Source organism: Dietzia sp. NPDC055343 (assembly GCF_053645265.1).
Genome location: NZ_JBSHMJ010000025.1, coordinates 1 through 57,035, shown reverse-complemented (window position 1 = coordinate 57,035; position 57,035 = coordinate 1). Strand labels below are relative to the sequence as shown.

Annotated in this window: 49 protein-coding genes, 1 tRNA gene and 1 pseudogene (1 of these 51 running past the window's edge); 30 read left to right on the top strand and 21 right to left on the bottom strand. The window is 71.0% G+C overall.

Annotation, left to right across the window (positions count from 1 at the left end):
• Both ACWIE7_RS12880 and ACWIE7_RS12875 read right to left on the bottom strand, forming a co-directional pair.
• Positions 1-559 carry the 5' portion of a metallophosphoesterase gene (locus ACWIE7_RS12880; protein ID WP_454069415.1) on the bottom strand. It extends 425 nt beyond the left edge of the window, so 559 of the gene's 984 nt are visible here — the first part of the coding sequence; it begins with the start codon at positions 557-559; the stop codon falls past the left edge of the window.
• A gap of 28 nt (positions 560-587) precedes the next feature.
• On the bottom strand, positions 588-2,966 hold the full coding sequence (locus ACWIE7_RS12875; protein ID WP_454069422.1) for a transglycosylase domain-containing protein: 2,379 nt from the start codon (positions 2,964-2,966) through the stop codon (positions 588-590).
• 267 nt (positions 2,967-3,233) lie between these two features.
• On the opposite strand from ACWIE7_RS12875, the gene ACWIE7_RS12870 reads away from it, so the two are divergent.
• Entirely contained in the window at positions 3,234-3,611 is a 378-nt protein-coding gene (locus ACWIE7_RS12870) for a WhiB family transcriptional regulator (protein WP_454069414.1), read from the top strand.
• Positions 3,612-3,708: 97 nt separating this feature from the next.
• Here ACWIE7_RS12870 and ACWIE7_RS12865 read toward each other — a convergent pair whose 3' ends face one another.
• Both ACWIE7_RS12865 and ACWIE7_RS12860 read right to left on the bottom strand, forming a co-directional pair.
• Positions 3,709-4,818: an ArsA family ATPase gene (locus ACWIE7_RS12865; RefSeq protein ID WP_454069413.1), complete on the bottom strand. Its 1,110-nt coding sequence runs from the start codon at positions 4,816-4,818 to the stop codon at positions 3,709-3,711.
• A 1-nt stretch (position 4,819) separates the two neighbouring features.
• Positions 4,820-5,878, bottom strand: a complete 1,059-nt coding sequence (locus ACWIE7_RS12860) for an ArsA-related P-loop ATPase (RefSeq protein ID WP_452100391.1) — start codon at positions 5,876-5,878, stop codon at positions 4,820-4,822.
• A 65-nt stretch (positions 5,879-5,943) separates the two neighbouring features.
• On the opposite strand from ACWIE7_RS12860, the gene ACWIE7_RS12855 reads away from it, so the two are divergent.
• Genes ACWIE7_RS12855 through ACWIE7_RS12845 form a run of 3 tightly spaced genes read left to right on the top strand, consistent with a single transcriptional unit; the run spans position 5,944 to position 7,459 of the window.
• The gene (locus ACWIE7_RS12855; RefSeq protein WP_230929846.1) at positions 5,944-6,114 is read left to right on the top strand and encodes a DUF4177 domain-containing protein; all 171 of its coding nucleotides are present in this window, start codon (positions 5,944-5,946) and stop codon (positions 6,112-6,114) included.
• Positions 6,114-6,593: a RidA family protein gene (locus ACWIE7_RS12850; RefSeq protein WP_452100390.1), complete on the top strand. Its 480-nt coding sequence runs from the start codon at positions 6,114-6,116 to the stop codon at positions 6,591-6,593. The genes ACWIE7_RS12855 and ACWIE7_RS12850 overlap by 1 nt, the downstream gene beginning before the upstream one ends.
• 5 nt (positions 6,594-6,598) lie before the next feature.
• The gene (locus tag ACWIE7_RS12845; RefSeq protein WP_454069412.1) at positions 6,599-7,459 is read left to right on the top strand and encodes an MBL fold metallo-hydrolase; all 861 of its coding nucleotides are present in this window, start codon (positions 6,599-6,601) and stop codon (positions 7,457-7,459) included.
• A gap of 276 nt (positions 7,460-7,735) precedes the next feature.
• Here the strand turns inward: ACWIE7_RS12845 and ACWIE7_RS12840 are convergent, their stop codons facing one another.
• Positions 7,736-8,440: a Crp/Fnr family transcriptional regulator gene (locus ACWIE7_RS12840; RefSeq protein WP_295653576.1), complete on the bottom strand. Its 705-nt coding sequence runs from the start codon at positions 8,438-8,440 to the stop codon at positions 7,736-7,738.
• A 506-nt stretch (positions 8,441-8,946) separates the two neighbouring features.
• Here ACWIE7_RS12840 and nth point away from each other — a divergent pair.
• From nth to ACWIE7_RS12820, 4 genes and pseudogenes are all read left to right on the top strand, one after another.
• Positions 8,947-9,642 carry an endonuclease III gene (gene nth / locus ACWIE7_RS12835; protein WP_454069421.1) on the top strand — a complete coding sequence of 232 codons (696 nt, stop codon included), beginning with the start codon at positions 8,947-8,949 and terminating at the stop codon, positions 9,640-9,642.
• Positions 9,639-10,328: a TlpA family protein disulfide reductase gene (locus ACWIE7_RS12830; RefSeq protein WP_454069411.1), complete on the top strand. Its 690-nt coding sequence runs from the start codon at positions 9,639-9,641 to the stop codon at positions 10,326-10,328. The genes nth and ACWIE7_RS12830 overlap by 4 nt, the downstream gene beginning before the upstream one ends.
• A gap of 146 nt (positions 10,329-10,474) precedes the next feature.
• Positions 10,475-11,134 (top strand): annotated as a pseudogene (locus ACWIE7_RS12825) (NUDIX hydrolase); the annotation flags it as partial.
• A gap of 308 nt (positions 11,135-11,442) precedes the next feature.
• Complete coding sequence (locus ACWIE7_RS12820; protein WP_454056937.1) at positions 11,443-12,639, top strand: MarP family serine protease; 1,197 nt, start codon at positions 11,443-11,445, stop codon at positions 12,637-12,639.
• A 331-nt stretch (positions 12,640-12,970) separates the two neighbouring features.
• Here the strand turns inward: ACWIE7_RS12820 and ACWIE7_RS12815 are convergent, their stop codons facing one another.
• The 4 genes from ACWIE7_RS12815 to ACWIE7_RS12800 all read right to left on the bottom strand — a co-directional run bounded on the left by ACWIE7_RS12815 (position 12,971) and on the right by ACWIE7_RS12800 (position 17,622).
• Entirely contained in the window at positions 12,971-13,780 is an 810-nt protein-coding gene (locus ACWIE7_RS12815; protein WP_454069420.1) for an alpha/beta fold hydrolase, read from the bottom strand.
• 196 nt (positions 13,781-13,976) lie between these two features.
• Positions 13,977-14,492 carry a phage holin family protein gene (locus ACWIE7_RS12810; RefSeq protein ID WP_454069410.1) on the bottom strand — a complete coding sequence of 172 codons (516 nt, stop codon included), beginning with the start codon at positions 14,490-14,492 and terminating at the stop codon, positions 13,977-13,979.
• A gap of 104 nt (positions 14,493-14,596) precedes the next feature.
• Complete coding sequence (acs, locus tag ACWIE7_RS12805) at positions 14,597-16,567, bottom strand: acetate--CoA ligase (protein WP_454056938.1); 1,971 nt, start codon at positions 16,565-16,567, stop codon at positions 14,597-14,599.
• A gap of 155 nt (positions 16,568-16,722) precedes the next feature.
• Entirely contained in the window at positions 16,723-17,622 is a 900-nt protein-coding gene (locus tag ACWIE7_RS12800; protein ID WP_454056939.1) for a PRC-barrel domain-containing protein, read from the bottom strand.
• Positions 17,623-17,795: 173 nt separating this feature from the next.
• On the opposite strand from ACWIE7_RS12800, the gene ACWIE7_RS12795 reads away from it, so the two are divergent.
• Positions 17,796-18,554, top strand: a complete 759-nt coding sequence (locus ACWIE7_RS12795) for an oxidoreductase (RefSeq protein ID WP_454056940.1) — start codon at positions 17,796-17,798, stop codon at positions 18,552-18,554.
• Positions 18,555-18,961: 407 nt separating this feature from the next.
• Here ACWIE7_RS12795 and ACWIE7_RS12790 read toward each other — a convergent pair whose 3' ends face one another.
• Complete coding sequence (locus ACWIE7_RS12790) at positions 18,962-19,786, bottom strand: HAD family hydrolase (protein WP_452100381.1); 825 nt, start codon at positions 19,784-19,786, stop codon at positions 18,962-18,964.
• A 352-nt stretch (positions 19,787-20,138) separates the two neighbouring features.
• On the opposite strand from ACWIE7_RS12790, the gene ACWIE7_RS12785 reads away from it, so the two are divergent.
• From ACWIE7_RS12785 to ACWIE7_RS12755, 7 genes are all read left to right on the top strand, one after another.
• Positions 20,139-21,275, top strand: coding sequence for a chromosome partitioning protein (locus ACWIE7_RS12785; RefSeq protein ID WP_454069409.1), 1,137 nt, complete (start codon positions 20,139-20,141; stop codon positions 21,273-21,275).
• Positions 21,262-22,446 carry a TadA family conjugal transfer-associated ATPase gene (locus ACWIE7_RS12780; protein ID WP_454069408.1) on the top strand — a complete coding sequence of 395 codons (1,185 nt, stop codon included), beginning with the start codon at positions 21,262-21,264 and terminating at the stop codon, positions 22,444-22,446. Before ACWIE7_RS12785 ends, ACWIE7_RS12780 begins: the two co-directional genes overlap by 14 nt.
• The gene (locus tag ACWIE7_RS12775; RefSeq protein ID WP_454069407.1) at positions 22,443-23,333 is read left to right on the top strand and encodes a type II secretion system F family protein; all 891 of its coding nucleotides are present in this window, start codon (positions 22,443-22,445) and stop codon (positions 23,331-23,333) included. The genes ACWIE7_RS12780 and ACWIE7_RS12775 overlap by 4 nt, the downstream gene beginning before the upstream one ends.
• On the top strand, positions 23,330-24,031 hold the full coding sequence (locus tag ACWIE7_RS12770; protein ID WP_454069406.1) for a type II secretion system F family protein: 702 nt from the start codon (positions 23,330-23,332) through the stop codon (positions 24,029-24,031). The genes ACWIE7_RS12775 and ACWIE7_RS12770 overlap by 4 nt, the downstream gene beginning before the upstream one ends.
• A gap of 274 nt (positions 24,032-24,305) precedes the next feature.
• Complete coding sequence (locus ACWIE7_RS12765; RefSeq protein ID WP_452100408.1) at positions 24,306-24,488, top strand: DUF4244 domain-containing protein; 183 nt, start codon at positions 24,306-24,308, stop codon at positions 24,486-24,488.
• A 92-nt stretch (positions 24,489-24,580) separates the two neighbouring features.
• A complete protein-coding gene (locus ACWIE7_RS12760; RefSeq protein ID WP_344995125.1) occupies positions 24,581-24,943 on the top strand; it encodes a TadE family type IV pilus minor pilin in 363 nt (120 codons plus the stop codon).
• Positions 24,944-25,008: 65 nt separating this feature from the next.
• Positions 25,009-25,326 (top strand): Rv3654c family TadE-like protein, encoded by a 318-nt coding sequence (locus ACWIE7_RS12755; protein ID WP_230929945.1) that lies wholly within the window; start codon positions 25,009-25,011, stop codon positions 25,324-25,326.
• A 50-nt stretch (positions 25,327-25,376) separates the two neighbouring features.
• Here ACWIE7_RS12755 and ACWIE7_RS12750 read toward each other — a convergent pair whose 3' ends face one another.
• Both ACWIE7_RS12750 and ACWIE7_RS12745 read right to left on the bottom strand, forming a co-directional pair.
• Entirely contained in the window at positions 25,377-26,663 is a 1,287-nt protein-coding gene (locus tag ACWIE7_RS12750; RefSeq protein WP_454069419.1) for a chloride channel protein, read from the bottom strand.
• Positions 26,664-26,953: 290 nt separating this feature from the next.
• Positions 26,954-29,290: a DEAD/DEAH box helicase gene (locus ACWIE7_RS12745; protein ID WP_452100376.1), complete on the bottom strand. Its 2,337-nt coding sequence runs from the start codon at positions 29,288-29,290 to the stop codon at positions 26,954-26,956.
• A gap of 236 nt (positions 29,291-29,526) precedes the next feature.
• On the opposite strand from ACWIE7_RS12745, the gene ACWIE7_RS12740 reads away from it, so the two are divergent.
• The 3 genes from ACWIE7_RS12740 (at position 29,527) to ACWIE7_RS12730 (ending at position 31,202) form a co-directional block, all read left to right on the top strand.
• On the top strand, positions 29,527-29,730 hold the full coding sequence (locus tag ACWIE7_RS12740; RefSeq protein WP_230929865.1) for a cold-shock protein: 204 nt from the start codon (positions 29,527-29,529) through the stop codon (positions 29,728-29,730).
• 87 nt (positions 29,731-29,817) lie between these two features.
• A complete protein-coding gene (locus tag ACWIE7_RS12735) occupies positions 29,818-30,405 on the top strand; it encodes a hypothetical protein (RefSeq protein ID WP_452100375.1) in 588 nt (195 codons plus the stop codon).
• 11 nt (positions 30,406-30,416) lie between these two features.
• Positions 30,417-31,202: an NRDE family protein gene (locus tag ACWIE7_RS12730; RefSeq protein WP_454056945.1), complete on the top strand. Its 786-nt coding sequence runs from the start codon at positions 30,417-30,419 to the stop codon at positions 31,200-31,202.
• 200 nt (positions 31,203-31,402) lie between these two features.
• On the opposite strand, the gene ACWIE7_RS12725 is transcribed toward ACWIE7_RS12730, so the two are convergent.
• Complete coding sequence (locus ACWIE7_RS12725; protein ID WP_452100373.1) at positions 31,403-32,473, bottom strand: 2-oxoacid:ferredoxin oxidoreductase subunit beta; 1,071 nt, start codon at positions 32,471-32,473, stop codon at positions 31,403-31,405.
• Positions 32,474-32,498: 25 nt separating this feature from the next.
• Entirely contained in the window at positions 32,499-34,409 is a 1,911-nt protein-coding gene (locus ACWIE7_RS12720) for a 2-oxoacid:acceptor oxidoreductase subunit alpha (protein WP_454069418.1), read from the bottom strand.
• 314 nt (positions 34,410-34,723) lie between these two features.
• Between ACWIE7_RS12720 and ACWIE7_RS12715 the strand changes: the two genes are divergently transcribed.
• Together ACWIE7_RS12715 and topA are read left to right on the top strand one after the other, a co-directional pair.
• Positions 34,724-36,442 carry an alpha/beta fold hydrolase gene (locus ACWIE7_RS12715; RefSeq protein WP_454069405.1) on the top strand — a complete coding sequence of 573 codons (1,719 nt, stop codon included), beginning with the start codon at positions 34,724-34,726 and terminating at the stop codon, positions 36,440-36,442.
• A gap of 334 nt (positions 36,443-36,776) precedes the next feature.
• On the top strand, positions 36,777-39,740 hold the full coding sequence (gene topA, locus ACWIE7_RS12710; RefSeq protein ID WP_454056948.1) for a type I DNA topoisomerase: 2,964 nt from the start codon (positions 36,777-36,779) through the stop codon (positions 39,738-39,740).
• A gap of 303 nt (positions 39,741-40,043) precedes the next feature.
• Here the strand turns inward: topA and ACWIE7_RS12705 are convergent, their stop codons facing one another.
• Positions 40,044-41,621 carry an adenylate/guanylate cyclase domain-containing protein gene (locus ACWIE7_RS12705; protein ID WP_452100370.1) on the bottom strand — a complete coding sequence of 526 codons (1,578 nt, stop codon included), beginning with the start codon at positions 41,619-41,621 and terminating at the stop codon, positions 40,044-40,046.
• 72 nt (positions 41,622-41,693) lie between these two features.
• Here ACWIE7_RS12705 and ACWIE7_RS12700 point away from each other — a divergent pair, with 72 nt between their 5' ends.
• From ACWIE7_RS12700 to ACWIE7_RS12690, 3 genes are all read left to right on the top strand, one after another.
• Entirely contained in the window at positions 41,694-42,905 is a 1,212-nt protein-coding gene (locus tag ACWIE7_RS12700) for a DNA polymerase III subunit delta' (protein WP_454069404.1), read from the top strand.
• Positions 42,906-43,036: 131 nt separating this feature from the next.
• Positions 43,037-43,112, top strand: a tRNA-Thr gene (locus tag ACWIE7_RS12695).
• A 261-nt stretch (positions 43,113-43,373) separates the two neighbouring features.
• Entirely contained in the window at positions 43,374-44,249 is an 876-nt protein-coding gene (locus tag ACWIE7_RS12690) for a DUF1542 domain-containing protein (protein ID WP_344988919.1), read from the top strand.
• Positions 44,250-44,266: 17 nt separating this feature from the next.
• On the opposite strand, the gene ACWIE7_RS12685 is transcribed toward ACWIE7_RS12690, so the two are convergent.
• A complete protein-coding gene (locus ACWIE7_RS12685) occupies positions 44,267-45,109 on the bottom strand; it encodes an HNH endonuclease family protein (protein WP_454069403.1) in 843 nt (280 codons plus the stop codon).
• 133 nt (positions 45,110-45,242) lie between these two features.
• Here ACWIE7_RS12685 and ACWIE7_RS12680 point away from each other — a divergent pair, with 133 nt between their 5' ends.
• The 3 genes from ACWIE7_RS12680 to ACWIE7_RS12670 all read left to right on the top strand — a co-directional run bounded on the left by ACWIE7_RS12680 (position 45,243) and on the right by ACWIE7_RS12670 (position 50,339).
• Entirely contained in the window at positions 45,243-47,057 is a 1,815-nt protein-coding gene (locus tag ACWIE7_RS12680; RefSeq protein WP_454069402.1) for a hypothetical protein, read from the top strand.
• 77 nt (positions 47,058-47,134) lie between these two features.
• Positions 47,135-49,315 (top strand): DUF6541 family protein, encoded by a 2,181-nt coding sequence (locus ACWIE7_RS12675; RefSeq protein WP_454069401.1) that lies wholly within the window; start codon positions 47,135-47,137, stop codon positions 49,313-49,315.
• Positions 49,316-49,400: 85 nt separating this feature from the next.
• Positions 49,401-50,339, top strand: coding sequence for an NAD-dependent epimerase/dehydratase family protein (locus ACWIE7_RS12670; protein ID WP_454056951.1), 939 nt, complete (start codon positions 49,401-49,403; stop codon positions 50,337-50,339).
• 15 nt (positions 50,340-50,354) lie between these two features.
• Here ACWIE7_RS12670 and ACWIE7_RS12665 read toward each other — a convergent pair whose 3' ends face one another.
• Genes ACWIE7_RS12665 through ACWIE7_RS12650 form a run of 4 tightly spaced genes read right to left on the bottom strand, consistent with a single transcriptional unit; the run spans position 50,355 to position 53,466 of the window.
• Positions 50,355-51,935 (bottom strand): alpha/beta hydrolase, encoded by a 1,581-nt coding sequence (locus ACWIE7_RS12665; protein WP_454069400.1) that lies wholly within the window; start codon positions 51,933-51,935, stop codon positions 50,355-50,357.
• Positions 51,932-52,321, bottom strand: coding sequence for a hypothetical protein (locus tag ACWIE7_RS12660; RefSeq protein ID WP_454056953.1), 390 nt, complete (start codon positions 52,319-52,321; stop codon positions 51,932-51,934). Before ACWIE7_RS12660 ends, ACWIE7_RS12665 begins: the two co-directional genes overlap by 4 nt.
• 8 nt (positions 52,322-52,329) lie before the next feature.
• Positions 52,330-52,716, bottom strand: coding sequence for a DUF2304 domain-containing protein (locus tag ACWIE7_RS12655; protein WP_230929880.1), 387 nt, complete (start codon positions 52,714-52,716; stop codon positions 52,330-52,332).
• The gene (locus ACWIE7_RS12650; protein WP_230929881.1) at positions 52,717-53,466 is read right to left on the bottom strand and encodes a glycosyltransferase family 2 protein; all 750 of its coding nucleotides are present in this window, start codon (positions 53,464-53,466) and stop codon (positions 52,717-52,719) included.
• Between the two features lie 62 nt (positions 53,467-53,528).
• Between ACWIE7_RS12650 and ACWIE7_RS12645 the strand changes: the two genes are divergently transcribed.
• The 3 genes from ACWIE7_RS12645 to ACWIE7_RS12635 all read left to right on the top strand — a co-directional run bounded on the left by ACWIE7_RS12645 (position 53,529) and on the right by ACWIE7_RS12635 (position 55,294).
• Positions 53,529-54,425 (top strand): glycosyltransferase family 2 protein, encoded by an 897-nt coding sequence (locus tag ACWIE7_RS12645; protein ID WP_230929882.1) that lies wholly within the window; start codon positions 53,529-53,531, stop codon positions 54,423-54,425.
• Positions 54,426-54,427: 2 nt separating this feature from the next.
• A complete protein-coding gene (locus tag ACWIE7_RS12640) occupies positions 54,428-54,820 on the top strand; it encodes a hypothetical protein (protein ID WP_454069399.1) in 393 nt (130 codons plus the stop codon).
• Between the two features lie 114 nt (positions 54,821-54,934).
• Entirely contained in the window at positions 54,935-55,294 is a 360-nt protein-coding gene (locus tag ACWIE7_RS12635; protein ID WP_344988899.1) for a hypothetical protein, read from the top strand.
• Positions 55,295-55,340: 46 nt separating this feature from the next.
• On the opposite strand, the gene ACWIE7_RS12630 is transcribed toward ACWIE7_RS12635, so the two are convergent.
• Positions 55,341-57,035 (bottom strand): WXG100 family type VII secretion target (locus ACWIE7_RS12630; RefSeq protein ID WP_454069398.1); only part of this gene is annotated, 1,695 nt, incomplete at its 5' end.

The following is a 57,035-nucleotide window of genomic DNA, read 5'->3' as shown; positions in this document are numbered from 1 at the left end:
CGCCGGCGACCAGCACACGACGCCCGTCGACATTGATCTCGGCGCGGCGATGGGTGGCGTCGACCCAGCCGCGCTCGGCGAACGCCGCCCGCAGATCCCGCCACGGCAACGGGATGGAGGAGTGCTTCTTCCGGCCGATCCCGATGTAGGGCAGCGGATTCTTGGGCACCGGCGCGTAGTAGTCGTTGGAGCCGAACACGAACGCCCCGGGCCGGCCGAGTAGCGGGCCGAGCGCCTGGACGACCGACGGCACCGCCCGCTCGCTCGACAGGTTGTCGCCGGTGTTGATCACCAGATCCGGCTCGAGCGCGGCCAGCGAGGTCAGGAACTGCTGCTTACGCCTCTGACCCGGCATCATGTGCAGGTCGGAGATGTGCAGGATCCTCAGCGGCTCGGACCCGGGGGCCAGCAGGGGCAGAGACTGGCGGCGCAGAGCGAAATTGTTGCGCTCCCAGCCGCTCGCGTAGGCGGTCCCGGCGACGACGGCCCCGGCGACCAGGGCCGCCGCACGGGTGGCCGACTGAGTGGAACTGCGGGTCTTGCGAGTGGGGCGCTGCATCCGTCCAGACTACCGGCGAAACGCGGGCCTATCTCGGCGGTGAGATGGTGATCGGGGCCAATCCGGGCACCTCGAGCACCACGGGCTCGTCGCCGATCGGGGCGTTCGGTCCGCTGGCTCCCTGACCGCCGGAAGCGCCGCCGCCCGCTCCGCCGCCGGAGCCGTCGGATACCCGCAACGTGACCTGGGATCCGGGGATGCCGGTCCCGCCGTCGACGCCCACGACCGTGCCGTAGGGGCGCCCGGCGCCGGAGACGAACTGGGTGTTGACGATGAAGCCGGCGTTGGTGAGCAGTGATGTCGCGGCGGACTGGCTCATCCCCTCGACGTCCGGCATGCCGGATCGGCTGGTGCCCCGCTGGTAGGCGGGATCCGGGGACGGCAGGGACACCGGTCCGTAGATGTCCGAGATCGGGGAGAACGCCGAGTACCAGGTCTGCGCGGGCTCATTTCCGCCGAACAGGTTGCCGTACGAGCACTGCCGGAGCGGGCTGGTGCACAGCTCGGTGGTGGTGGTGCCGTCGTTGAAGGCGTAGACGGCCGCCGCGTAGTTGTTGGTGAAGCCCAGGAACGCCGACGAGCGGTTGGCCTCGGTGGTCCCCGTCTTGCCGGACATCGGCAGGTTCCACCCGGCGCTACCGGCCGCCCCGGCCGCCGTGCCCGCGCCCACCGCGTCCTTGGACATCGCGACGGCGAGGGTGTTCGCGAGGCCCTCGTCGACAACCTGCTCGCAGCCCGGCTCGTTCAGTTCGACGCGCTTGCCGGTGCGATCGGTGATCGACTCGATGGGGCTCGGGGGGCACCAGACGCCGCCGGAGGACAGGGTGGCACCGACGTTGGACAGTTCGAGCGCGTTCACGGCCGACGGGCCCAGGGTGAAGGAGCCGAGGTTGTTCTTCTTGATGAACCCGCTGATCGAGTCGCCGTCGGCCGCGGTGCCCTTGCGCTCGTAGGAGCGCATGCCCAGGCGCGTGGCCATGTCCACGGTGGGGGCCACCCCGACGTCCTTGATGAGGTTGACGAACGTGGTGTTGGGCGACTGGGCGAGGGCGTCGGTCACGGACAGGGAGCCCGGGTACGAGCCCGCGTTCTCCACGCAGTACTGGCCGGGGGGACAGCCGCGGGCGCCGCCCGCACCGAGCCCGGACACCTGGACGCGGTTCGGCACGGACAGGGTCGTGTCGGCACCCATGCCCTTCTCCAAGGCCGCCGCGACCGTGAAGATCTTGAACACCGAGCCGGCACCGTCACCGACCAGGGAGAACGGCTGCGGTTGGACGGTCTGGCTGTCGCCCAACTCGAGCCCGTACTGGCGGCTCGAGGCGATCGCGACGACCTTGTGGGACTCCTTGCCCGGGCGCACGACGCTCATCACCTCGGCCACGCCTTCGGTGGCGGGGTTGCCGTAGGTGTCGAGCGCGCGCTGGACGTTGGCCTGGACGGTCTCGTCGAGGGTCGTGCGGATGGTGTAGCCGCCCTCCTCGACCATCGACCGGCTCAGGCCGTTCTCGTCGAGGTACTGGAGCACGTAATCGCAGAAGAACCCGCGATCACCCGCGGTGATGCAGCCGCGGGGATGGGAGTTGGGCCGCTCGAGAACGCCGAGGGGCTCGTTGACGAACTGCGCGCCCTCGGACGGGGTGATGGCGCCGGTGTCGACCATCGTCCTGATGACGGTGTCGCGGCGCTGCTTGGTGTCCTCGGGGTTGGCGTACGGGTTGAACTGGCTGGTCGACTGCACCATTCCGGCGAGCATCGCCGCCTGGGGGACCGTGAGGTCGGCGGCGTCGACACCGAAGTACGTCTGCGCGGCGGTCTGGATGCCGAACGAGCCGTTGCCGAACGAGATGAGGTTGAGGTACTTGGTGAGGATGTCGTCCTTGCTCATCTCGCCGTCGAGGGTGAGCGCCATACGGATCTCTTTGATCTTGCGCGCGGGGGTCGTCTCCACCGCGGCCCGGCGCTCCGCGTCGTTCTCCGCGGAGACCAGGAACTGGTAGTTCTTCACCAACTGCTGGTCGATCGTCGACGCGCCCTGCTCGACCTCGCCGGACGTGGCGTTGGTCAGCGCGGCGCGGACCGTGCCGCGCCAGTCCACCCCGTTGTGGTCGGCGAATCGCCGGTCCTCGATCGCGATGATCGCGAGTTTCATGTTCTGCGAGATCTCTTCGCTGGGGACGAGTACCCGCTGCTGGTCGTAGAGCCAGGCGATGGGCTCGCCGTTCGCGTCGGTGACCGTGGAGATGGACGGCAGGTCGCCCTTGATCAGGTCGGCCGACGTTCCGGCTAAGGAATCGGCCATCTTGTTGGACGCGAGTCCGGCCGCTCCGGCCAGCGGGAACAGCGCCCCGGCAGCCACCACCCCGGCAGCGACGCACGTCGCGACCAGCTTCCCCAGCGAACTCATACCTGACACGTGCACAGAGTACGTGACCACCCCCGCTACACCACCCTCTGCGGCCCGACCTGGACACGACTCTTTACTTCTGTTGTGTGACTGCGGTAACAATATGAGGGAACGCGAGGCGTTTCGAAATGAATGAGACCTTCATCACAGGTCTCAGCCCATGCGAGGCCTTCGCGGACACGGTGAGTACGCCGCGCCGGGTGTATTCAGAAGGCCGGAACAGCGTGCGACTGGCGCCCGTTGTTCCTTGCAGACAGGGGTTCTTCGATGACGGCTACCCTTCCCGGGACTTCCCGCTCCTCCGACGTCGGGGTCCGCCCCGGTTCAAGCAATCCTCTCGGCTCCGAGGAGACCATTATCGGGGAGGGCCGCCAGGAATGGGTGGCCCAGGCCCGCTGCAAGGAGATCGATCCGGATGAACTCTTCGTCCGCGGAGCCGCCCAGCGTAAGGCGGCCTCCATCTGCCGTCACTGCCCGGTGCTGCTCCAGTGCCGTGCCGACGCGCTGGACAACCGGGTCGAGTTCGGCGTCTGGGGCGGCATGACCGAGCGTCAGCGCCGCGCACTGCTCAAGCAGCACCCCGAGGTCCGGTCCTGGGCGGACTTCTTCGCCCAGCAGATCGAGCGACACTCCGCCGTCTACTGACCCCTCGCGCCGGGAGGTTCGTCGACGGACTTCCCGGCCGCTCGACGGGCGTCCCGGCCGCTCGGCGGTCACGCCGGGCAGAGGCGGGCGGCCAGCCCTACCCGCAGAGCTGATCGCCCACCGCGCGCAGCGCCTCGATGTTGGAGATGTCGAACGGCAGCGAGGGCACGCCCACGATCCGCACGTCGGGGTGGGTGTCGGTGAACGACTCCAACAGGCGTAGTTCCTGCCGGGCGGTCCGGGCGCGGTCGGCGTGGATACGCAGCACGGCTTCGGCCTCGGGACTCTCGCCGACGAGTCGGTCAGCGGCGGCCCCGGCCTGCTCGGCGCTGATGTCGGTCAGCCGCGGGTGCGTCCGGTTGATCACCACCCCCGACAGCGGCATGTTCTCCTCGGACAGTCGTTCGGCGAAGAACGCCGCCTCGCGCAGCGCCGGCCGCTCGGCCGAGGAGACCACCAGGAACTCGGTGCCCTTGCGCCGCAGGATCTCCTGCGTGCGTGCGGCGCGTGCGGTGAACCCGCCGAAGGTCGTGTCGAGCGCCACCACCACCTCGGACGCGTCCTTGAGCATCGATGAGCCGACCACCGCGGACACCCCACGCATGGCCGTGCTCATCGCGCCGGTCACCAGCCGCCCCACGCCGCGGCCGGGCGCGGACAGCAACCGCATGAGCCGACTGTCGAGGAACGAGCCGAGCCGGCTCGGGGCGTCGAGGAAGTCGAGTGCGTTGCGGGAGGGAGGAGTGTCGACGACGACGAGATCCCACGTCGAATCCTCGAGCAGTTGCCCGAGCTTCTCCATGGCCATGTATTCCTGCGTGCCCGCGAACGAGGTGACCATCGTCTGGTAGAAGCGGTTGTCGAGGATCGACCGGGCCTTCTCGGGCGTGGTGTTGGCGGTGACCAGTTCGTCGAACGTGCGACGCATGTCGAGCATCATCGCGTGCAACGACCCGCCCGCCTCGCCCTGCTCCGCGGTGAGTTCCACGGGGGAGGGCTCGTTGGAGAGCTCGTCGATCCCGAGGGCCTGGGCGAGCCGGCGGGCAGGGTCGATGGTCAGCACCACGGTGTCGCGGCCGAGCTCGGCGGCCCGCAACGCGACGGCCGCGGCGGTGGTGGTCTTACCCACGCCGCCGGCCCCGGTGCAGACCACCACGCGGGTCTGGAGGTCGGTGAGCAGTGCGGTGATGTCGAGATGACTGGCCATGTCAGCGGACTCCCTGGTCGACGAGGGCGGAGGCGAGGTCGTAGAGATCGGTGACCTCGACCCCGTGCGGGAGGGCGGGCAGGACGAGGGTGGGGCATCCGGCCGACGTCAGCGTTTCGCCGGCCCGCAGCTGACCGCGTGCGACGCGCGCGTGTTCGATGGCCTCCACCAGGAGCCCCTGAAGCCCTTCGTCGTCGACCTCGACACCGGTGGCCTCGAGGCCGGTGAGCACGGCCGCGGCGTCGATCTCCTCCTCGGCGACGCGCTCGAGCGCGGCGTCGTCCAGATGCCGGGACTCGGCGCGGTTGATGACCACCTGTCCCATCCGCAGGCCGTGGCCCTTGAGTTCGGTGATCGCCTCGAGGGTCTCCTGCACCGGCAGGGACTCGAGCAGCGTCACCAGGTGGACGACGGTGCGCTCGGAGTGGACCAGCTCGGCCACCGCCTCCGCCTGGCGACGGATGGGACCGCCGCCGCCGGCGAGGTCGGCCATCGCGGTGGTCACGTCGAGGAACTTGCCGATCCGGCCCGTGGGCGGGGCGTCCACCACCACGGCGTCGTAGACAACCTCCTTCTTGGCGCGCTCGCGCGTGACGACCTCGTAGATCTTGCCGGTGAGCAGCACGTCCTTGAGCCCGGGCGCGATGGTGGTGGCGAACTCGATCGCGCCGACCGACTTCATGACCCTGCCCACCACTCCCAGGCGGTAGAACGTGTCGAGATAGTCGAGCATCGCGGCCTCGATGTCGATCGCCAGTCCGTACACCTTGCCGCCGCCGTCGACCCGCGCGACCAGTTCCTCGCGGTAGGGCAGCGGGGACCGGTCGAAGATCCGGGCGATGCCCTGACGTTCCTCGACCTCCACCAGCAGGACCTTCTTGCCGGTCGAGGCCAGCGCGAGCGCGAGGGAGGCGGCGACCGTGGTCTTGCCGGTGCCACCCTTTCCGGACACGTAGTGCAGATCGGCGCGCTTCGAGTCGTCGGACCAGCCGGTCGACAACTCGTCGGCGATGGTCGGCCGCGGTGGCGCCTGGGGGCCCGAACTCTCAGTGGACGGCATGTGCTCCAGACTAAGCCCAGTGACCATCCCGCGCGGGTCGCTCCCGACTTCCCTAGAGTGGGGGCATGAGCGAAGCCACCAGTGCCCCCCGGTTCGAGTACGTGACGGTTCCCCTGCTGACGCACGCCACCAAGCAGATCCTCGATCAGTGGGGAGGCGACGGCTGGGAGCTGGTCTCCGTGCTGCCCGGCCCCACGGGCGAACAGCATGTCGCCTACATGAAGCGTCAGCTCTGATGCCCGAGACCGAGTCCGCCGGTTACTGGACCCGCAAGCTGGAGCAGATGGGGCTGGAGCTGCCGACGGTCGTGCCGCCGGTCGCCAACTACGTCCCCGCCACGCGGGTCGGCAACTTCGTCTACACCTCCGGCCAGCTGCCGATGGTCGACGGCGCGCTCGCCGCGACCGGCAAGGTCGGTGCCGCGGTGTCGCCCGAGCAGGCCACGGACCTGGCTCGCACCTGCGCGCTCAACGCGCTCGCCGCGGTCGACGGTCTCGTCGGCATCGACTGCGTGGTGCGGATCGTCAAGGTCGTTGGATTTGTCGCCTCCGCGCCGGGCTTCAACGGCCAGCCGGCCGTGCTCAACGGCGCCTCGGACGTGCTGGGTGAGATCTTCGGCGACTCGGGCGTCCACGCCCGTTCGGCCGTCGGCGTCTCGGAGCTCCCGCTCGACGCGCCGGTCGAGGTCGAGCTCATCATCGAGGTCGAGGGATAGATCAGATGTCTGCAGGACTGGCCCCCATCAGTTTTCCGGCGTACGAGACGCTGCGCCCCGTCACGGAGCTGTCCGGGGTCATCCTCTGCGACAACCCCTCCGAGATGACGTTCGAGGGGACCAACACGGTCGTCCTGCGGGCGCCCGGGTCGCCGACCTGTGTGGTGGTGGACCCGGGGCCCGACGACCGCGCGCACGCCGAGCGGATCGCGGCGATCGTGGGGGAGATCGAGCTCGTCGTCGTCACCCATCGCCACGGCGACCACACCGACGGCATCGACCACCTTCGCGCGTTCACCGACGCCCCCGTGCGGGCCGTGCAGGAGCGCTTCTGCCGCGATGCGGCACCGTTGGTGCCGGGTGGTGGGGACGACGACGAGGTGATTCACGCTGCCGGCCTGGACATCATCGTGCTGGCGACCCCGGGCCACACCGCGGACTCGGTGAGTCTCGAAGTCCGGGCCGCAGGTACCGGGTTCACCGCGCCGGCCGACTGCGTGGTCCTCGGCGACACGATCCTGGGCCGGGATTCGACGGTGCTCGACTCGACCGACGGCGACCTCGGCGACTACCTGGGCAGCATGGACCTGCTGGCCGGGCGGGCCGCCGGGGTGGCCGGAATCCCCGGGCACGGACCGGACGTCGAGGACACCGGCCGCGCCGCCCAGGTGCTCGGGCAGCACAGGCGGGATCGGCTCGAGCAGATCATCGCCGCCCGCGCCGAGCTGGGCCGCGATGCCGACGCCACCGCGATCACGCAGCACATCTACCGCGACGTGACGCCCTTCCTGCTCAAGGTGGCCGAGCAGTCGACCAAGGTGGCGCTGCGCTACCTCGACCGCCTCGACTCCGACGCCGGCGCCTGACCCCCGCGCCACCCCGCCGAGTGGCCGCACCGCTTCACGTTTCCCTGGACGCGGCGCGGCGCGAGCGAGATCTGCGCCCCTTCGACGGCGAGTAGTCGAGAGCGCGACTGAAGTGCGCGAGTGGCCGTCCGACTCAACGAGAAGAGGGTTCCGCGCACCTGCCTCTCGGGCGATGTGTGCGGAACCCTCTTCTCGACGGGTCGACGGGTTGGTGGCGGCGCGGAGGCCGGGGCCCGTGGGCTGCGGCGGCCAAGGCCCCGGCGGGCGGGGTGCGGGTCAGCGGGCGCGGCGGGCCAGACGCTCGGTGTCCGAGATGATGACGCTCTTGCCCTCGAGCCGCAGCCAGCCGCGGTGTGCGAACTCGGCCAGGGCCTTGTTCACGGTCTCGCGCGAGGCGCCGACCAGCTGGGCGATCTCCTCCTGCGTGAGGTCGTGCGTCACGCGGATGTTGCCGCCCTCCTGCGTGCCGAACCGCTGGGCGAGCTGCAGCAGCGCCTTGGCCACGCGGCCGGGGACGTCGGTGAAGATCAGGTCCGCCAGGTTGTTGTTCGTGCGGCGCAGACGACGTGCGAGCACCCGCAGCAGCTGGTCGGAGATCTCGGGCCGCTCGGCGATCCAGCGCTTGAGCGCGGACCGGTCCATGGCCTGCACGGTCACGTCGGTGACACACACGGCCGACGAGGTGCGCGGGCCCGGGTCGAAGATGGAGAGCTCGCCGAACATGTCGGACGGGCCCAGGATGGACAGCAGGTTCTCGCGGCCGTCCGGCGCCTTGCGGGAGAGTTTCACCTTGCCGGAGGTGACGATGTACAGGCTGTCGCCCTGCTCGCCCTCGCGGATGATCACGTCACCCTTCGAGTATTCCTCGCGCGTCAGGTCGTCACGTAGGGCGGACACCGCTGCGGGTTCGACACCTTGGAAAATACCTGCCCGGGTGAGGACGTCGTCGGCAGACTGGTCCGTGCGGCGATCAATCGTCACAGTCTGTGACCCTCCGTTCGGGCGCGGACATGCTGATCCGCGCCATGGCGTGCGTGTGGCGAAAGCCACTGTAGTCGTTCATGCCCCGCTGGTGTGACCAACGCGCGGTCGAACTGCGGCAGTCAGGCCTCGATCTGTTCGGGTTCGGCGAGGATCGCTGACTCGAACCTGTCCATGAGGAGCGCGAAGCCGGCCAGGAGGACCGGAACCAGAACGACGAGGATTCCCTGCATGGGTCTGATTATCCACCCCCGGCCCCACCTCCGCTGCCCGGGTGCGCCGAATCATCAGCACCTCGGCCGTCCGGCCTGACGGGGAGGTCTCATCACAGCGGCGCGCGCGGCTCGGTGGCCGAACTCGTCGGAGCGGCTGCTCGCCGGGGACCTGACTAGCCGTAATGTGGACTCATGCCCGACCCCGCTCCCGCTTCCCCGAAGCGTCGCAGGCGAGGGGTTGCCGCGAGGGGGGTGGAAACCGACCTCGGGCGCACCCGCCGCGCCAGACGCATGCTCCGCACACTCGAGACCGCGTTCCCGCACGTGTACTGCGAGCTCGATTTCACGGACCCGCTCGAGCTGAGCGTGGCCACCATCCTGTCGGCCCAGTGCACTGACAAGAGGGTCAACGAGGTCACCCCGGCGCTGTTCAAGCGCTACCGGACCGCCGCCGACTACGCGGGCTCGGACCGGGAGGAGCTCGAGTCACTCATCCGCCCCACGGGCTTCTACCGGAACAAGGCGCGGAGCATCCAGGGCCTCGGCGCGGCCCTGGTGGAGAAGTACGACGGCGAGGTGCCGCAGCGGCTCGAGGACCTGGTCACCCTCCCGGGTTTCGGCCGGAAGACCGCCAACGTGGTCCTCGGCAACGCCTTCGGCGTCCCGGGCATCACCGTCGACACCCACTTCATGCGACTGGTGGCCCGGTGGAAGTGGACGGAGGCGACCGACCCGGTGCGCATCGAGCGTGAGGTGGCCGCGCTGCTGCCACGCCCGACCTGGACTGATGCCAGTCACCGGATCATCTTCCACGGCCGCCGCGTGTGCCACGCCCGTACCGCCGCGTGCGGGGCGTGCGTCCTGGCCGACGACTGCCCGTCCGCGGGCGAGGCCGGCCCGCTCGATCCGGTGGCCGCAGCCCGCCTCGTGGCCGGGCCCGAACGAGACCACCTTCTGGAGTTGGTCGGACTGGGAGATCAGGTATGACCGCCTCGATTCGGTGGACGATCGTCGCGTTCGTGGTGCTGGTCGGCGTCGTCGTCGCCCTTCTCACCACCCTGGGTGGCTCCGAGGACGACACCACCGCCCAGGCCGGGAACGACACCCCCGCCCTGTCTCCCCAGGCCGCGCCGCCCGTCGGCGGCCCCTCGCCGGATGAGCCCGTCACGGTCGTGGACCCCGAGACCCGCGCCGCCGTCGACCTCCCCGAGTGCCGCGACAGCGCCGCCGCGGCCACCACGGAGGGCCCCGTCGCGGGCCTCATGGTGCGCTGCATGGACGACGGCTCCACCACCACGCTGGGCAAGATCCAGGCCGGCACGCCGATGGTGATCAACATGTGGGCCTACTGGTGCGAGCCGTGCCGCCGCGAGCTGCCCGCCATCCAGGAGGCGGCCGACACGCTCGGCGACCGGGTGCGGGTGGTCGTCTCCCACACCGACCCGTCCGAGACCAAGGGCTTCGACACGCTGGGCGCGCTCGGGATCGATCAGATGATCTCCGTCTCCGACCAGGAGGAGGAGCTGCCCGGGATCCTCGGTGCGCCGCCCGTGCTTCCGCTGACCGTCTTCGTGCGCGCCGACGGCACCGTGGCGCACGTGCTCATCCAGCCGATGTACAGCGAGCAGGACGTGCTGGACGCGGTCTCCGAGCACCTCGGGGTGACGGTGTGACCGCCGATCCCCGGGGCGGGTCCGCGCCCGCCGAGAACATCGGCTCCACGCCCCGTGCCGACGCGCCCGCCGTGTGGACGCCCCGCACCACCGACGGCCCCGTGCCCCGGCCCGGGGACATCACCGGCGTGCCGCACCCCGGCTGGATGGACCCGCTGCTGGCGGCGTGCACCGACGGCAGCTTCGACGGGCTGCTGCCCAGGCGGCGCCCGCCCGAGGACCGCGGCGCAGGCGAGGTCGGCCGTCCGCACCGCGACGCCGCCGTGCTCGTGCTGTTCTCCGGCTCGCCGGACGCGACCGGCCCCCGCCCGCCGCGCGACGCCCGCGTCCTGCTCACGCACCGCGCACCGACCCTGCGTAGTCACTCCGGGCAGGTGTCGTTCCCCGGAGGGGGCGTCGACGACACCGACAGCGGACCCGTCGAGGCGGCCCTGCGCGAGTCGTGGGAGGAGACCGGCCTCGACCCGGACGGCGTGGACGTGCTCGCGGTGCTGCCCGAGCTCTACATCCCGGTCTCCAACTACTCGGTCGCGCCCGTGATCGGCTACTGGCGGCACCCGATGGAGGTCGACGTGGTGGACCCGGGCGAGACGTCGCGGGTGATGACCGTCCCCGTCGACGAGCTGCTCGACCCCGCCAACCGGTTCCTCCTGCGGCACACCACCGGCTGGACCGGCCCGGCGTTCGGACACGACGACCTGGTGGTGTGGGGCTTCACCGCCGGCATCCTCGCCGCCATGTTCCACTCGGCCGGCTGGGATCTGGACTGGGACACCAGCGACATCCGCGACCTCGAGAAGACCCTCGAGGCGTCCGGAAACGGGGAGCGGCACCGCATGTCGGCCGAGGAGGCCCGCCGCGAGCACGCCGATCCGTTGGCCGACCGCACCGTCGCCGGAGTGCCCGGCGTGCGCTCGGGGCATGACGACGACGACGCGGTCGCCGGCGCCACGGACACCGGTGCGGCTGCTGACGCCGATCCCTCTTGTACCGACGGCTCCGCCCCCGGCACCTCTGACTCCGAGGCCCCCGGCCCCGGCGGCTCCGCCGCGGGGGCTCCCCCCGGCGAGGAGCCGCTGGACCTGCCCGCCGACAACCCGCGCCGGGGGTACCGGTGACGGGGTCCCAGTGGCTCGATCTGGCCCTGTTCGCGCTCGCCGCGGCGGCGGCCATCTCGGGCTGGATCAACGGCGCCGCGGCCTCGGGTTTCGCGCTGCTGGGCGTGGGCATCGGCGCCACGTCCGGACTGCTGGTCGCGCCCCATCTCGTCCGTGAGATCGACTCGCCACTCGGCAGGCTGTCGGCCGGGCTGGCGGTCATCGCGGCGATGGTGATCATCGGCCAGATCGCCGGCGTCACCATCGGGCGCGCGGCCAGGAGATACCTCTCGGGCACCGGGGCCAGACTCATCGACTCGACGGTGGGCGCGGTGTTCCAGGCCGCCGCGATGCTGCTGGTGGCGTGGCTCGTCGCCGTGCCCGTCGCCGCGCAGGAGGGCACCTCGCTGGGCAAGGCCGTCCGAGGGTCGTCGGTGCTGGCGAAGGTCGACGACATCGCGCCCGAGCAGTTGCAGCGGATCCCGGCGGAGTTCACCTCGGTTCTCGGCACCACCGGCCTGCCGGACATCCTCGGGCCGTTCGGGACGACCCCGTTGCAGGAGGTGGAGCCGCCGGACCCGGTGCTCTCGTCCTCCGAGGTCGTCAACCGGGTCGAGCCGTCGGTGCTGAAGATCCTCGGGCGCGCCGAATCGTGCAGCCGCGCGCTGGAGGGCTCGGGCTTCGTGGCGGCGCCGGGCCTGGTCATGACCAACGCGCACGTCGTGGCGGGCACGGACCGGGTGACCGTGCAGTCTGATGGGCGCGACCTGCCCGCCGAGGTCGTGGTCTTCGACCCCGGCGTGGACGTGGCCGTGCTGAGGGTTCCCGAGCTGTCGGCGCCGGTGCTGCCGTTCGCCGCGGAGCGCGCCCGGACCGGGGACAACGCGATCGTGCTGGGCTATCCCGGAAACGGTCCGTACCGCCCCGACGCCGCGCGTATCCGCGAGCGCGTGACCCTGCGCGGGCCGGACATCTACCGCCAGCAGACCGTCGAGCGCGAGGTGTACATCCTGCGGGGCACCGTGCGCGAGGGCAACTCCGGCGGCCCGCTGGTCACGCCGGAGGGCGAGGTCGCGGGCGTGGTGTTCGGCGCGGCGATGGATGCCGACGACACCGGCTACGCGCTCACCGTCGAGCAGGTGTTGCCGCAGCTCATGGAGGCGCTGGAGGCCCCGGGTCCCGTGCCGACCGGCTCCTGCGTGGGCGCGGCCTGACGGTTGGCGTGGCGGTTGGCCTGACAGTTGGCCCGGCGCGCACGCCAGGCCCCCGATGGCACCCAGTGGTGCCCTGTGGTGCGCAGCCGCCGGTGACGTCCAACATCCAGTTGCACCCAGCACCCAGTGGCGCTAAGCGGCAGTTGCACGACATCCCTTCGCGGTTGCAAGACTTCTGGTGCGGTTCGACGGGGGTTTTTCGCACGTTCTGTCAGGCAATCGCGAAGGGATGTCTTGCAACTGCGGGGATCGGGCGGTTGTGGGTTGGACGGTCGTGGATTGGGCGGCTGTGGGTTGGTGCGGGCGCCCGTGGAGCCGGCCGGCCGGACGGTCAGGGGTCGGTGACGCTGCGGGCGAAGTCCACGATCAGGCGCGACGTCTCCGCGGGGGCCTCCATCGCCGGGTAGTGGCCGGCGCCGGGCACCTCGGCGGACCGGAAATCGCGGGCCCACGGCCCCGACGCGCGGACGGTCTCCGGCAGGACGAACCTGTCCTCCGCGCCGCTGATCCCCAACACCGGCTGGTCGAGCACGCCCGCGACGGTGTGGCGGAAATCGCGGCCGTCGGGACGGAACTGGCTTCGCACCATCCAGCGCCGGCTCTCCAGCGACAGGTGGGCCACCTTGGGGATGAGCATCGCGCGCCGCAGCAGGTCCGCGGACTCGCGGAAGTCCTCGGTCTCGGGCCAGTCGGGCCCCGAGCGGCTGCGCAGCATCTCCTCGACGGCGGCCGCCCCGTCACGCGTCAGCCGCCGCTCGGGCAACCGCGGCGCCTGGTCGGACAGCAGGCGGGGCACGAGTGCGCGCCGTTGCCCGTGATCGCGTAGCGCCGCGGTGCGCATGGCCAGTGGGTGGGGAGATCCGACGACGACGAGGCCCCTCACCGCGCGTGGCCGTCGATAGGCGGCGGTCCACGCCACGAATCCACCCTCGCCCTGGCCGACGATGACTGCGGAGGAATGGCCGAGCGCACGCACGAGGTTCGTGATGTCGGACGCCAGGGTCCAGGCGTCGTAGCCGCGGGGCGGTTTGTCGGAGTCGCCGTGGCCCCGGAGATCTACGGCGACGGCGTGAAAACCGGCCTCGGCCAGGGCGAGCAGGGGCGAACGCATGGTCCACCAGATACCGCTGAGCCCGTGGATCAGTAGTGCCAGGGGCGGGAGCTCGCCCGGCGGGGTGTTCTCCGGGAACGCCTCGGCGAGGTGCAGGCGGATGCCGTTGGCCGAGACATCACGATGCCGCCACGACCCGTCGATCCTGACGATCGACGGGTCGGGCGGCCTGTGCGCGGGGGGTTTCAGAGTCGTGCCGGATTCAGCGTGTCAGCTACTACTGAGTTCAGCGACGCCCGGACGGCTCGGGCGTCTCGGTGACCCGCACGGTGCCGGGCTTGGGGTCGCCGCCGGTGGGCATCGCCAGCTTGAGGTCGTTGACCGAGTCGATCGTGCGCTGCGGCTTACGGATCTTCTTGATCTTGAGGTAGCCGAGGAACGCGAAGAGGCCGGCCAGGAGCAGCAGGACCACGAACACGATGAGGAAGCCCATCCAGTCCCAGGTCTTGGTGCCGAACCACATCGAGATGAGCTTGGCCCACATGAACACGAACGGGAAGAACGAGGTGAGCAGAAGCACCAGCGCGGCCACGAAGAAGCCGGAGCCGGTCGCGGCCTTCTTGACCTGCTCGGTGACCTCCGTCTTGGCGAGCTCGATCTCGGCGCGCATCAGCGTGGACACGTGCGTCGAAGCGTTCTTGACCAAGGTGCCGATGCTGGCGTCGCCACGGCCGATCGAGTCGGCGTCGTGCAGGGGGATCGAGGCCTCGGTCGGCTTGTGGGTTCCCTGGGCGTGGCTCACGGTTGTTCCTCCATTGTCCGGCGACGGATACACCGTCTTCTCAGTCGGCCGGTGTACCGCCGTCCATCGTGCCACGACATGTGGCTGCCTTCACGCGCTACCCGTCAGCCGCGCGTGCCCTTCGTCCGGATCTGCTCCATGATCGTGGGATCAGAGAGAGTGGACGTGTCGCCGCCGTCGCGTCCCTCGGCCATGTCCTTGAGCAGACGACGCATGATCTTGCCCGACCGGGTCTTGGGCAGCTCGGGCACGATCGTGATGTCCCGGGGCTTGGCGATCGGGGAGATCTCGGTGGAGACCCGGGCGCGCAGCTCGTCGATCAGTGCGCGGTGCTGGTCGTGGTTGTCCACGGCGCTCTCGCGCAGGATCACGTACGCGACGATCGCCTGGCCGGTGGTCTCGTCGTCGGCGCCGACGACAGCGGCCTCGGCGACGGAGTCGTGGCCGACGAGAGCCGACTCGACCTCGGAGGTCGAGATCCGGTGGCCGGAGATGTTCATGACGTCGTCGACACGACCCAGGACCCACAGCGCGCCGTCGGCATCCCACTTGGCGCCGTCACCGGCGAAGTAGTAACCCTCCTCGGCGAAGCGGGACCAGTAGGTGTCGCGGTACCGCTCCATGTCGCCCCAGATGCCGCGCAGCATGGCCGGCCACGGCTCGGTGATCACGAGGAACCCCTGCTCCTCGGCCGGCACCTCCTGGGCGTCACCGTTGACGACGGAGACGTCGATCCCGGGCAGTGCCCGCATAGCGGAGCCCGGCTTGGTCTCGGTGACGCCCGGCAGCGGGGAGATCATGATGGCGCCGGTCTCGGTCTGCCACCAGGTGTCCACGATCGGGACGGCGTTGCCGCCGATGTGCTCGCGGTACCAACGCCACGCCTCCGGGTTGATGGGCTCGCCCACCGAGCCGAGGAGGCGGATCGAGCTCAGGTCGTGCGACTGGGGGATCTCTCGACCCCACTTCATGAACGTCCGGATGAGGGTCGGTGCCGAGTAGTAGATAGTCACGCCGTACTTCTCGATGATCTCGAAGTGCCGGTGCTCGTTCGGGGAGTTGGGCGTGCCCTCGTAGACGATGCAGGTCGCGCCGTTGGAGAGCGGGCCGTAGACGCCGTAGGTGTGGCCGGTGACCCAGCCGACGTCGGCGGTGCACCAGTAGACGTCCTTGCCCGGCTTGTGGTCGAACACCACGTCATGGGTGTACGAGGCCTGGGTGAGGTAGCCGCCCGTGGTGTGCACGATGCCCTTGGGCTTGCCGGTGGTGCCGGAGGTGTACAGCAGGAACAGCGGGTGCTCGGAGTCGAAGGCCTCCGGCGTGTGCTCTGTGGACTGGCCGGGGACGACCTCGTCCCACCACACGTCCCGCTCGTCCTGCCAGTCCACGTCGATGCCGGTGCGGCGGACCACGAGAACCTTCTGCACGGACTCGGCCGGGCCGTCGACGCTGGGCAGTGAGTCGCCCAGGGCCTCGTCCACGCCCGCCTTCAGCGGGGCGGGCTTGCCTCGGCGGAACTGCCCGTCCGCGGTGATGACCACCTTCGCCGACGCGTCGTCGACACGCGAGCGCAGAGCCGCGGACGAGAATCCAGCGAACACCACTGAGTGGGTCAGGCCGAGACGAGCGCAGGCGAGCATCGCCACGTAGGTCTCCGGCAGTAGCGGCATGTAGATCGCGACGCGGTCGCCGGCCACCAGACCGAGAGAGCTGAGGTAGTTGGAGGCGCGGCTCACCTCGTCCTTGAGTTCGGCGTAGGTGATGTCTCGGGAGTCCTCGGTGGGCTCGCCCACCCAGTGGATGGCGACGCGGTCGCCGTTGCCGGCCTCCACGTGGCGGTCCACACAGTTGTAGGAGGCGTTCAGGGTGCCGTCGACGAACCACTTGGCCACCGGGGCGTCGGTCCAGTCAAGGACCTCGTTCCACTCGGAAGCCCAGTCCAGTCGACGCGCCTGCTCGTCCCAGAATGCCAGACGATCGGCGGACGCGCGCTCGTACTCGTCGGCGCCGACGTTGGCCTGCGCAGCGAACGCGGGATCAGGCGCGAAGGTCTCATTGGGGTCGTGATCGGTCATCAGAGGCTCTCTCTCGGGGACGGATTTCACGGCGGCCGGAGTCGACACGGCGGTAACGACCGGACCGATGGCTGTGAGCGTAGTCACATCTACGCCAGCACGTTCGGTAACCCACCCGACGGGGGGAAGGGAAGGGGGAGCCCCGCCCCCTGCGTTCAGTCGCGCTCTGCGGAGCCGTCCTTCTCGCTGTTCTGCGAGGTAGGCGCGGAATCGGAGGCTGCGGATCCGGGGCGGGGGCCCGTCGCGCGGTCCGGGGAACCGGGGGTCTTCACGGGGGAGGGGGAGGCCGGCGGCGTTGTCGTCGTCCCCTTCTCTTCTCGCGCGGTGGCGGGCCCGTCTTTCTCGGCGGTCTTCGCGTCGGGCCGGGCGGCGGCGTTGCTGGCGTCACCACGCTCGGAGACACCGTTGCGACGGCCGGCGGGCCCGGGGGTCGTCGTCTTGCCGGCGGGCCTGGGGGCGGCGGCCGCGCTCGCGGGCGACTTCGACTCCGGCTTCGGCTTCTCGGCGCCGGACTTCGGCTCGGGGACGTCGGCCTTGCCCGCGCCGGCCCCGGCTTCGGCCTTGGCCGCGCTGACCTTGGCGTCGGTCTTGCCAGCGTCGGCCCCGGCTTCGGCCTTGGCCGCGCTGTTGGCGTCGACAGTGGCATCGGTCTTGGCGTCGGTCCTGCCTCCAGCGTCGGCACCGGCCTTGACTCCGGGCTTGCCGCCGGGCTTCGGCTCGGACTCGCGACGGCCCCCGCGCGGCGCCTCGATGCCGTAGTACTCGAGGAGCTTGAGCTCCTGCTCGGGGGTGAGAGCGTCCTCCGTGTTGTCAGGGCGCGGTGAATCCCGGATGACGCTGCGGGTGTGATCGAGGTGCAGTTCGTCGTCGAGGAGGCGGGCGCCGTGGAGCGGTACGATCGCGTCGGCGGAGAAGATGCCGGTGGAGACGGTCGCGAAGGTGATCTTCCCGCTGGCATCGTCCACATAGACCTGGCGCACTGCGCCTACCTTGGTCCCGGTGGAATCGAAGGCGGTCGCGTCGAGCAGGGCGTCGAGCTGTTCCTTGAGGTTCACGGGGCCTCCGTGGGTCGGGGGATGGGCGCCGGGGTCCCGGCGGGGCCGGCGTCGTAGCCGTGATTACACCAGCTCGACAGCGGTTGAGGCAGCTGATAATCGGCTGTGTCGTGCGATTGGCCTGCGCGATACCCCCATGTCGCGGGTGGTGGCGGGTCGGTAACCTCGATGCCGTGAACACCTCTGCCGACGATCCGCTCGCCCCGCTGGTGGCGTTGCCCGGCGTGGCCGAGGCCGCAGACGCCGCCCGCTCGGCACTGGCCACGGTGCACCGCCACCCCGCGAACCGACGCGGGTGGCCCACCACCGCCGCCGAGTCCGTGCTGCGCGGGGCCCGCGCCTCGGCGGGCGTCGAGGGAGCCTCCGTGCGGTTGGATGCCGACTCCGAAACTGACGAGGTGCTGGCCGGCGCCCTGCGCGTCGCCGGCGAGCTCACCGGGGAGTCTCTGGACCGGGCGGTGGGGGTGTGGACGCGGTCACCGCTGCAGGAGCTCGCGCACCTCCATCTTCTCGCCGCGTCCGGGACCGGGGTGGTCCCCGAGAGCCTCGGACGCCCGCGTTCGGACGCCGGGGTCGCCGAGCGGCTGCAGGGGCTGGCCGAGCTCGTCACCGGAGGGACCCGCGTGCCCGCCCCGGTCCTGGCCGCCGTCGTGTTCGGTGAGCTGTCGGGGCTGCGGCCGTTCGGGTCCGCCGACGGGATCGTGGCCCGCGCCGCATTCCGGCTGGTCGTGGTGTCGACGGGCCTGGACCCGCACTGCCTCGGCGTTCCCGAGGTGACCTTCTACCGGGACCCGCAGGCCCACCGCCAGGCGCTGGAGGGATTCGTCGGCGGCACCGAGGACGGCGTCGCGAACTGGATCCTCCACTGTTGTAGTGCCCTGGAGAACGGGGCCCGCGAGGCCACCTCGATCGCCGACGCCGCAGGCGCCTGACACGCGAATGGCGGGCCGGCCCGGAGGCCAGCCCGCCAACTCACTGCGGTTCCATCGAGAGATCCGGGTACCAAGCGTCCTGTGGTCCGCCGTGTGGCCGGTCCGGGACAACCGTCGGTGACGACTGGCGCGGACCCACGGCCGGGGTTGCCTCTCGGGCGTCATCCGTCGCGTGGGTTCCGGAATATCGATGACGGTAGATCGAGCGGGGGGCCGTGACTTCTCTTCCGTCGCGGTCCTGGCGTTCTCACCACCGTGCCTTGAGCATGCCGGTCCGGCCGGGCCCGTAGCGATGGTAGGAACCCACAACAATCCGGCGGGCTCGTAGGCCGTTCCGGCCATCGCCACGAGGCGGTTCGGCGGCGGACGATGGCGGTTTGGTGCTTTGGCGAAATGCGGGCGTCGGGTCAGTTCCGGGTGGCGCGGGCGAAGGCCACCGCCGCCGCTCCCACCGCCACCGCGATCGCTCCGGCGCCGATGATCGGGCCGGTCGCGCGCTCAAGGGTGGGCAGCAGCGGGGTGGGGTTGGAGAACGTCAGGATCGGCCAGCCGCGCTCCAGCGCCTCGCGCCGCAGCACGCGGTCGGGATTGATCGCCGTCGGGTGGCCGACCTCCTCCAGCATCGGCAGGTCGGTGGAGGAGTCCGAGTAGGCGTAGCAGGCGTCGAGGTCGTACCCGTAGCGCTCGGCGAAGGCGCGGATCGCCACCGCCTTGCCCGGCCCCTGGCAGTAGAACTCGATCTCGCCGCCGTACCGGCCGTTCTCATCGCGGGACATCCGGGTGCCGGCGTAGTGGTCCGCGCCGAGCATCCGGGCGATCGGGGCGATGAGTTCCTCGCCGGAGGCCGACACGATCACCAGGTCATGCCCCAGCGCGCGGTGCTCGGCGAGCAATTCCTGGGCCTCGGCGTAGACGGTCGGCGAGACGGTGTCGGTGAGCCCTTCGGTGACGATCCGCTCGACGGTCGCCGGTTCCCAGCCCTTGGTGGCGGTAGCCATCGCCTGGCGCACCTTCTTCATCTGTTCGTCGTCCGCATCCGACAGGCTGAACGCCAGCTGCGTGTACGCCAGGTCGATCACGGACCGCCGCGACAGCATCCCCTCGTCGAGAAACGACTTGTTGAAGGCGAACACCGACGACGTGGCGATGATCGTCTTGTCGAGGTCGAAGAAGGCGGCGACCCTGCGGCGACGATGCGGTGGCCTGGGGCCGGGACGGCGGGGGGCGGACACGGTCCAACCATACTGACCTTGCGCCCCGTTCGGCTGTAAGTGATAATGGTCACGCCCATGAAACATGGGCATCCCCCCAAGGTGCTCAGTTCCCTCCCCCCGAGAACTGAGACTTTGAGAAACCGCGACATCCCCCTGTCGCGGTTTCTCGCATTTCGGCCATCAGTCCCCATCGGCCCCCGTTGACCCTGTCGGCCACGGCTGGTCCGTGCGGGGCCGCCAGCGCCGATGTGGGCGTCGGCCCGGGCCGCCTGCCCGCGGCATTCCACAGGCACGTCCCCCTCCACAGGCGGCGGCGAAATGGCCGGTCGGGCGGGGTCCACGGCCGTGGTCGTGGGACACGCTGAGCCCCGTGAACACGACTGCGAGTACCACCCGCCGCGCCGCCGACGTCGGCCGTCCCGGATGGAACGCCGACGGCGGGCACCCTCAGGACGCCGGTGCTGCGAGGGCCCGCCGGGTCGGGGTGGCCGTGGACGACCCGGACCTGGACGCCGACGTCCGGGCGATCTTGGCGGCTCTCGCCGTGGACGCCGCACCCGGCGAGGACCCGTCCGTGGATCTGGTGGTGACCGATCGTGGCGGAGGCGGCGACCGGGCCGCCGGAGCCGACCCGGCCGGGCCGGGGGAGGGTGGGGTGCGCCGCGTGCGGGTCGCACCGGACCGAGCCGGGGTCGACGACGACGAGACCGGCCACGAGGTGATCCGGCTCCCGTCCGGGACCGGCGATCTGGTCGCGCTCCTCATGACGCCGGTAACGGGCCGGGCTGGGAGTCGGTTGGTCGTACTCGGCGCGGTCGGAGGCTGTGGGACCAGCACCGTGGCGGCAGCGCTCGCGATCCGGGCATCGCCGAGGCGGCGCACGCTGCTGGTCGAGACGGACCCGTGCGGCACCGGGCTCGACCTGCTGCTGGGCGTCGAGGACGAGCCAGGCCTGCGCCTGCAGGACGTGCGGGCGGACCTCGGCGGCCCCGACCCGGAAGCCCTGTGGGCCGCCGTCCCCAAAGCGCGACCCGGGCTCGGCTTGCTCGCGCGATCCCGCCCGGCCGACGCGATGGCCGTCACGGCTCTTGCCCCCGATGGCGGAGCCGGGGCTATGCGCTCCCATCGGGATGCCGGTGGGCTGGTCGTGAGCGATGCGGGCGTGCTGAGCGATGGCACGCCTGTGGGGGTTGGTGACGATGTCGTCGTCGTCACCAGGGCCGATCTCCCGGGCGCGGTGGCGGCCGGCAGGGCGGTGCGCAGGGCGTCCGACGCTGTCGTGGTCGTGCGCACCGGCCGCGGCGACCCGCTTCACGCGGCGGACGTGGCGGGCTACGCGGGCGCGGCGCGGTGGCATGTGCTGCCGGAGATCCGCGGGGTTAGACGGGCGGCGGGGTCGGGCGGGCTGATCGCCGCGCTGGACCGGGGCCGGGCCGGCGGGGTACGGCGACTCGGGACGCTCGCGGACGCGCTACTCGACGAGGTGGGCCCGGATGCGCACCGATGACGTCGAGGCCGCGGGGGTGCCGGTCGATCTCGTGGACCGGGTGCGGGCGCGGCTGGCCGGGCTGGGGGTGGAGCCTGAGCCGGACGAGGTGGTGCGTGCCGTCCGCGCCGAATCCGGGGTGTTGCACGGGCACCTCGACCTGCTGCGGACCGCGCGGCTCGTGCGCGAACACCTCGCCGGTGCGGGACCGCTCGAGGCGCTGCTGGCGCAGCCGGGCGTCACGGACGTGGTGGTCGACGGGCCCGGCCCCGCGCTGGTGGACCGCGGACGGGGGCTCGAGGAGACCGACGTGGTGGTCCCGACGGAGGCGGAGCTGCGGGCGCTCGCGGTGCGGTTGGCCGGGCGGGCGGGGCAGCGGCTCGACGACGCCCGGCCCTGGGCCGACGGGGTGGTGCGCTCGCGGGACGGGATCGCGTGGCGTCTACACGCGGTGCTGCCGCCGGTGGCCGTCGACGGCACCTGTCTTTCTTTACGGGTGTCGCGACCGGCGGAGGCGACGTTCGACCGGCTCGTGTCGTCCGGGACCGTGCCCGCCGAGGCGGACGCGCTGCTGCGAGGGCTCGTCGCCGCGCGCGTCGGTTACCTGGTGGTGGGCGGCACCGGCTCGGGGAAGACGACGATGCTGGCCGCCCTGCTCGGGCTGGTCCCGGCGGGCGAGCGTCTGCTGTGCGTGGAGGACTCCCCGGAGCTGCGGCCCGCGCACCCACATGTGGTGAGGCTGGTCGTCCGGCACGGCAATGTCGAGGGCGCGGGCGAGGTGGCGATGTCGGACCTGGTCCGGCAGGCGCTGCGGATGCGCCCCGACCGGATCGCGGTGGGGGAGGTGCGCGGCGGCGAGGTAGCGGACCTGCTGGCCGCGCTCAACACCGGGCACGACGGCAGTGCGGGCACCGTCCACGCCAACTCGCCCACTGAGCTGCCGGCGCGGCTCGAGGCGCTGGGGGCGCTCGGCGGGCTGGACCGCGCGGCGTTGTCCGCGCAGGTCGCGGCGTCGTTGCGGGTCGTGGTGGGGATGCGGCGGCGGCCCGACGGGCGGCGGGGTGTCGACTCGATCGGGGTGGTGCGTCGCGAGTCGCACGGAATCGTGGTGGACCCGGCCTGGCGCGCCGACGGCGGCGACGTCCCCGGCCGCGAGGTGCTCGCCGCCCTGCTCGGGGAGCACGGCCGGTGACCGGCGGCGCGCTCCTGCTGGCGGCGGCGCTGCTCGTCTGGCCGGCCGGGGCGGCGACGATGCGACTGCGGGGGCTTGCTACTGATCCGCATTCGGTGGCGGTGCCGGGCGCGCGGGAGTTGTGGCGCGTCGTCGAGCGCCTGCCGGTGGCGGTGGTGGTCCCCGCCGCGGCGGCGGTCGTGGCCATGCTCGTCGGAGGACCGCTCCACGCGTGCGCTGCTGCGATCCTCGCGGCCACCGGAGTCGACCTCCGGCGGCTGGCCGGGCAGCGACGTGGAGAGCTCGCCGCGTTCGCGGGCTGGGAGCGGGCCCTGGACGAGGCGTCCTCCGCGCTGCGGGCGGGAGCCGGACCGGGGACCGCGCTGCGCCGGGCAGCAGAGGCCGCTGTCTCCGCGGATGTGGAGGTCGCAGCGGTGCTCACCGCGGCCTCCGCCCACGCGGACCTGGGCGGGGAGATGTCGGCGGCGTTTCGAGTCGGGGGAGCCGACGGTGCCGGTGGTTCGACAGAAGGGAATCGCGGGCCCGGCGCCCGTGACCAGCGGTCGATAGCCGAGCGGATCGCGGCGGAGCTGGCCGGGGCCTGGCTGCTGGCGACCCGCCACGGGGTCGTGCTGGCGGACGTCGTGGACGGTCTGCGGGCTGATGTCGCATCACGGCGAGAGAGGGCTCTCAGGGTCGACGCCACGCTCGCCGGCCCCCGGGCCACCGCGGTCATCCTCACCTGCCTGCCGCTGTTCGGGGTATTACTCGGTTCCGGGTTCGGCGCCGACCCACTCGGCGTGCTGGTTGACGGACTGCTCGGCGGGGCCCTCTGCCTGGCCGGCGCGATGTTCCTGTCCGCGGGCCTGCTGTGGACCGACCGGATCGCGGGAGGTGCGGCCCGATGACGCTCGCGCTCCTGCTGCTCGCCACAGCGGTGTGCGTGGCGCCATGGTGCGGGGCAGCCGTCGGCAGACTCGACAGGCTGCGCCCGCCGGACGGACGCCCTGGAGCGCCCTCGGTGGATCACCGAGCCGGTGATCGGCCCGGCCGAAGGGAGGAAGCGCCGGGGGACGACCCGGGCTCTGTCCTGCCGCACGCCCTGCTGAGGCTGCGGGCCGCCCGGTTCCTGCGCGGGCGCGCCGGCCCCGACCCGGACGTGCTCGCCCAGGTCGTGGACCTCCTCCGCGCCGCCCTGACCGCCGGGCTCCCCGCTCCCGACGCGCTGGCCGCCGTGGCCGACGCCGTCGGCGATACCCGGCCGAACGTGGCGGCGCCGCTGCGCACCGCTGGCGCCCGGTTGCGGCTCGGCGCCACTCCGGAGGAGGCCTGGCTCGACGTGCCGGGCGTCGAGCACCTCTCTCCGCTCCAGTCCGTACTGGTCCGCGCCACCGACGGAGGCGGATCGGTGAAAGCCGCCCTGGAGCACACCGCCGTCCGCATGCGAGCCGAGGCCGACGCCGCCGCCACGGCCCGGGCCGAGCGCGCCTCCGTTCTGGTGGCCGGCCCGCTCGGACTGTGCTTCCTGCCCGCCTTCGTCTGCCTGGGAGTCCTGCCCGTCGTGGTGGGACTGGCGGACGGGATATTGCCGGGGATCGGGTTATGACCCCGACCCGGCCCCACGGATTCCGGGGCGGAGACGCCGCCCCGGTCACGAAAGAAGGAGAACGCTGATGACCATCAACTGCACCACCGGAATCGCTGACCGGCCCGCCACCGGGGCCGCCTCGCCCGTCGAACCCCCGGCCGAAGCCCAACCCGCGGCTATGGGCGAGCCGACAGATGGGTCGCTCGACCCCGGGCCCGACACCGAGCCCGATCCCGAGCCCGCCCCTCAGAATCCCGTGATCACCGGCTCGCGACTGGCCCGGGCCCGCGTGATGCTCCGACGACGGTTCGCCGGCGCCACCTGCGCCGAGGCGGGCATGAGCACGGTGGAGTACGCGGTGGGGACGATCGCCGCCGCGGCGTTCGGCGCGGTGCTCTACACGGTGGTCAGCGGCGACTCGATCCCCGACGCTCTCGGCGGGATCATCGAGCAGGCTCTCAACACCTCGGTGTGACCGTGTCGCGTCGGCTCCGCGTGGCGGCCGGGAGTTCTGCGGCGCCGAGTGGTCGAAGATCCGGCTCCTTCGCCGAACCTTCCTGGGGAAACGTGAGCGGGTCTGACCCCGCGATGCGCCGCGCGGGTGCGGACTCCGGGTCGGTGACGGTCGAGGCGGCACTGGGTATCGCGTCTCTGATCACGGTGCTGGCGGTCGCCGCCGCGGGGGCCGGCGCGGCGGCGACCCAGCTCCGGGTGGTCGATGCCGCCCGCGAGGCCGCGCGGGTCGCCGCGACCTCCGGCACGGGGCCGGGCCGGTCGGCCGGTCGGGCCGCCGCTCCAGAGGCCGACGTCACCGTGGAAGCCGGCGGCACCCACGTCACCGCCGTTGTGGTGGCGCCGGCGCGGGGACTGCCGGGTGTGGAACTCCGCGCCCGGGCGGTCGCGCGCGTCGAGCCCGGAGCGACGGGGTGACGGCCCGCCTGCGTCCGGGACCGCGCCCGTCGGGATGGGGGAGGGCCGACGACGACACGGGCGCCATGACCGTCGCCACCGCGTTCGCCGTGGCGGCGATCCTGGCTCTGGCCGTGGCGGTGCTGCTGATCGGGCGGGCTGCGGTGGCCGCGCATTCCGCCCGGTCGGCCGCGGACCTGGCCGCGCTCGCCGCAGCACATGCCCTTCGAGAGGGCGAGGACGCGTGTGGGGTGGCCTCCGGAATTGCTGTCGCCAACGGGGCGGGACTGGCGGTGTGCACGATCGACGGTGATGACGTGGTAACGCGCGTGGAAGTGCCGGTCGACCTCGGGCTGTTGGGAACACGGACGGCGTCGGCGGTGGCCCGCGCCGGGCCGGTCTGATTCCCGGCTGATTCACCGACGTCGCGGGTTGCCGGCAGGCCCGGGGGGTCTCAGCTTTCGGAAGACGCCGGAGGGAAGGAGATGCGAGCGGCGAGCATCCGCTCGCGGAGGAGGTCGTAGACCGGACGCGAGCCGAGCAACTGTGGAACGATCACCGCGGTCACGCTGGCGGCGAGCAGCGGAACCGCGACCGCGGTCGAGGCACACATCTCCATCACCAGGATCGCGCCGGTCAACGGCGCACGCACGACAGAGGTGAACATCGTGGCCATGCCGACGAGCATGAGAGCCGGCGCGAGTTCGGTTCCCACCCCGGGGGAGATCAGGTCGACGATGTGTCCTGCAACCAGTCCGAACAGCGCACCGAGTGCGAGCATCGGCGCGAACAATCCGCCCGGAGTACCGGCGGCATAGGAGAGCGGGCCGGCGATGAAGCGAACCACCACGATCACGGCAACGCCGACAAAGGTCAACTGCTGGCCGGTCAACAGTGCCTGGGTCAGGTCGTCGCCACCGCCGACGAGGGTGGCGTCGACAGTCAGGGCCACACCGATCAGTGCTCCGATCACACCGATCTTGAGCAGCGGCGGAATGCGGTGCAGGTCGTCGAACCAGGCCAGGAGCACGAGGATGAGACGGTTGTATAGCACTCCGAAGAGTGCGACGACCACGCCAAAGATCGCGAAGATCGGAAGCTTCGAGAAGGCGGGCTCCGCGATCGCCGGTACGTGGAAGTCCGCGCGGTCGCCGAGGATAAGTCGGCTGGTCATCACCGCGACCGCCACCGACGCCATGGTCCACACAACGTATCGAACTCTGATCTTGTGGGTGATCTCCTCCAGACAGAACAGGGTCCCGGCGATCGGGGCGTTGAACGCGACGGCGAGTCCGGCGCCCGCCAGCGCCGACTGCATGGTCTGGATCTCGTCGACGGTGGCCCGGGCGGTCCTTCCGCACCACGCGCCGATAGTGGCGCCCATGTGCACGGTCGGACCTTCTCTGCCGAGCACCATGCCACCGAGCCCTATGGAGAGGAGCCCGCCGACAAAGCGCGCGGGCAGGACACTGAGCGGCGCGGCCTCGGCCTCGCCCCTCTGGACGGCCTCGACATGCTGGATGCCACTGCCCGCAGCGAGCGGGACTTTCGTGGCGATGAGTCCGGCCACCACCGCAGCGGCCGCCGACATCGCTACCGGGATGAGCCATCCGGCCCCGCCGAGGTCGTGCGACCAGGTCACGACTTCTAATCGGAACTGGTTGGCCTGAACGAGTAGCCAACGGAAAGAACCACCAGCAGCCCCTGCGAGGACACCCGCGAGCACGGCGAGCAGGGTCATCCACACAAGGATGCGGGTGCTGTTCTCGCGGGTCTCGTCTCCACGGGCGTCCCCGCTGCCGGTGCCAATATGGGTCGGGGACACAGCTTGACCATAGGCCTGGCGACGGGAGTCCGCGGCGAGACGCGCAGTTGACCTTCAGCGAACTCCGGTCGTCTTTCCTGGTGGGTCGCCGCAGATCGTTGCACTGCCGTGCCACTAGCGTTGTGCGCGGACGGGATTCGGCCGCACGGATCGGTAGATGGGCCCGCCACCACCGTTGTCGTCGTCGCACAATCCGGCACCACCGACTACGCGGCGCCGACCTCAGTCAACTGCCCCACCACCTCCGCCAGGAGCGCGATCGCACCCGGCTTGGAGAGCGGATCGTTGCCGTTGCCGCACTTAGGGGACTGGATGCACGACGGGCACCCCGACTCGCATTCACAGGACCGGATGGCCTCCAGCGTCGCCCGCAGCCACGCCTCGGCGCGCCGGAACCCGCGCGCGGCGAAGCCGGCCCCGCCCGCGTAGCCGTCATAGACGAAGACCGTTGGCAGGCCGGTGTCCGGGTGCAGGGCCGTCGACACCCCGCCGATATCCCAGCGGTCACAGGTCGCGACCAGTGGCAGCAGCCCGATCGCCGCGTGCTCGGCGGCGTGCAGCGCGCCCGGCCAGTCCGCTTCCTCCAGCCCCGCGACCCGGAGCAGCTGTGGGGTGACGGTGTAGACCACCGCGCGCGTGGCCAGCGTCGTCTCGGGCAGGTCGAGAGGGGTCACGTCGAGGATCTCCCCACCACGCAACCGTCGCTGGTAACCGGTCACGCGGGTGGTCACCTCCACGTCGGCGAAGGATAGGGTCACCGGCCCGGCCGGAACCGACTCGAGCGTGGAGATCAGGTCGATGGTCACCTGCTCCCGCGCCGACGTGGTCCACTCCGGCTCCTCGGGACGGCACAGGGCCAGCCCGTCGTCGAGATCCAGTTCGTCCACCACGAACGACTCGCCCTGGTGCAGGTACAGCGCCCCCGGGTGGACCTGAGAGCGGGCCCGGACCGAGTCGATGGTGCCGAGCATCCGCCCGTCCAGGGTGTCCACGATCATGACCTCCGCCCCGCCGGTCCCGCGGATATCGACCTCGGCATGCGGAGCGTGGTCGTCGGCGGAGGGATACCACCCCGCCGGCCGGCGTCTGACCAGGTTGTCGTCGGCGAGCGCCTCCAGTACCTCCGTCGCGCCCCACGCGGCGGCCTCGGCGTGCGACATCGGTCGCTCACTCACCGCGCACCGCAACTGGCCCGCCAACAGCACCGGGTTACGCGGATCGGTGACCGTCGCCTCCACGGGGCGCCCGAGCAGCGCCTCGGGATGGTGCACGAGGTAGGTGTCGAGCGGGTCGTCGCGCGCCACGAGCAGCACCAGCGCGCCCTGGCCACGGCGTCCCGCACGGCCGGCCTGCTGCCAGAACGAGGCGATCGTGCCGGGGAATCCGGCACTGACCACGGCGTCGAGTCCGGAGATGTCCACGCCCAGCTCGAGCGCCGACGTCGACGCCACCCCCACCAGCGCGCCCTCCGCCAGGTCTCGTTCGAGCCGGCGGCGGTCGTCGGCCAGGTACCCGGCGCGATAGGCGGCGATCCGCCCGGCGAGCTCGCGTCCGCGCGCGCCGTGGTCCGTGGCGAGCTTCTCGCGGGCACGCAGGGCGGTGGACTCGGCGCCCGCCCGGGAGCGCACGAACGTCAGTGTCCGCGCGCCCTCCGCGACGAGTGAGGCCATGAGCGTCGACGACTCCACCGGCGCCGGCCGCCGCACCGGGGCGCCGTTCTCCCCGGTGAGCCCCTCCATCAGGGGTGGTTCCCACAGTGCGACGGTGCGGCCGCCCTGCGGCGAGGCGTCGTCGGTGACCTCGACGCAGTCGCGGCCGGTGAGGGTGCTCGCCGCGGCCGCGGCGTCGGAGGTGGTGGCCGAGGCCAGGACGAAGGTGGGATCGGCGCCCAGGGCACGGGCGAGGCGGTCGAGCCGGCGCAGGACGAGGGCCACGTTGGAGCCGAACACGCCGCGGTAGGAGTGACATTCGTCGACGACGACGAAGCGCAGCCCCCGCAGGATGCGCGTCCACTGGCGGGCGCGGCCGAGCACCGAGAGATGCAGCATGTCCGGGTTGGTGACGATCCACCGCGAGTTCTCGCGGATCCACGGCCGGGCATCGGTCGGGGTGTCGCCGTCGTAGGAGGCGGGGGCGACGTGGGCGAGGTCGGGGACCGCGTCGACCAGCGAGATCACGGACGACAGCTGGTCCTGGCCCAGCGCCTTGGTGGGGGACAGGTACAGCACGCACGCGTTGCGGTCCGCCGCCAGTGCGCTGAGCGCGGGCAGCTGGTAGCCCAGCGACTTGCCGGACGCCGTGCCGGTGGCCACCACCACGTCGCGGCCGGCGTGGGCGTGGTCGGCGGTGGCGACCTGGTGGGCCCACGGGCGGTCCACTCCGCGGCCGGTCAACTCGTCGACCAGCCCCGGGTGCGCCCACCGCGGCCAGTCGGCGTGGCGGGCCTCGCGGGCGGGCAGGTCCACGGCGTGGGTGAGCGGGGACGAGTCGGCGGGCAGCTGGTCGAGCAGATGCCCCAGGAGTTCACGTCCGTACGTCGTCACCCCTCGACCGTAGAGGGAAGCGGGGGCGCGTCGGGCGGTGGCGTGGGCGTGAACCGGCGACGAACTTCCCTTATCCACGAGCGACCTGCAGAGATCGGTTCTCCCGCGGACGCTCTCGTGATCTACTGGACGCGGCCGTCTCATCCACCTCGGATTCCGGGGTGGGGGCGCCGGCCCGACGCGCGTGGCCATCCCGCGAGTCGCATCTGGCAGTACGGAAAAGGAATGCAGTAAACATGGCACAGGGCACCGTCAAGTGGTTCAACGCGGAGAAGGGCTACGGGTTCATCGCCCCCGAGGACGGTTCCGCCGACCTCTTCGTCCACTACTCCTCCATCGAAGGCAGCGGCTTCAAGTCGCTCGAGGAGAACCAGCAGGTCGAGTTCGAGGTCGGTGAGGGCCAGAAGGGTCCTCAGGCGCAGGCGGTCCGCGCGCTCTGACCATCCCGGTCGATCTGGTCGAGGCCCCCACCGCATCCGCGGTGGGGGCCTCGCATCGTGTCGGAGGGCGGCCGTAGGCTCAGGCGCGTGACGCAGCTGTCGTTCTTCGCCGCGGACTCCCACGTCCCGGAGCCCGCGGATCTGGAGGGTGCGCTGGCCGCTCGGGGCCAGTCGACGCTCACCGACGCCCTGGCACAGGTGTCGGTGGCTCTCGACGCGCCGTGGCGGGCGGATGCGCTGATGTCGCTGCTCGCCGAGGCCGGCCTCAATCCTGTGCGCGCGGAGGCGGACCGGGACGGGCGGTGCACGGTCTCCACGGGGCGATCGGCGGCGCTGGTCCCGGTCGTGCGGCGGTGGCGGCGGGGCGCGGTCTCGGCGGTCCCGGCGGGGTGGACCCCTTCAGCGGGTGCGCTGCGCGTGTGGTTTCTGACCGCGGGACGGATCACCCCGGGTGGTGTCATCGAGCTGGGGATCGACGCCGGCCCGGAACAGCACGCCCCGCGGCGGGCCGCCCTGGGGGAGTCGCTGGACCGCGTCGGTATCCGGTCGACCTACATCGGTTCGAAGGGCGGTGGGCCGATGCTCAGGCTGGGGACCGCGCGGGCTCGTGCGCGGCTGGCCCAGAACCTCGGGGCGGCGCCTGCCGAGGTCCCCGAGGGGTGCTGGCCCGGGTAGCGTCTGTTCGTATGTGCATGCTCGTCGTGGCGCGTCGGGTGCATCCCCGATATCCCCTCATCGTCGTGGCCAACCGCGACGAGGTACTCGACCGGCCCACCGAGCCGCTGCACGAGTGGACCGCCGAGCGCGAGGGGACCGCAGGCATCGTGGCCGGGCGGGATGTCACGGCCGGCGGGACCTGGCTGTCTCTGGCCCCCGGCGGGCATTTCTCGGCGGTGACCAACTTCCGCGAGCCGGGCACGCCGCCGCCGTCCGATGCCTCACGCGGCGAACTCCCCGTTGACGCTCTCGCCGGGCCGGTGCCGACGACCGACTATGTGCGCCACATCGCCCCGGACCTCGACCGGTACGCGGGGGTCAACCTGTTGGCCGGGGATCCCGACGAGCTGTGGTGGGCGTCCAACCGGTCCCGTCGCGGACCCGAGCGGCTGGGGGAGCAGGTGCACGGCCTGTCCAACGCCGCGCTGGACACGCCGTGGCCGAAGGTCACCGGGGCGGCAATCGACGTGCAGCGCTACGTCGACGACGACGCCGTCTCCCACCCCGACTGGTCCACCCCGCTCCTCGACCTGCTCGCCGACCGCCGCAGAGCCCCGCTCCACCGTCTTCCGCGAACCGGCGTGCCCCTGACCCAGGAGTGGCGACTTTCCTCGCGGTTCGTCCGCGTGGGTAGGTGGTACGGCACCCGGTCGACCACCGCGATCCGGATCGACGAGCACGGCACCACCGATGTGGTCGAGCGCACTTGGGACGCCCGCGGGCGGATCGCAGGGACGGCGACGGCCCGGGTCTGAGACGCGGGGCCGCCCGCCCCGTCCCGTCCCGCGCCTCGCCGCCTCGTGCCTCGCCGCCTCGTGCCTCGGCGGGTTGCAAGACACCGCCCCGCAGTTGCAAGACCTCCGGTGCGCAATACGCGGCCAGGTTCGCACGAGATGCCTTGCAACTGGAGGGCGTTGTCTTGCAGCCGGGGAGGGCCGCCCGGCCGGGGTTCAGGTCAGGCGACGGTCCAGGTGTTGGGGCCGTCCAGGAGTGCCTGGAGGTCGCCGGGGGCGGTCTCCTTGGCGGTGGCGACCTGGGCGCGGGCCTGGTCGTCGTAGGTCGGGCGGTGGATCTGGCGGATGATCCCCATGACCGTGTACTGCAGATCCTGGCTGGACAGGTTGGCCAGTGCGTGCGCATAGGCGGGGTCGTCGGTGTGGGCGTCGTGGACGATGATGTCCGCCTCGTCCACGTCCGCGGTGGCCGCAACCTTCAGCGAGAATCCGTTGCGCACGACGCAGTGCTGTCCCTCGTCGCCGAAGACGATCTTCTCGCCGTGACGCACAGGGATGAGGTGGTCGGCAGCGTTCTCCTTGCGGAGGATGTCGAAGGAGCCGTCATTGAAGATCGGGCAGTCCTGCATGATCTCCACAAAGCTGGTGCCGCGGTGCACGGCGGCGGCTTCGAGGACCTCGGTCAGCCCCTTACGGTCCGAGTCGAGCGCGCGGGCCACGAAGGAGCCCTCGGCCCCCAGCGCCAGCGACAGGGTGTTGAACGGGTGGTCCAACGAGCCCATGGGGCTGGACTTGGTGACCTTGCCCGTCTCGGAGGTGGGCGAGTACTGGCCCTTGGTCAACCCGTAGATCCGGTTGTTGAACAGCAGGATGTTGAGGTTGACGTTGCGACGCAGCGTGTGGATGAGGTGGTTGCCGCCGATCGACATGGCGTCGCCGTCCCCGGTGACGACCCACACCGACTGATCCTCGCGCGTGGTGGCCAGGCCGGTGGCAATCGCCGGGGCGCGGCCGTGGATCGAGTGCATGCCGTACGTCTCGAGGTAGTACGGGAAGCGGCTCGAGCAGCCGATGCCGGAGATGAAGGTGATGTTCTCCCGCTTGAGGCCCAGCTTGGGCAGCAGGGAACGGATGGTGGCCAGGATGACGTAGTCACCACAACCGGGGCACCAGCGCACCTCCTGGTCAGAGGTGTAGTCCTTGGGCTTCTGCGGAGCATCCGTCTTGGGAACATGCGCCAGCGCGTCCAGCGGCAAATTGGTGCCGACGAGTCCGGAATCGGTACTTGTCATGGGTATCCTCTCCTCGCTCGTGATGTCAGCGGCGGTTGGCGGTGGTGGTGCCGGTGGCGGTAGTCCCCAGGCGGCGGTTACTGGCGGCGGGCTTACCGGTGGTGGTGGCCACGCCGTTGAGCGCCAGGCGGTACTTGTCGTGCTCGGCGTGCGTGAGACGGCCGGCGAACTCGGCCTCGATGGCCTCCTGCAGCTCCTCGGCGGAGAATGCCATGCCCTGCACCTTGGTGATGGGCTGGATCTCTGCCGGGAAGCGGGCCTTGAGCAGCATGGACAGCTGGCCGAGGTTCATCTCCGGAACCAGGACGCGGCGGTACTGGCCCAGGACCTCGCCGATGTTGGCGGGCAGCGGGTTGAGGTGTCGCACATGGGTGCGGGCGACGCGATGTCCGTTGGCGCGGGCGCGGCGCACAGCCTCGCCGATGGGGCCGTAGGACGAGCCCCAGCCGATGACCAGCACGTCCGCCTCGCCCGAGGGGTCGTCGACCTCGAGGTCAGGAACCTCGATCAGCGCGATCTTCAGTGCGCGGATACGGGTCATCAGGGCGTGATTGTCGCCGGTGTAGGAGATATTGCCGGTGCCGTTGGCCTTCTCCAGGCCGCCGACGCGGTGTTCCAATCCCGGGGTGCCGGGGATGGCCCAGTCGCGAGCCAGAGTCTCCGGGTCACGGGCGTAGGGCAGGTACTCAATAGCATCCTCGCCCTCGGGCACGCTGGCCAGGTTCTTGTCGATCCTGGGCAGGGCCTCCACCTCGGGCAGCAGCCACGGCTCGGAGCCGTTGGCGATCGCGCCATCCGAGAGCAGGATGACCGGCGTGCGGTAGGTGACAGCGATTCGGGCGGCCTCGCGGGCGGCGTCAAAGCAGTCGGCGGGCGACTGCGGCGCCACCACGGCGACCGGCGATTCGCCGTTACGGCCGAACAGGGCCTGTAGCAGGTCGGACTGCTCGGTCTTGGTGGGCAGACCCGTCGACGGGCCGCCGCGCTGGACGTCGATGATCACCAGCGGCAGCTCGGTCATCACCGCCAGGCCGATGGCCTCGGACTTGAGGGCCAGGCCGGGGCCGGAGGTCGAGGTGACCCCCAGGGCGCCGCCGTAGGAGGCACCGAGAGCGGCGGCGACGCCGGCGATCTCGTCCTCGGCCTGGAAAGTGGTCACGTCGAACTGCTTGAGCTTGCTCAGCTCATGCAGGATGTCCGAGGCCGGGGTGATGGGGTAGGTACCCAGGAAAACCGGCATCTCGGCGGAAACACCTGCAGTGACAAGGCCGTACGCCAGAGCGGTGTTGCCCGTGACCTGGCGGTAGCGGCCCGACGGCAGCTTGGCGGGCTGGATCTCATACTCCGAGGCGAAGGCCTCGGTGGTCTCGCCGTAGTTCCAGCCGGCGCGCAGCGCGAGGATGTTGGCCTCGAGGATGGTTGGCTTCTTGCCGAACTTGTCCTGCAGGAACTTCTCGATGGACTCAACCGTGCGGCCGTACATCCACATGAGCAGACCCAGCGCGAACATGTTCTTGCAGCGCTCGGCGTCCTTCTTGCCGATGTCGACCGATTCGACGGCGCCGATGGTGATCGTGCCCATCGCGACCTCATGGACCTGGTAGGCCTCGAACGCGGGCGATCCGAGCGGGTTGGACTCGTAGCCGACCTTGGTGAGGTTGCGCTTGGTGAACTCGTCCGAGTTGACGATGAGGATCCCGCCCGACGGCAGGTCGGCGATGTTCGCCTTGAGCGCGGCCGGGTTCATGGCCACCAGGACGTCGGGACGGTCACCGGCGGTGAGGATGTCGTAGTCCGCGATCTGGATCTGGAAGCTGGAGACACCATGGATCGTGCCCTGCGGGGCACGGATCTCGGCCGGGTAGTTCGGCTGGGTCGCCAGGTCGTTGCCGAAGGCTGCTGCTTCGGAGGTGAATTGGTCACCAGCGAGCTGCATGCCGTCACCAGAGTCACCCGCGATACGGATGACCACCTTGTCCAGCCTGGTCTTGGACACATTGCCCACCGCTGCTGACCTCCGTTGAGTCGTGATGATCGGGCTGAACGGGTGTGTCCGTTCAACCACCGACGGTACGCCGGTTCCGGCGTGCCTTCCGGCCACGTCAGATTCCGCAGAACTGTAACAGGTTACAGTTCGCATCCGTGGCTGCTCCTCGCAAGTGTAGACCGGTCTGTCTATGTGAAGCCATTCCGCGGGCTGGTCCGATGAATTCGCCGTCGCGGCGCAGCGACGATGAAAGACTTATCACTATGTCCCCAGTTCGTGAGAGAGCGTCAGCCGGCCTCGTTGTCGCCGTCGCCACCACCTCTATCGCCACTGTCCTCCTGCCACTTGCGGTTCCCGCCGCGGGGGCGACCCCGACCGCGGCGGTCGCCCCCGTGGCTGCAACCGCGGCGACCGGCGTCGACACCCTCACCTGGGCTGCGTGCCCGGCCAGTTCGCCGGAGGACGAGTTCTACGGGATGCCCCGCGCCGACGTCCTCTGCGCCACAGTCCCGATCCCCCTCGATCACTCTGACCCCGGCGGCCGCAAGGTCGACGTGGAAATCCGCCGGATCACCGCCGCCGGGGACCGGACCGGAACCGTCTTCGGGAACCCCGGCGGGCCGGGCGCCGATGCGCGGACGCTCTGGTACTCCGCTATAGACGCGGCCCAGGACTCGCCGATGGACACCATCCGGCGGGACCACGATCTGGTGGTGGTGCAGCCACGCGGGCTCGAGGGGGCCGGCTCGCTCGAGTGTGCGCCCGACCGGGCGGGGGAGCTCAGCGCGGTCGCGGCGGCAAAGGCGTGCATGGACGCCGACTCCGAGCTCGTCTCGTCGATCACCACAGAGAATCTCGTCCGGGACCACGAGTACGTGCGTCAGGCCATGGGTCTGGGTCGCATCACTTACTTCGGATACTCGTACGGCACCGCGATCGGGATGATGTACCAGACGCTGTTCCCGGAGAGTATCGAGCGGATGCTTCTCGACTCCTCGGTCGGCCCCACCGAGACGTGGTGGTACGACTTCCACCGCCACCAGGCCGAGAACCGCCACCAGGCTCGCGACTACGTTCTCGGGTGGATCGCACAGAACGATGCCACGTACGACCTCGGCGATACTCCGCTGAAGGTCTACCGCCGTATCCACGAGCTGGATCTGACGGAGGGACGGGCGGCCGCACGGTTCCTGCCCCCGCCGGCACGGCCCGGGGACGAGATCGTGGGGTCGCTGTCCGGCGGATCGGCGGGAGCCTCGGCTGAACCCTTCACTGCCGGATCGGCCGATGCGTTGACCACCGGGTCGGCCCGGCTCGACAATGCGGCGGCGGCGTCCTCCGGGGCGTTCAACCGGGACGTGGAAGGGGCGAAGGGATACTTCACCGTGCTGGACGCGAACAGTAGGAACCCGTCGGTGTGGTCCGATATCGCGTGGATCATCTCGGCCAAGATCCACGGCACAGTGACCGACCCGCCGACCCCGGACGAGTTGGAGGAGCAGGTCGCCGAGGGCCTTCCGGTCCCGGTGATGACCTCTGACACCCAGACCTACTTGACGATCCTCAACTGCAACGAGACCGCGCCTCCGTCGGGGACCCCGCTGGCAGGGGTGTTGCTGGGGAGCAGCGACTCCGTGGGCAGTACGCGAGAGGACTCGTGGGCGCTGGAGGAGCAGACCCCGTACTGCCTGTACCCGCCGTCGACCGTGCCGCCCCGTATCGTCGCCAACGAGATGGCCGCGCCGCCACTGATACTGCAGTCTGACCACGATCCCAACACCCCCGGCATGTTCGGACCGTCCACCGCTGCGGCCACCGGAGGCACGCTGGTCCGGATCAGGGGTACGGTGCACTGTCACTTCGATACCGGAAACCTCCGGGTCGATGCAGTGGTCTTGGACTATCTGCACACCGGGGAGGTCCCGGAGGGGCTCTACCTGGACACACCGGTGCCGGCGCCGGAGCCGGCACCGTGGGTCTGAACCCCGACGGGTGTGAGGCCGCGGGAGCGGCGATGGTGGGTCGGACCGTAACGACGACGACGCCAACCGCGGCGTCGCCGTCGCCGTCGCGGAGAGTTCGAGATGAGGCCCATATATAAGGCACCTGGGCAAGGGTCCGGCTCACATCGGCGGACCGGGACGAAACCCGCCGAACGGGGGCAGGCGCTCCCGACGGGCAGGTTCGGGTTTCTCGCCGGGCGTCGATAGCCTGGTATGAATTTCTATAAGAAGGCCCCGGCGCGCGTACCGTGACCGGGACCGGCGGTCGGTGGCGCGCGTCGTCGATGAATCAGCGCAGGTTGGGAGCAGTTCAGTGGCGAGCAAGCAGGCAACATCGGGCGGCAAGCGGAGCCTGGTGATCGTCGAGTCCGCCACCAAGGCCCGGAAGATCCAGCCGTACCTGGGGTCCGACTACGTGGTCGAAGCCTCCGTCGGTCACATCCGCGACCTGCCCAAGGGCGCCGCGGACATTCCCGCCAAGTACAAGAAGGAGCCGTGGGCGCGGCTGGGCGTGAACCCGGACCACGACTTCGAGCCCATCTACGTGGTCAGCGCCGACAAGAAGAAGAAGGTTGCCGAGCTCAAGAAGGAGCTCGCCGGGGTCGACCAGCTGCTGCTCGCGACAGACCCCGACCGTGAGGGCGAGGCGATCGCCTGGCACCTGCTCGAGGTCCTCAAGCCCAAGGTCCCGGTCAAGCGGATGGTCTTCCACGAGATCACCAAGCCCGCGATCCTCGCCGCCGCCGAGAACACCCGCGAGCTCGACACCGACCTGGTCGACGCCCAGGAGACCCGCCGCATCCTCGACCGCCTCTACGGCTACGAGGTCTCGCCGGTGCTGTGGAAGAAGGTCATGCCGCGTCTGTCCGCCGGCCGCGTGCAGTCGGTGGCGACCCGCGTGATCGTCGAGCGCGAGCGGGAACGCATGGCGTTCATCGCCGCCGACTACTGGGACATCACCGCCACGCTCGCCACGCAGGGATCGGGCGGTGGAGACGCCGGCGAGCCGCGCAGCTTCACCGCCCGCCTCTCCGCCGTCGACGGAGCTCGGGTGGCGCAGGGCCGCGACTTCGGCCAGGACGGCCGGCTCAAGGCGACCGGCGCGGCCAAGGACTCGGTCGTGCTCGGCGAGAAGGCCGCGCGGGCGTTGGCCGGGGCGCTCGAGGGTGCCGACTTCGTCGTCGACTCCGTGGAGTCCAAGCCCTACACACGACGCCCCTACGCGCCGTTCATGACCTCCACGCTGCAGCAGGAGGCAGGCCGCAAGCTCCGCTACACCTCCGAGCGGACGATGCGCATCGCGCAGCGGCTGTACGAGAACGGCTACATCACCTACATGCGAACCGACTCCACCACCCTGTCCGAGGGCGGCATCGCCGCCGCTCGCGCGCAGGCGACGGAGCTCTACGGGAGCGAGTACGTCTCCCCCACACCGCGCCAGTACACGCGCAAGGTCAAGAACTCGCAGGAGGCGCACGAGGCCATCCGCCCCGCTGGCGAGTCGTTCGCCACGCCCGGTCAGCTGCACAGCGTCCTCGACGCCGAGGAGTACCGCCTCTACGAGCTGATCTGGCAGCGCACCGTCGCCTCCCAGATGGCCGACGCGCGCGGCACGACCGTCAGCATCCGGATCACCGGGCGGGCCGGCACCAACGATTCCGGCTACAGCGACGCCACCTTCGCCGCGTCGGGCCGCACCATCACGTTCCCCGGTTTCCTCAAGGCCTACGTCGAGTCCACCGACGAGACCGCTTCGGACAAGCAGATGGCCGACGACGCCGAGCGGCGCCTGCCCCGCCTCGACGAGGGGCAGCACCTCACCGGCTCCGAGCTGGTCGCCGACGGCCACACCACCAGCCCGCCGTCGCGCTACAACGAGGCCAGCCTCGTCAAGGCGATGGAGGAGATGGGCATCGGACGCCCGTCGACCTACGCCAGCATCATCCGCACCATCCAGGACCGCGGCTACGTGTACTCGCGCGGTAACGCGCTCGTGCCCAGCTGGGTCGCGTTCGCGGTGGTCGGCCTGCTCGAGCAGAACTTCGGTCGGCTCGTGGACTACGACTTCACCTCGCTGATGGAGGACGAGCTGGACGCGATCGCCGAGGGGCGCGAGAACCGCGACGACTGGCTGCGGCGCTTCTACTTCGGCGTCGGCGAGGGTTCCGGCGCGGGTGCGGGCGGCGGCGATGACGCGAACTACGCGGTGGGCCTCAAGAACCTGGTCGACGTGAACCTCGAGGCCATCGACGCCCGCAGCATCAACTCGATCCGCGTCTTCGACGACTCGGAGGGGCGGCCCGTCCACGTGCGGGTCGGCCGCTACGGCCCCTACCTCGAGCGCATGGTCGCCGGCGAGGGCGGCGCCGAGGAGTCACAACGCGCGAACCTGCCCGAGGGAATGAGCCCCGACGAGCTCACCCTCGAGGTGGCAGAGAAACTCTTCGCCACCCCGCAGGACGGTCGTCCGCTGGGCGTCGACCCGGCGACCGGGCACGAGATCGTGGTCAAGGACGGGCGCTACGGCCCGTACGTGACCGAGAAGCTCCCCGAGGCCACCGATGCGGAGAAGGCCGAGTGGGCCAAGAAGGTGCTCGCCGAGGCCGACGCCGAGAAGAAGCGGATCGACGCCGAGCGCGAGGCCGCCATCGCCGCCGCGAAGAACGACGACGAGATCGCCGAGATCAAGAAAGCGGCCACCAAGTCCAAGTCCGCGGTCACCCGCAAGGCCAAGAAGGACGCGGAGAGCCCGACCGGGCCCAAGCCGCGCACGGGCTCGCTCATGCAGTCCATGGAGCCGGCAACGGTCACGCTGGAGGACGCGCTCAAGTTGCTGTCACTGCCGCGCGTCGTGGGCGTGGACCCGGACAGCGGCGAAGAGATCACGGCGCAGCTCGGCCGCTACGGCCCCTACCTGAAGAAGGGCACCGACTCGCGCACGCTCGAGTCGGAGGAGGCCGTTTTCTCGGTGACGCTCGAGGAGGCCCTGAAGATCTATTCCGAGCCCAAGCGTCGTGGTCGCCAGGCCGCGCCCAAGGCACTGCGTGAGATGGGGGTCGACGAGGTCTCCGGGAAGCAGATGCTGGTCAAGGACGGCCGCTTCGGACCGTATGTGACCGACGGCGAGTCCAACGCCTCCCTGCGCAAGGGTGACACCGTGGAGACGCTCACCGACGCGCGGGCCTCCGAGCTGCTGTCCGAGCGGCGGGCCAAGGCCCCGGCCAAGAAGACCCCCGCGAAGAAGGCCCCGGCCAAGAAGAAGGCCGCGGCGAAGTAGGCCCCGGCGATGTAGGCCTCGGCGGAGTAGCGGCCGCGCCGCTGGCCCCGGGCTCCCGCGTCCTGGGCCGTTGGTCCTCGACACCTCGGCCTGCGCCAGGTCGTGGGCCCCTGCGCCGGTTGCCGGACATCGCCCCGCGGTTGCCCGACATCCGGTGCGTTCGGGGGGCGAATTTTCGCACATTCTGTCCGGCAACTCGTCTGTCATGTCCGGCAACCGCTGCCCGGCAACCGCCGGGCCGGCAGGGCGTTGCCGTCGGGCCGGCACGGTCAACCGGGGCGGCCCTCGGGCGGGCAAGGCTGGTCAGTCTGTGGCGTTGTCCGCAGGCGCCGGGCGCAATGCGACGTTCCCCGCCTGCCAGCGGTCGGCGAGAGTCGGGCGAAGGGGCCGTGCGAGCTGGGTCATGACCCCGCGTCCGCGCAGCTCCACGCTGCTGCCGAGCACCCAGCGGGCCACCTCGGGTGCGTCGGCGTGGCGGATCGCCGCGGCCGAGGCCAAGACGTGGCCCTGCTCCATCTTGGCCAGGGTGGTCAGGCGGGCGGCTTCGTTGACCGGGTCGCCGATAACCGTGTACTCGAACCGCTTGGCGTGGCCGATGTGGCCGGCGATGACAGTGCCGTACGACACCCCGATGCCGGCGGTCAGTGGGGCCAGCTCGGAGAGGCGGGACTGGAGCGCGCGGGCCGCCCGGAGGGCGCGTCCGGCCTCGTTGTCGACCTCGATCGGAGCCCCGAACACCGCGAGCAGGGCATCGCCCTGGAACTTGTTGATGTACCCGTCGTTGGCGTCGACGGCCTCGACGGCGATCCGGAAGAACTCGTTGAGCACGGCCACGACCTCGGCGGGCTCGTGGGCGGCGGCGAACTCGGTGGACCCCGTGAGATCGACGAACAGGACCGCGACCTCCCTTTCTTGTCCGCCCAGCTCCGTGCCCCGCTCGAGCGCGTTGCGGGCCACGTCCTCGCCGACGTAGCGGCCGAACAGGTCCTGGATGGCCTCGCGCTCCTGCAGGCCGGTGACCATCTCGTTGAAGCCCTGGGCCAGGCGGCCGACCTCGGAGCTGTCGTAGATCGTCAGACGGGTCTCCAGATCGCCCTTCTTCACGCGCTGGACGCCGTCCTGCATCTCGCGGACGGGGTCCGCGATGGAGTCGGAGACCAGCCCCATCCCGATGGCACCGGCGATCACGGCGACGCTGGCCAGGACCGCCAGGGCCACCAGGATGTGGTTGGGATCCCTGCCGAACAGGCCGAACCAGTGGCCGATGAGGATGAGGATCACACCGGCGATAGGGATCACCGTGGTCAGCGCCCAGCCGAGGAAGATGCGCCGGCGCACGCCGGGGACGTGCTTGCTCGCCGGGACGCCCCGGGCCAGCGCCCGGACGGTGATCGGCCGCATGATCCGCTCGGCCTGAAGGTAGGAGATCAGGCACGTGGTGGAGCCGCCGAGGAGGCTGGTCACCGCGACGATCAGGGCCAGACGGGGGGAGTGGCCGACATTGACGGCGACGAAAAGCAGCGTGCCGATGACCCACATCGCGCCCGAGATGAGCGCCTGATGGAACGGCAGACGCAGGGTCCGGGAGCGGATCTCATCGCCGAAGTCCTGGCCCGAGCGGTCGGCTCGCAGCACGGGGAGCAGCAGCAGCGTGGAGGCGATCACCCCACCGATGAACGCCAGCACCAGATAGCCGATGAACAGGTACTGGTTGAGGAATCGGAACTCCTCCAGGTCCAGGAAACGATCCATGGGGATGACGAAGCGCAGGAACGCGAACACGAAGACCGCGCCGATGATGTTGGCCTGCACCATCGTCAGCGCGTAGACGGGCCAGGGAGTGGCCCACAGCCACCTGAACAACCTGACCCAGCGCTCCATTGCACCCAGAGTAGTTCGCGCCGGTCATCCCGGGAACGTAGGTGTGTCGGAGGACGGCGATAAGGTGGGGCCATGTCCGGGGTGTTCGATCGTCTGGCCGGTCAGGCCGAGGCCGTGGCGGAACTGACCGCAGCGGCCACCGCCGCACGTCTGCGTGTCCCCGGCCAGGGGTGGGACGAGTCGGATGCGCGCATGGTCCACGCGTGGTTGTTCACCGGCCCGCCCGGCAGCGGCCGGAGCGTGGCGGCGATGGCCTTCGCGGCGGCGCTGCAATGCGAGCACCCGGAGATCGTCGGCTGTGGCGAGTGCCGGGCTTGCCACACCGTCCTGGCCGGGACGCACGCGGACGTGCACCTGCTGGCCCCGCAGGGTGTCAACATCTTGCTCAAGGACGTCAAGGAGACCATCCACCGGGCCGCGAGCCGTCCCGGGACCGGTCGGTGGCAGATCGTGGTGGTCGAGGAGGCGGACCGGCTCACCGAGCAGTCGGGAAACGCCCTGCTCAAGGTGGTCGAGGAGCCGCCGAGTCGCACGGTGTTCCTGCTGTGCTCGCCCACCACGGACCCGATGGACATCATGGTGACCCTGCGGTCGCGGTCGCGGAACGTCGCGCTGCGGCAACCGGATGCCGAGGCGGTGGAGCGTGCGCTGCTCGCCGACGGCTCGATCGACCCGGAACGGGCAAGGTGGGCGGCCTCGGTCTCGTCGGGACATGTCGGTCGCGCCCGGTGGCTGGCGACGGATGAGGCGACCCGCGAACGCCGTGAGGTCGTGCTGCAGCTGCCGATGGTCATGCACAACCCCGGACGCGCGTTCCCGCTCGCGGACCAGCTGGTCAAGACCGCCGAGCAGGAGGCGATCGCGCGGAACACCGAGTCGGACGAGCGGGAGGTCGAGGAGTTGCGCACCGCGCTCGGCGCCGGCGGCACGGGCAAGGGCACGGCGTCCGCGGGGCGCGGTGCGTCAGGGGCGGTCAAGGAACTCGAGCGCGCGCAGAAATCGCGCCGGACGCGCTCCACCCGGGATTCGCTGGATCTCGCGCTGGTCGACCTGGCGGGGTTCTATCGGGACGCATTGACGGCCGCCATCGGGGCGCGCGATGTCGCGCCGGTCCACGCGGACAAAGCGGACGAGGCGGCCCGCCTCGGTGGTCACTATCCGGCGGCGTCGATCCTCAAGGCGATCGAGGCGGTGCAGGACTGCCGGTCGGCGATCGAGGTCAACGTCAAGCCCAAGTTCGCGGTCTCGGCCATGGTCGGCGCCATCCGTGCGGCCCTGACCTGATCGCGGCCTCGCGCGGTCGTCTGGGATGCTGGCGCGCAGCATGTGTTTCGGCTGGCCCGGCATCGGGCGGTGCCCTCGTTTTTTCGGTCACGGGCCCCGTCGGATATAGTTGCCTCGCCCCACAAGGGCTCGCCGCGTTAGCTCAGTCGGTAGAGCATTTCACTCGTAATGAAAAGGTCGTCGGTTCGATTCCGACACGCGGCTCCACACCACACCCGATCCCTCGGCCCGCCGGCCGGGGATCGCGGCTTTCTCCGGGTAGATGGCCCTGCTTCCCTGCCCGGGAGCGGCCGCCATTGCACGACGACAAGCGCCCCGCGAACCACACGGGCCGCTCGTCCCGGATGGCGCGTTGCGAACTCACCCTCGGACGCAGCGGCTCTGATGCCCGGAGTGGGGGCGCACGCGATGTCCTGACGTCGGTGATCTCGGTACGCTCGGTCAGTAGTACCGAGAAAGGTCGCTCCCGTGGAATTCCTCCTCATCGCCGCCGTGATCGCGGTGGCCGTCGCCGTGATCTCCCGCAGTCAGAACAAGGGGCAGACCCAGCTGCAGGCGCATCAGAACCGCCACCTGGAGGACTACCGCGCGGAGGCGACCCGGTGGGTCGAGCGGCTCGGCGGCCAGGTGTTCAACATCGACGGCATCGACGACGCCTCCAAGCAGGCCATGGCGGACGCCTCCGAGCGCTATACGGCCGCCGTCACCGAACTCGAGCGGGCCACTACGCCGGTCCAGGCGCAGCTGGCCAAGGACACCGCGCTGGAGGGGCTGTACTACGTGCGCGCCGCCCGCGAGGCGATGGGCCTGGACCCCGGCCCCGAGCTGCCCGCCACCCCAGGCCAGGACCGCGCCGGAAAGGTGACCGAGGACCGCACGGTCGAGGTCGACGGTCGGACCATGAGCGCGGCCACCGGGCCGAGCGACCAGACCCCGCACTACTACCCGGGCGGTGTCGTGGCGGGCAGGCCGGTCCCGTCGGGCTGGTACTCGGAGCCCTGGTGGGCGTCCGCGCTGGCCAGCGGCATGTGGATGATGAGCTCGATGATGATGTTCAACATGATGTTCGCCGGTATGTCGGGCGTCGGCTATTCGGGTGAGGACTTCGCCTCCGGCATCGGCGAGGGCGGCGCCGACGTGGGAGACATGGGCGGCGACGACGGCGGGTTCTTCGACGGCGGCCTGTTCGGCGGCGACGGCGGTGATGCCGGCGGCGACGCCGGGGGAGACGGCGGCGGGTTCTTCGACGGCGGCCTGTTTGGCGGCGACGGTGGTGGCGACGGCGGCGGGTTCTTCGACGGCGGTCTGTTCGGCGGCGACGGCGGAGGCCTGTTCGACTTCTGATCCCGCGCGGGCCCGGCTCAACATCCGGAGAGGACCCGGTCCATCGCATCGCGCTCCGCCTGCGTGACCCACAGCCCGTAGCGCTCCTTGACCAACACCTGACGCGAGACGTACGAGCACCAGAACTCGCGCCGCGGCGGCAGCCATGTCGCCGTGTCGCCGTCCCCCTTCTGCTGGTTGGCCCGACCGGACACGGCCAACAGGTTGAGCGGGTCGTTGGCGAGATCGCGCCGCTGCTCCACGGTGAGTTGCTGCGCCCCCTTCTGCCAGCTGTCCGACAGCGCAACCACGTGATCGATCTGTACCAGCGACGACGTGTCCTGCCCGCGCTGAAACTCGATCCGTTCCCCGGTGTACGGCCCGTTCAGCACGCCGGTGAGCACCACGCAGTCCCGCGTCCCCGGCCGGAAGGTGTGCTCCTGCAGGTCCCGCCTGAGGATGTCGTTGCGGGTATCGCAGCCGTTGCGCCCGAACTCCACGCCCACATCGTCTGACCAGGCCTGACCGAAAAGATCACGGTCGTACCCCGTCTTGGGCGCGCGACCCTTGACCTCGAGCTGCCCCAGCGCCGCACGGGCCGGCGGGACGAGCGGATCGCCGCCGGGCGCGGGCGCCTCCGGCACCGCCGGGTCCCCGGGCTCACCGGGGGCCGGCTCAGGAGCGGGCGCAGGTGCGGGGTCGAAATCCGGTGGCCCCTCCGGCGGAGCGGGCACCGACGTGACGGTCTGCGGTGAATCGTCTCCTCCGGTCGCGCTCGGGAAGTCCGTCCCCTTCTCGGTCTCGGCGCACCAGCCGACGCCCGCCAGCACGGCCACGCCGAGGACGACAGCGATGACCGGGCGAGAGGACCGTGAACTCATGCGGGGCACCATAGCCATGCCCTCCGACATCCCCGCCCGCGGCCTGCCGGGGCTGCGCTCGTGCGCGGCGGCGTGGTGCGGCGCGGGTGCGTCTCGGAGACCGTGTCGGAGGGTGCGGCTACCCTGACCCGCGATGTCGCCCACCGTCGAGAACCCGCCGCCCCGCCAGTCCTCGCGCGCCGCCGTGTCCCCGCGCGCGTTGGTCGGTCTGTGCGCGGCGATCGTGGTGGTGGCCGCGGTGGTGCGCCTCTGGGTGGCGGCCGCGGGCTGGTTCTACTGGGACGATCTGATCCTGCACAGCCTGTCCGCCGGCTATTCGTGGCCGACCCCGGAGTTCCTGCTCACCGACCATGACGGGCACCTCATGCCCGGTGGGATGGCGCTGGTCTGGATCGCCGCCCACTTCGCGCCGCTGGATTTCCGGCTCCCGCTCGCGCAGATCGTCGTGCTCCAACTGCTCGCCGGCGCCGCGTACGCCCGCATGCTCTGGGTGCTGCTCCGCGGCCGGCCCGTGCTGCTGGTGCCGCTCGTCGCGGGCCTGGCCATCCCGCTCGGGCTGCCCGCGGCCACCTGGTGGGCGGCCGCCCTCAACGTGCTCCCGCTCAGCGCCGCGCTGGCCTGGGCGGTGTCCTCGATGGTCCTGCTCGCCCGGACGGGCCACCGCAGGCATGCGGTGGAGGCCACGCTGGCCACGGTTCTCGGCCTGCTGTTCGTGGAGAAGGCCCTCATCATTCCCGTGGTCGCGGCGATGGTGCTGCTGGCCGGATGGTGGACCGCCGGGGGCGGGCGGACGGAAATCCTCGATCTCTGGCGGCGCACCCGTGTCGCGTGGGCCGCACAGGCGGTGATCGTCGTGGTGTGGGCGGGGGTCTTCTTCGTCGTCGTCGGACGGCTCGGAGGTCGGGGATCGTTCGGCGAGGCGGAGGGCACACGCCCCGGGTTCGTCGACCTCGTGGCCCACACCTACCGCCTGGCCGTGGTTCCCGCGCTGGGCGGCGGACCGTGGCGGTGGGACCGCTGGCATCCCGGCCCGCCCATGGCCGATCCGCCGGTCGCCGCGGTGGTGGTGGGGGTGCTGGCGTGCGCGGCGGTCCTTGTCTGGTCGCTGCTCACGCGGCGCCGGACCGGTGCGATCTGGCTGGTCGCCGCGCTGTACCCCCTGATCTCGGTGGTCCTGGTCGCGGCCGGGCGCGCCGGCCCGGACACCGCCGCCGAGATCGTCCAGACCCTCCGCTATCACGCGGAGCTGCCGGTGATCCTCGGTGCGGCCGCCGCGCTCGCCCTGGCCGCACCACGGCGCACGGCGGCGCCGACGCACACGGTCGTAGGCGTGCTCGCGCTCGTCGCGCTGCTCGCGTCGTCGGTGGTGTCGACCGTGACGTTCCGGCAGGTGTGGTCCGAGCAGCCGTCGCGCGACTACGTGCAGCCGCTGGTGGAGACGCTGCGCGACCGGCCGGAACCGATGCTCGACCAGGACGTGCCGTTCGAGGTTCTCCACCCGGTCACGGCGCCCGCACACCGGCTGTCGACACTGATCACCGGCGTGCCCGGGATGCCGGATGTGGGTACGTGGACCCCCGAGCCGGTCCTCATCGATGCCCTGGGCGCGCTCCACCCGGCCGAGGTGGCGTTCGGCCGGACGCTCCCGCAGGGGCCCGAGCCGGCCTGTGGCCATCGCGTGGGGCCGGACGGGGCCCGGCTCGCGTTGGACGGCCCGCTGCTCGAGAGGGACTGGGTGGTGCAGCTCAACGTGTTCGCCGACGCCGACGGTCAGGTGGCCCTGGAGTTCGATCAGGGTGAGGAGACCGTCGCCCCGGTGCGGGCCGGTCTGGGCACGGTGTTCGTGCGGGTCGAGGGCGGGGGCACGGGCCTCACCGTTTCCCCACGTGAGGGCGTCACCGAAATGTGCGTCGGCAGCGGACCTGTCGGAGTCCTCGTGCCGCGGTGAAGAGATGGCGCAGGGGTGGCCCATAATGGGCTGAACAGTAAGTCGGCGAGGAACGGAGGCGGGTCATCGACATCGCGATGGTCATGGTGACCCTGACCGCGCTCCTGGTGCTGCCCGGGGCGATCGTCGGAATAGCGGCCCAGTTGCCGCTGCGACTGGCCGTGGCCACGTCGATCCCGGTGTCGTTCGGAATCGCCGCCATCGCGAGCTACGTCTACGGCCGCATCGACGTGCCCTGGACGCTCGCCGGCTACGCGGTGGCCACGGCCGTGACCACCGCGGTGGTCGGTGTCGTGGGCCTGCTCATCACCGGCGTCGGTTGGATCCGACGACGACGGCGACGACGAGCGGCCCGTCCGGCAACGTCCCGCAGCAGACGCAGGAAGCGCACTCGCGGTCGTTCGCGGGCGGCACGCGCCAACGCGGGACGGCCTGCCGCCCCAGCGGGACGGGCCGCGGCACGGGCGGGTCGCCGGTCGTGGTGGTGGCTGCTGCCCGGCACGGCGGTCCTGGTGAGCGCCTGGCTGATCGGCCAGATGATCATCACGGAACTGTCGGCGATGCCCGGCGGCACGGCGAATGTGTTCCAGGGCTGGGACGCGCACTGGCACGCCAACTACATCCGGTTCATCCACGACGAGGGCCTGGCCTCGCCGGACCACGCGGGCGCGCTGCGCTATCCGGAGAACTCGGCGACCCTCTACTACCCCAGTACGTGGCATGCGATCGCCGCGCTCGTCATGGCGCTGCGCGGCATCGGGGCCGTGGAGACGTACAACCTCGTGCAGATCGGCTCCGTTGCTCTGGTGTTCCCGCTCGGCGTGGCAGCGCTGGCGTGGCTGATCACGCACCGGCGGTTCTCGCGCCCGGTGGTGGCCACCTCCGCGGCGGTCGCGGCAATGGCGACCGCGCTGTTCCCGGGACTGCCGTTCATGGAGGTCATGGTGGCCGCGACCCCGTCCGCGGTGGCCAACGGGCTGGCCGGACTGGGTGCCGCGGTCGTGGTGGCGGCGGTGGCCGACCGGCGGCTCATCCCCGCGGCGGCGCTGGGCCTGGTCGGCATCGGTGGCGTCCACCCGTCGGGCATGGTCACCGCCGCGGTGATCGTGCTGTTCTGGTGGCTGTTCGAGGCCCTGTGGCGACCGGTGCGGGGACGCCTGCGCGACTTCCTCGTCCTGGCCGGTGTCGGGCTGGCCGGGGTGCTCACCCTGCTGCCGCAGATTCTCACCGTCTCCGCCGAGGCGGATGACATCTCGGCGTTCGAGTTCGAGATCAACGCCGACAGGGCCGCCACCTGGGGCAAGGCGGCGGCCCTACAGGTGCGCCACGTCGAGGACTTCGGTGTGCGCTGGGTGCTGCTGTCCCTCGCCGCGCTCGGCGTGATCGTGATGCTGCGCCGCCTGGTCCTCTGGCCGATCCTGCTGTGGGGCGGGCTGCTGGTGGTGTGCGTCAACGCGATGGACCACTTCGGCAACTGGACCGGCGGCACGTTGCGTGCCCTCGGCAGTGTCTTCTACAACGACCCGCGCCGGATCGGGGTCGTGATGGCCGTCGTCGTGGCCGCCGCGGTGGGAGTGGGCGTGGGCGCGTTCGTGCAGATGCTCGCGGGCTGGCTGGGCCGGCTCATCGACCCGATCACCGACCCGGACGGGCGTGGGGTAACGGGCCTGCGGGTGGCGGTGGCGCTGGCTGCACTGGTGGGCACCGGCTCGTGGGTCATCCAGACCTCGCCCGAGTACGCGGTCGCGGCCGGGTCGAACCAACGCTGGGGACGGCTCGTCGACGGCCACGACCTGGCGGCTTTCCGGTGGTTGTCCGAGCAACCCCGCGCCTACAGCGGGCAGATCTACACCAATCCGGATGAGGGCTCCGGCTGGATGTACGCCACCGATGGCCTGCCCTCGACCTCGCGGCATTACCTGGCACCCGGGGACACCGCACCACTGACCAGCAGCCTGTTCATGACGCTGGATCAGGCCGGCGTGAACCCCGCGGTGGATGCGGCCCTGGCCGAACTCGGGGTCACCTACGTCTACATCAGCCCGCCCAACTACTGGGGCTTCCAGAAACCCAACCCGCACCTGCTCGAGCTCGACGCGACGCCCGGACTGGTGAAGGTGTACAACGACTCGCAGGTCCGGATCTTCGCGGTACGTGCCGCGTTCTCCGACGCCGAGCTCGCGCAGATCCTCGCCGATTCGCCGTTCCCGCCGCACGCCAGGGCCCCGCTCACCCTGGAATCCGAGATCCCGGAGTGACCGCCGCCCCCGTCGGTCGTATCCTGTGCTTCAGGCGTCCAGACGGTCGGCCGCGGCGGGTCCGCCGCAACCGGGAGGGGAACACTTGCGTGCACTCGTGACGGGCGGAGCCGGGTTCATCGGCTCGACCCTCGTGGACAGACTGCTGGCAGAGGGGCACGAGGTGACGGTCATCGACGACCTGTCCCGCGGGCGACTCGAGAACCTCGCCGCCGCCCGTGAGGTCGGCGAGCGGTTCGCATTCCACCAGATGGGGCTCACCGATCCCGCGATCGAGGGTGTGGTGGCCGAGGCCCGGCCGGAGGTGATCTTCCACCTGGCCGCGCAGATCGATGTGCGGCTGTCCGTCGAGGACCCGGTGCACGACGCCGAGGTCAACGTCGTGGGCACCGTGCGCCTTGCCGAGGCCGCCCGTCGGGCCGGGGTGCGCAGGATCGTGTTCACCTCCTCCGGCGGCTCGATCTACGGTCCCGTCACCGAGCTGCCGGTGGCCGAGACCCGGGCGGTGGATCCGCTCAGCCCGTACGCGGCCGGCAAGGTCGCCGGGGAGATCTACCTCGAGATGTTCTCCCGCCTGTACGGCATCGAGTGGGCGGGCGTCGCTCCGGCGAACGTGTACGGCCCGCGCCAGGATCCGCACGGCGAGGCCGGCGTGGTCGCGATCTTCTCGCAGCGCCTGCTCGCCGGGCAGCCCACCCGCGTCTTCGGCGACGGCGGCAACACCCGCGACTACGTGTTCGTCGACGACGTGGTGGACGGCTTCGTCCGCGCGTCGCAGGTCGAGGCCGCGGCCGGGCTGCGCTTCAACATCGGCACCGGCGTCGAGACCTCCGACCGGGAACTGCACACCCTGGTCGCCGAGGCCGCCGGCGCCACCGACGATCCCGAGTACGCGCCCGCCCGCCTCGGCGACGTCGCACGCTCGGCGCTGGACGCCCGCCGCGCGGGCGAGGTGCTCGGTTGGAACCCGCAGGTGCCGATCCGCGAGGGAGTGGCCCGCACGGTCGCCTACTTCCGCGACTGACCGGCCCCGCCGCTGCTAACGCCGCACCGACCGGGCAGCGGGGATGTCGATGACCTGCCCGGGTGCCGCCCACACGACTGCGGGTTCGCCGTAGGGATCGTCGTCCCGCCGCAGCCACAGCCCGACCGCGTGGCGGCGGATCATCGGCAGCAGCCGTCCCTGCTCGCCCCTACGCACGCGAGTGTGGCGGGCGTGGATCTCGCGGTCGCACCAGAGCGGTACCCGCCCGCCGAGCATCACTGCCAGCATGGCCCGGAACGCGCCACAGTCCCGATCGAACAACCCGCCATGACCGCGGGTCCCGTAGACGGGCACGTCGTCGTCGAAAAAACCCGCGTCGAGGCGGACCACCCCGTCCGGCAGGTTACGGGTCATCCAGCGGCGGCGCAGCGCGAACCGGGCCTGGAGCAGCTCCACCGGATCGGCCGGCGCGGTGATCGAATAGCGGTGAACCGGTCCGGGGGAGCGCCAGTCCTCGGGGCCGTTGACCCCCACCCCGAGGTCGGGGGAGGCGGCGTAGACGACCCGGTCGGCGCGTAGCCCCATCCGCTCGGCCGTACCCACGATCCGGCCGCCGTACGAATGGCCGAGGACCGTGACCGCGGCGCCGGGACAGTCGATCTCCACCACGCGGTCCACCTCGCGGCAGAAGCGGACCAGACGCGGAGCCATCTCCTCGGCGAAGTCCGGGCGGCCGGCGTCGGCCATGATGTCCTGCGGGAACTCGCCGTCGAGGTAGGCCACGGCGACCAGGCGGCCGGCGGCGGCGTCGACGAGGTCATCGACCACATCCGTGTTGACGTGCGACATGTCCAGGTTGGTGCCCGTGCCCGGCACGTAGACCGCGATCGCCTCGGTGGCGGGGCCGGGCTCACCCACGACCTCGATCATCCGGCCGCCCCGTCGTGCCGAGAAGCCGACGAACGAACGACGCCGGCGACCCGCCCGGCGGGCCATGGTCTCCAGCCGGCCGATGCGCGGGCTCCATGGTGTGCCCGCCACCTGCTCGCGATGCAGCGCCCGACGAACCGACACCGTATTGGCACGGGCGCGTACAGCCCACGGCACGCCGTACGTGCTGCCGACCGCCACGGGCTCGGCCAGCGCCAGCAGGCGGCGGTCGGCGGTGCTCAGGTGCTCGACGGTCGAGTACACCGCGTCAGGCTCGGCCCGGGCCCACGACGCGACCGTGGCGCGGGTGTCGAGGCCGGCGGCGTCGATCGCCTGGCCCCCGGCGGGCCGGATGCCGGTCAGGCGGGCCAGATCGACGAACGCGTTGTCCACGGCACGGTCCAGCGACCGCAGGAGGCGGCCGCGCTCAGGCTCGGGGAGTGGGTGCGGGCCGACGAGATCGTCCCAGCTGTCCTCCGCCAGTTCGACCAGCCGGTACACGCCGGCCAGGAACTCGTCGAGACCGCGGGCCTCGCCGTCGATCGCCTCGGCGAGCGCGGTCAGCGCGGGGGAGTGCACGGGCGCCGAGAGCAGGGCGTCGCGCGCCGTGGCGAGGGCATCCCGGGCCGAGAGCACCTCGGTCGCCAGCCCGAGTAGTCGTGTGACCCGCAGCGGAGGTGGGTTCTCCGGAATCGCACCGCTCACCGCGGCCGCCGATGGGGTTGTTCCGCCGCGATCGCCCGGGCGGCCCGCGTTGCGGACTCCTCGGTCAGCGTGCCGTCCGCGACCGACCCCGCCAGCTCGAGTAGGCGGGAGACCCGAGCGGCGGCGGGGGCAAGGAGTGATCGGAGCCCTGAGTTGACGGTGTCGTCGTCGAACCTGGCAACACCCCCGCGCGGCGCGGCTCCTTCCCCCGGCGCGGCCGGATCTTCCGGGGGCAGTAGGGCTTCGAGGCGGGCGCTCGCCACGCCGAGCCGATCCCGCAGCCGGGCGGCCTCATCGACTTCGGCGGCGGTGCGGGAGGCCTCGGTGTTCTCGCAGGTCCCGGCTGTCTGCGCGGAATCCGCGTCCGGACCCTTCGCGGGATCCACGACGTGTCTCAGGACTGCAGTGGATCGTCGTCGGACACGGGCTTCATGACCCGCACATCGACGTGATCCTCGGGCCGCACCGCGTCGGCCAGCGCGATGGTGCGGGCCAGTCGCGCGTACCGCAGCTCCTGTTCGCGGAAGCGCACCCACGTCGACACCGTCACGAACGCGAAGCCCATGACCAGCGCGTACAGCACGAGGTCGGTGCCGCGCTGCACACCCAGGCGGTTGGCGACCCACGTCAGATCGTCCGGGCGGATCACGGCGTAGACCATGAACACCACGAACAGCACGAAGCCGATCTTCACGCCGGCCTTGGCCCGGGCCTTGCGACGGTTGGCCACGAAGAACGCGACCAGCACCGCACCGGCGAGGAGCAGCAGAACCTTGATCATCTAGGGCAGCCTCCGTCCCACGATCCCGTCGGACAGGATGTTGATCCCGTTGAGCAGCGACTGCCCCTTGGACATGGAGTACTCGGTGTACAGGATGTCGACCGGCTCCTCCGCGACGCGCCAGCCGTTCGAGTCCATGAGCTCCACGAACTCGCTCGCGTGGCTCATCCCGTTCATGCGCAGATTGAGGCCCTCGGCCACGCGGCGGTTGAACACGCGCAGGCCGTTGTGGGCGTCCGTCAGCCCGAGGCGGCGCGTGCGCGGGCTGAGCATCACCACGGTGCGGAGCACGAGGCGCTTGATCAGCGGCACCTGGTCGTCCTCCGCGCGCGGGCGGCCGAAACGGGTGCCCACCACGATGTCCACGGGCTCGCTGCGGAGCCGCCCGACCATCGTCAGCACGTCCTTGACCTGGTGCTGACCGTCCGCGTCGAACGTGACGAAGTAGCGGGCGCCCGGCTGGTTCCGCGCGTACTCGACACCCGTCTGGATGGCCGCGCCCTGGCCCAGGTTCACCGGATGCCGCACCAGGTGGGCCCCGGCGCGGTGGATCGCCGCCGCCGAGTCGTCCGCCGAACCGTCGTCCACCGCGACGATGTTGGGGAACGTCTCGCCGGCGTTGCGCAGCACGTCCTCGATCACCGTGCCCTCGTTGAAGCAGGGCACGATGAGCCAGACATCGCGGTTGCGGACGGGGTCGCCCCCGGCCTCCTCATCTGGCCCCGTGGGCCGCACACTGTCTCCGGTCATCGAGGGTCGATACTATGCGATCGGACGGACAATCCGGAGACGACAAGGACGGCGGTTCACCAATGGCCATTGATGTGATGCTCCCCTACTACGGGGATGTCGACCATTTCAAGAAGGCCGTGGACAGTGTCCTGGCGCAGAGCTACAAGGATTTCCGGCTGGTCGTGGTGGACGATGGCTACCCGGACCCGGAGCCCGCCCGCTACATGGGCGAGATCACCGCGGTCGACAGCCGGGTGACCTACGAGAAGAACGAGACCAACCTCGGCGCCAACGGCAACTACCGGAAGTGCATCGGCATGGTCACCGCGCCGATCGTGGTGATCATGGGCGCCGACGACATCATGCTGCCCAACTACCTGCAGGTCGTGGCCGACGGATTCGCCGCCGTGCCCGACGCCGCGGTGATGGAGGTCGGCGTCAATGTCATCGACGAGCACGGCTCCGCCGTCCGCGGCCTCGGCGACAGCGTGAAGTCGCTGACCACCCCCAAGGCCGACGGCCGCACGGTGCTGCACGGCGAGAAGCTCATGACCTCGCTCATGCACGGCAACTGGACCTACTTCCCGTCGCTGGCGTGGAACTCCGAGTGGGTCAAGCGCATCGGCTTCCGTGAGGGCCTGGACGTGGTGCAGGACCTGGCGCTGCTCGTGGACGTGATCACCGGCGGCGGGCACATGATCTACGACCCGACGCTCGCGTTCCTCTACCGGCGCCACTCGGCCTCCGATTCGTCGGTGCGAGCACTCGACGGCCGCCGCTTCGACGAGGAGGCCCGCTTCTTCTCCGGCGAGGCCGACGCGTTCGGCGCCCGCGGCTGGAAGAACGCCGAGCGGGCCGCGCGCCTGCACGTGACCTCGCGCCTCAACGCGCTGTCGCTGCTGCCCACCGCAGCCAAGGCAGGGAAGCTGGCCGAGGGCGGAAAGAAACTGCTGGGGCACACCTTCCGGAAGTTCTGACGGTGGAACCCGCGCCCGGCCGCCCGGGCGAGGGCTCGGGTCCGGGTCCGGGTTCGAGCGCGGGCTCCGGGCCGGTCCCGGCCTACTGGGTGGTCGGGGCGGTGCTCTACGGCGCCGAGGTCGTTGTCCTGGCGCTGCTGAGCCTGCTGTTCGGCGGTTTGTCGGCGATGCTCTCGGACACCTGCTTCCGAGAGAGCACCGAGCTGATCTGCGAGCCGCGCTGGCAGACCATCATGGCGCTCACGCCGATCACCGCGCTGGTGGCGGCCGTCGTCGTGATGGGCGCGCTCGTGTTGTGGCGCCGCCGGCTGTGGGCGCTCGTGACGGCGATAGTGGTCACGCCGCTGGTGCCGCTGGTGGCGTTCCTGATCATGCAGGCGGTCGTCACGGCGTGAGCCCTGGCCGGAAGGTCGTCACCAGTGCGACGCCGCGGGACATGTCGCGCAGTGGCGGCGACCATTTCCGCAGTGGCTACGACCAACTCGCCAACGCACGGGCAGACTCGTCTGATGATCCCCGAAACCTGGATTCCGCACCGCCGCGATGACGGCGAGCTGGTCGGCTGGATCGACATGACCGTCGCCGAGCCGCGCCTGGTCCCTATTGATCGCCTCGGCCGCCCGCTGGAGCCCGTCGACGACTGGTTCGAGGCGGAGGAAGCACTCGACGCGATCGGCCTGCGCTTCCTGGCCGAACGGTTCGTGTACAGCGAGCCCGGGTCGTCGGATGCGGGCCCTCTCACGGTTCGGATCGCCCACGTCTACGACGACCGCATCGTGCTCACCACCGCGTTGACCGACGCGATCGAGGACGTGGGCCGCGAGATCGTCCTGCCGTTCCCGGCGCCGGTCGACCTCCGCAGCGCCTGACCTCGACGAGCACTCGATAGCGCGAGCACTGCGTCTAGCTCCGCGCCTAGTCCCGCTCGTCGCCGCTGCCCGTGTAGCTGCGGCCGAGCACCCGCCCCGGCGAGCGGACGACGCCTGCGGAACCATCCGAATCCGCAACGTCGGCCTTGCCCACAGCCGCGTCGGTTGTCGTACTTCCGGGCTCAGCGTGGCGACCGAGTACGGCGGGCGCGACTTTGACGGGGTCGCCGATGATGTCGGTGGTGTTGGTGGCGTTGGTCAGATAGCCGGCTGGCGTGTGTCCACGTCTGTCGGAGCTCTGCCCGGCCCCGCCGGCGCCCATCATGCCCATCGGCACCGCGCCTGGTCGCCCTGCGGTGGGACCACCAGTCGACGACGACGTCGGCCCCATCCCACCAGCACCGGTGGTTGCTCCGGTGGCGTTTCCTGCGCCTGCCCCCGGGGCTCCGGCAGATGGGCCGCCGACACCCGGGCCGGCCGAGTGGCTGAGACCTGCCAGGGTCCCGGCCCCGCCCATGCGAGTCGCTGCTGCGCCGGCGGCTGCGGCCCCGCCGCCCCCGACCAGCCCGGCTGCGCTGCCGAAGCCGCGATCACGGTCCCGGCCGCCCGCCGCGCCGCCGCGGGCTCCGGCATTGCCGCGTAGTCCGCGGATGCCGGACGTTCCCGTGCCACCGGCCTGCTGTCCCGGGGCTCCGTTCATCGGGGCCAGAGGCGCCCCCGCCGCGGTGGTGGCCGCGTTCACCGGACCTGCCCCGGCCGGGCCTGCGCCCGCATTCGGAGCGGCTGCGCCCAGTCCCGATGCGTCGCCTCCGCCGGCGCGTGAGGCCAGTAGTGCCTGTTCGGTGGCGGCATCGGTAGCCGCGATTGGCGCGCTTGCGCCCGCAGCGTCGGCCCCTGGCCCGCTGACCCCGCTCGCGCTGACCCCGCTGGCGCCGGGCCCGCCGGCACCGGCAGCGGCCAAGGCAGCTGGGCCGGGGGCGGCTGCGCCGGCGGTCTGCGGAATACCTCCGGTGTTCCAGGCAGAGACGGGGTCGATGCCGGTGGCGCCACCAAGTGCGGCGCCGGAGACGACTCGAAAGGCGGTGGGGAACTGGAGGTCGTCGAGGTTGGCCTTCATCACTGCTGGGCTGTACTCGGTGTTGACCACAGCTCGCGCCTGTTCTTCCGCTGCCGCCCGAGCAGCGGATGCAGCTTGGGGCGCGCCTGGTGAGGCGGGACCCAGTGTCGCGCCGGGACCGGATCCGAGCCCCGGGGTGCGGGCCTGCGCCAGCTCCAGCTTCAGCGACTCGGAGGAGATGTTGCTGCGGGTGGTGTGGAACCCGACCTGTGCTCCGTCGGCTCGGGTGGCTACTTCTTCCAGCACACCCACCAAGTCGAACGCGGACCCGGTCAACGCGTGGACCGCCCTCGCGCCCTCCTGGGCGAACTCGCCCTGCCAGGCGCCGCCAAGTACGTCGTCCAACTCGCGTTGCAGGGTGGAAGCCGCCGAGTCCAGCGTGCCCGCAGCGGTCGTGACCTGCTTCTGTACCTGTTCGAACTGGCTCGGATCCAACGCCTCGGCGGCGGTGACGATCCGCTCCAATGGGGTCGAGGACACGTCCTCCGGCCCTACTCGGTTGTAGCCGCCCACGTTCTCGGGGTCCTCCGCGGCCGAAACGGATGCCGAGACGGCGACAGTCGCTGCCGGGCCATGCATCGACGCCAGCATGCTCATCAGTCCGATGCTCTTCAGCCCGGCTGG

Excerpts from the sequence above, each read along its gene's own strand:
- ACWIE7_RS12865 (WP_454069413.1), bottom strand. The coding sequence starts at position 4,818 with ATGGCCAGTCATCTCGACATCACCGCACTGCTCACCGACCTCCAGACC.
- ACWIE7_RS12675 (WP_454069401.1), top strand. The coding sequence starts at position 47,135 with ATGGTCATGGTGACCCTGACCGCGCTCCTGGTGCTGCCCGGGGCGATC.
- ACWIE7_RS12685 (WP_454069403.1), bottom strand. The coding sequence starts at position 45,109 with ATGAGTTCACGGTCCTCTCGCCCGGTCATCGCTGTCGTCCTCGGCGTG.
- ACWIE7_RS12855 (WP_230929846.1), top strand. The coding sequence starts at position 5,944 with ATGAGCGAAGCCACCAGTGCCCCCCGGTTCGAGTACGTGACGGTTCCC.
- ACWIE7_RS12780 (WP_454069408.1), top strand. The coding sequence starts at position 21,262 with ATGCGCACCGATGACGTCGAGGCCGCGGGGGTGCCGGTCGATCTCGTG.
- ACWIE7_RS12860 (WP_452100391.1), bottom strand. The coding sequence starts at position 5,878 with ATGCCGTCCACTGAGAGTTCGGGCCCCCAGGCGCCACCGCGGCCGACC.
- ACWIE7_RS12875 (WP_454069422.1), bottom strand. The coding sequence starts at position 2,966 with ATGAGTTCGCTGGGGAAGCTGGTCGCGACGTGCGTCGCTGCCGGGGTG.
- ACWIE7_RS12715 (WP_454069405.1), top strand. The coding sequence starts at position 34,724 with ATGTCCCCAGTTCGTGAGAGAGCGTCAGCCGGCCTCGTTGTCGCCGTC.
- ACWIE7_RS12770 (WP_454069406.1), top strand. The coding sequence starts at position 23,330 with ATGACGCTCGCGCTCCTGCTGCTCGCCACAGCGGTGTGCGTGGCGCCA.
- ACWIE7_RS12830 (WP_454069411.1), top strand. The coding sequence starts at position 9,639 with ATGACCGCCTCGATTCGGTGGACGATCGTCGCGTTCGTGGTGCTGGTC.
- ACWIE7_RS12870 (WP_454069414.1), top strand. The coding sequence starts at position 3,234 with ATGACGGCTACCCTTCCCGGGACTTCCCGCTCCTCCGACGTCGGGGTC.
- nth (WP_454069421.1), top strand. The coding sequence starts at position 8,947 with ATGCTCCGCACACTCGAGACCGCGTTCCCGCACGTGTACTGCGAGCTC.
- ACWIE7_RS12725 (WP_452100373.1), bottom strand. The coding sequence starts at position 32,473 with ATGACAAGTACCGATTCCGGACTCGTCGGCACCAATTTGCCGCTGGAC.
- acs (WP_454056938.1), bottom strand. The coding sequence starts at position 16,567 with ATGACCGATCACGACCCCAATGAGACCTTCGCGCCTGATCCCGCGTTC.
- ACWIE7_RS12750 (WP_454069419.1), bottom strand. The coding sequence starts at position 26,663 with ATGACCCTGCTCGCCGTGCTCGCGGGTGTCCTCGCAGGGGCTGCTGGT.
- ACWIE7_RS12845 (WP_454069412.1), top strand. The coding sequence starts at position 6,599 with ATGTCTGCAGGACTGGCCCCCATCAGTTTTCCGGCGTACGAGACGCTG.
- ACWIE7_RS12765 (WP_452100408.1), top strand. The coding sequence starts at position 24,306 with ATGCTCCGACGACGGTTCGCCGGCGCCACCTGCGCCGAGGCGGGCATG.
- ACWIE7_RS12650 (WP_230929881.1), bottom strand. The coding sequence starts at position 53,466 with ATGACCGGAGACAGTGTGCGGCCCACGGGGCCAGATGAGGAGGCCGGG.
- ACWIE7_RS12700 (WP_454069404.1), top strand. The coding sequence starts at position 41,694 with ATGTCCGGGGTGTTCGATCGTCTGGCCGGTCAGGCCGAGGCCGTGGCG.
- ACWIE7_RS12705 (WP_452100370.1), bottom strand. The coding sequence starts at position 41,621 with ATGGAGCGCTGGGTCAGGTTGTTCAGGTGGCTGTGGGCCACTCCCTGG.
- ACWIE7_RS12850 (WP_452100390.1), top strand. The coding sequence starts at position 6,114 with ATGCCCGAGACCGAGTCCGCCGGTTACTGGACCCGCAAGCTGGAGCAG.
- ACWIE7_RS12645 (WP_230929882.1), top strand. The coding sequence starts at position 53,529 with ATGGCCATTGATGTGATGCTCCCCTACTACGGGGATGTCGACCATTTC.
- ACWIE7_RS12655 (WP_230929880.1), bottom strand. The coding sequence starts at position 52,716 with ATGATCAAGGTTCTGCTGCTCCTCGCCGGTGCGGTGCTGGTCGCGTTC.
- ACWIE7_RS12680 (WP_454069402.1), top strand. The coding sequence starts at position 45,243 with ATGTCGCCCACCGTCGAGAACCCGCCGCCCCGCCAGTCCTCGCGCGCC.
- ACWIE7_RS12635 (WP_344988899.1), top strand. The coding sequence starts at position 54,935 with ATGATCCCCGAAACCTGGATTCCGCACCGCCGCGATGACGGCGAGCTG.
- ACWIE7_RS12755 (WP_230929945.1), top strand. The coding sequence starts at position 25,009 with ATGACCGTCGCCACCGCGTTCGCCGTGGCGGCGATCCTGGCTCTGGCC.
- ACWIE7_RS12730 (WP_454056945.1), top strand. The coding sequence starts at position 30,417 with ATGTGCATGCTCGTCGTGGCGCGTCGGGTGCATCCCCGATATCCCCTC.
- ACWIE7_RS12740 (WP_230929865.1), top strand. The coding sequence starts at position 29,527 with ATGGCACAGGGCACCGTCAAGTGGTTCAACGCGGAGAAGGGCTACGGG.
- ACWIE7_RS12720 (WP_454069418.1), bottom strand. The coding sequence starts at position 34,409 with ATGCAGCTCGCTGGTGACCAATTCACCTCCGAAGCAGCAGCCTTCGGC.